A 55,053-nucleotide genomic window follows, 5' to 3' on the forward strand; every position below is an offset into this window, starting at 1 on the left:
TCGATCACCCGATCCGCCCTGCGCTGAGTGGTGCTGCGGGCCGGCTGTTTCCCACCCGGAAACGGAGCGGGCTTCGAAGTCGATTGTGCCTAACGTTTCCGTGTGAGCACAGTCAGGAGTGATCGGCCAACTGCGCCGAGCCGTCTCAGGGATGACCTCGACAGCAGCCCGCGTCGGCTGGGCCGTCCTCGTCGTGACGGCGGCCCCGGGCATGGTCAACCACGCCGCCGGGGTGTTCGTGATCGCCGACGAGGATCCGGAGCCGCTGATGTTCGCGGCGTTCACGGCGACGAACGCCTATGCGCTGGTAGTGCTGCTCGTGCCGTTCCGACGGCGCCAGTACTGGGCGTGGGCGGTGACTCGGGTCAACATCGCCGCCACTGGGATCGTCTTCATCTGGCTTCGCGACGGCGTCGGAATCAGCTATTTCGTCCGGAGCGCTGGTGATGGCGGCCGCCCTCATGGCGACGCTTCCCGAGTTCCGGCGGACGCGGGTCGAGGAGGCATGATGGCCGTTGAACTGACAAGGCTCACGAAGGTCTTCGGGGACGTGCTGGCTGTCGACGACGTCAGCGCGGTCGCGCGATCGGGTGAGGTGACGGCCCTGCTCGGCCCCAATGGCGCAGGCAAGACCACCACCCTTCGAATGCTTCTCGGACTCGTGGCACCGAGCACCGGAACCGCCACGTTCGCCGACAGGCGCTACGCCGACCTGCCAGACCCGGTCCGGAATGTCGGCGGCTCGGTGCGTCGTACGGCGTCCAGCTGCTGTCGGTCGCGATGGGTGGTCTCGTCCTGCTCGGCTACACCGCCGCGTTCGTCGTCCTCGCGCTCCGCATCACACCCGGGCGGGACGTCCATTGACGTCGCGCACAACGAAAGGAATGACGCAATGTTCGTACGTCGCATCTCCACCATCGGTGTCGGCACGGTGGCCGCGGTGGCGCTCGGTCTCGGACCGGCCAGCGCACCCTCTGCTACGTGAACAACATGACACCGCAGGGCATGGCAGGGGCCAGCAGTTCCAACGGCTTCGCGTCGTTCCACGTCCTCGCGTTCGAGTTCACGGGCCTGTGCCCGGCTGGCATCCGGGTGCTCGCCGACGCCGCGGGGATCTCGGTCGACACCCCGATCAACCTGCACGCCGTGATGGCGGGTGGGGCGGAGTTCCGGGGCAAGGACGCTCGTGGCATCAGCCACCTCGACTTCGAGGCCATCGATGCCGCGTTCCCGGACGCGATCGCTGCCTGCTCCTGACCGACCGATTCGGCCGGATTGCCACACAGGGCACTGGCGCGGGCCGACGGTTCGCCGTACAGCGCCGTCATCGGCGGTTCGAAGTGCACCGAAGACCTGTAGATTTCGCGACGTGACGAACACCGATGCCGAGACGAGCACTCCGCCGCCCCGGCACTGGGAGGCGGACGTCCTGCTGCGCGACGGCAAGACCGCACACATCCGTCCGATCAGGCCCGAGGACGCCGAGCTGCTGGTCGAGTTCTACAGCCGGGTCTCGGAGGAGTCGAAGTACTACCGCTTCTTCTCGCCGATGCCGCATCTCTCCGAGCGCGACGTCAAGCGCTTCACCCGGGTCGACTACGTCGACCGGGTCGCGCCTCGTCCTCACCAGCGCCGACAAGATGATCGCCGTTGGTCGCTACGACACCGTCGAGCCGGGCAAGGCCGAGGTGGCCTTCCCCGGTCGAGGACGGCCATCAGGGCCGCGGCATCGGGCAGCTGCTGCTGGAGCACCTCGCGCAGGCGGGTCGCGAGCGCGGGGTCGAGCGCTTCATCGCCGAGGTGCTGCCCGACAACCGGAGCGATGATCCACACCTTCAAGGACGCCGGCTATCGCGTGGCCAGTCACTACGACGAAGGCGTGATGGAGCTCGAGTTCAGCATCGATCCCACCGACACGGCCGTGGGGGTGATGGCGCAGCGCGAGCACCGCGCCGAGTCGGCCTCGATCGAACGCTTCTTCCGTCCACGCTCGGTCGCGGTCATCGGCGCCAGCCGCCGCCGGACACCATCGGCCGGGCGTTGGTGCGGCACCTCGTCACGGGCGGCTTCACCGGCCGGGTCTACGTCGTCAACCCGAGTGCCGACGCGGTCTCCGGCATGCCGGCCTACAAGACGGTCGGCGACATCCCCGGCGAGGTCGACGTCGCGATCGTGGCGGTGCCGGCGGACGCCGTACAGGACGTGGTCCTCGACTGCGCCGCCAAGGGCGTGCACGGGCTCGTCGTCATCTCCTCCGGCTTCGCCGAGACGGGTGAGGAGGGCCGGGTCCGGCAGCGCCGTCTCGTCGGGCTGTCCCGTTCCTACGGCCTGCGCCTGATCGGCCCCAACGCGCTCGGCGTGATCAACACCGACCCCGAGGTCAGCCTCAACGCGTCGCTGTCGGCGCTGATGCCGCCGCGCGGTCGCGCCGGCTTCTTCTGCCAGTCGGGTGCCCTCGGCTCCGCGATCCCGGAGAAGGTCAACAACCGGGGCCTCGGCCTGTCGACCTTCGTCAGCGCCGGCAACCGCGCCGACGTCTCGGGCAACGACCTGCTGCAATACTGGCTCGAGGACGACGCGACCGAGGTGGTCCTGCTCTACCTCGAGTCCATCGGAAACCCGCGCAAGTTCTCCCGCATCGCCCGTCGTGTCAGCCGTCGCAAGCCGATCATCGCGGTCCGGTCTGGCCGCAGCACCCGGGGCGTGCCCATGGGTCACGCGGTGCGCAAGATCGCCGCTCCCGGCCGGGCCGTCGACGCGATGTTCCGCCGGGCCGGCGTGATCCGGTCGACACGCTGGAGGAGATGTTCGACGTCGCCCAGCTGCTGGCCCACCAGCCGCTGCCGCGCGGTCGCCGGGTCGCCGTCGTGGGCAACTCCGACGCCCTCGGGCTGCTCGCCGCCGACGCCGCCACCAGCGTCGGGCTCGTGGTCAACAAGCAGGTCGCCCTCGGTGCCGACGCCGGTGCCGAGGACTTCGAGGACGCCCTCGACGCCGCCATCGACGACCCCGAGGTCGACGCCGTGGCCGCGATCTACATCCCCCGCTCAATGTCTCCGGCGAGGACGTCGCCAACGTGCTCGCGGCCGTCGGCGAGCAGTCCGACAAGCCGATCGTGTCGACCTTCCTCGGTGCCGAGGGCGTGCCGGAGCTGCTGCGCGTCCCCGACGTCGCCGGCTCGAGCGCCGGTCGCGGTTCGGTGCCGTCCTACCCGGCCGTCGAGGCCGCGGTGCGCGCGCTGGCGCGTGTCGTGGAGTACGCCGTCTGGCTGCGCACCCCCGAGACACCGGCCGCCGACGAGGAGCTCGTGGACCGGCAGGCGGCACAGCGGGTGGTCAACGAGCTGCTCATGCACCACCCCGAGGGCCATGACCTGTCGCTGTCCGAGCAGCGCCAGCTGCTGGCTGCGTACGGCATCGAGCTGTGGGAGACACTGCCGGTCGCCTCGCTCAAGGGCGCGACCGCCGCGGGCAAGGACCTCGACTGGGACGTGGTGCTCAAGGCGACCGCACCCCACCTGCGGCACCGGCCCGACCCGGCCCACGTGTGGCGCAACATCGACGGACCGGCGGACATGAAGGACGCCCGGGAGTCCCTCAACGAGCTGATCTCCGATCCGGAGAGCGCCGGGTTCGTCGTGCAGAAGAACGCGCCGCCGTGTGTGCCGGTCGGGATATCGTCCATGGAGGACCCGCTGTTCGGGCCGGTGCTGTCCTTCGGCATCGGGGGACCGCTGACCGAGCTGCTCGGCGACCGGTCCTTCCGGATCCCGCCGCTGGCCGAGCACGACGCGCAGGACATGGTCCGCGAGATCAAGGCGTCGCCGCTGCTCTTCGGCTATCGTGGCAGCGAGATCGTCGACGTCACCGAGATCGAGCGGCTCGTGCGTCGCGTCGCGCAGATCCAGCACGACCTGCCGCAGGTGCGGGCGCTCGACCTGCCGCTGATCCTCGCGGGCGCCAACGGCGCGGCGGTGCTGGGCGGCTCGATCCGGATCGAGCCGGTGCTCGACCCGCGCTCCGACTGGTTCGTCCGTCGGCTCTCGACGCCGCCGGGGGACACGCTGCCCGACTGAGGCGGTTGCCTGCGTGACAGACTGCGCCCATGCGCAGCAAGACGTCCGACACCGGACCAGCGGGAGACCTCAGGCGGGCCATCGACCACACCGGCTACTACCCCGAGGTCGTCTCCGACGGAGTGTTCTCGGCGGTGGGCGGCGAGGAGCTGGTGGCGTACTACCTGCACCACGAGCCGACGTTCGACCGCGACGAGGTGCGCCGCCATCTCACGGTCGCGGTGCTGACGCCGACGCGGTTGATCCCGGCGCACACCGACGAGCACCCCGGTGACGACCTGCTGCCCGACCCGTACACCTCGACCTCCACCGAGGCGGTCTCGCTGACCACGATCCGCTCGGTCGTGGTCACCCGGATGATCGCCAACCCCACGGCCGGCCCGTCCTCGCCCGCCGAGGCGGTCGTGACCGTCGGCTGGGGTGGCGTCGGTCGAGTCGACCTCGAGCCGGCCGGCTGCGCCGACCCCGAGTGCGACGCCGACCACGGCTACACCGGCGTCATCGCCGGCGACGACTTCTCCCTGCGCGTCTCCGCGGCGGCCGACGGCGGCGACGCGGTCGGCAAGCTGCTGGGCTTCGCCGAGGCGCTGTCCTCCCTGACCCGGTGAGCGACCTCGGCTTCCAGCTTCCGGCGTACGGCGAACGGTCGCTCGGCGACGTCGTGCCGGCCGTCGCCCGCGCTCTTGGAGTGGACGCCGGGGTCGCCGGTGCCGCGCCGACGGAGCTGGTCCTGCCCGACGCTGCGGCGTACGTCGTCTTCCTGATCGACGGCCTCGGCTCGGAGCTGCTCCGGCGCTACGGCCACGTCGCGCCCTTCCTGTCGTCGCTCGTCGAGGGCGGCGCCGTGGGCACAGCAGGTGTCCCGTCGACCACGGCCACCAGCCTGACGTCCTTCGGCACGGGGCTGGTCCCCGGTGCGCACGGGCTGATCGGCTACACCGCCCGGATCCCCGGCACCGACCGGTTGATCAACCACCTCAGCTGGGACAAGCAGGTCGACCCGCTGGTCTGGCAGCCGCACCCCACCGCTTTCGCCCGGCTGACCGCGGCGGGCGTGCACGTCGCCGTCGTCAACAAGCGCGAGTTCGGCGGCTCCGGCCTGACCGTTGCCGCCCACCGTGGCGCGACCTACATCGGCGCCGACCGCGTCGGTGAGCGGATCGCGGCGATGGTCGACGCGGCGACGTACGCACCCTCGCTGACGTACGTCTACGACTCCGACCTCGACTGGACCGGCCACAAGTTCGGCGTCGCCTCGACGCAGTGGCTCCAGCAGCTCGCCATGGTCGACGCGGAGGCGGAGCAGATGCGCGACGCGCTGCCACACTCCGTGCGGCTGGTGGTGGTGGCCGATCACGGGATGGTCGACTCCGAGCTCTCCTCGCGCGTCGACGTCGACGACGTCCCGGAGCTGCGTGACGGCGTGGCACTGCTGGGCGGCGAGGCACGGTTCCGGCACCTCTACTGCTCGCGCGGGTCGGTCGACAACGTGGTCGCGACGTGGCGCGAGGTGCTGGGCGACAAGTCGCTGGTGCTGACCGCGACGACGCCGTCGCGCGTGGCTGGTTCGGCGAGGTCTCGCCGGGCGTGCTGCCCCGCGTCGGCGACGTGCTGGTCGCGTGCCGCGGTGATGCCGCGATCGTCTCGACGGTCGACTTCCCCTACGAGAAGAAGCTGGTCGGCCTGCACGGCTCGCTGACACCGGCCGAGATGCTGATCCCCATTCTCGTCAGCTGACGGGGCCACTATGGTCGTCGCGTGTCGATGACCGTGAACGAACGACTCGACCGCTACCGCGCCGAGGGCCTCGCGGAGGTCGAGGGCTGGTTCGAGCCCGAGTCGGCCGAGGTGATGGCCTCGCTGCTCGTCCACCAGCTGTCACTCGGCTCTGGGCGGCGGGGTGGCCGAGATCGGCGTCCACCACGGCCGGTCCTTCCTGTTGCTGGCCAACGGGCTGGCGGCGGGGGAGCCCGCCGTCGCCCCGGACGTGTTCGAGCACCGGGGAGCAGAACGCCGACCACTCGGGCAAGGGTGACCGCTCCCGCTTCGAGCAGAACCTCGCGCGCTGGGCGCCGTCCGTCTCGGTGGCGATCGTCGCGTCCTCGAGCCTCGACGTCACCGTGGCCGGGGCGCGTGAGGTCTTCGGCCGGCCGCGAATGTTCTCGGTCGACGGCGGCCACACCGCCGAGATCACGCGGCACGACCTCCTCCCCGGCCGAGGCCAGCGTCGCCGAGGGTGGGGTGGTCGTCCTCGACGACCTGCTCAACGGCCACTGGCTGGGCGTCCTGACCGGGACCGCGACCTACCTCCTCGACGAGCCGGGGCTCGTGCCGTTCCTTCGCTGTCGCCCAACAAGCTCTACCTCACCGACGGGCCGGACGCCGCCGCCAGCTACGCCGGCCACCTCCGCTCCGCCCTGCCCGACCTGCTCGGCAAGCGCGACGTCGAGTTCTTCGGGACGACCATCGACGTCTACGGCCGGGGTGCGCCCCGGCACGCCAACGGTCGTCCGGCCGGGCCCGTTCCGGAGGTACGCCGTGCGCGGGCCGCCGCCCGCCGGGCTCGTCGCGAGGTCGCGGACCTGACCGACCAGCTCGCCGCCGTACGCACCTCTGCGTCGTGGCGCGCGACCGCGCCGTTGCGCGGCCCGGGCAGGCTGGTCAGGCGCTCCTAACCGAAGGGCAGGGGCTCGGGTGCCAGCGAGACGGCCTTGGCGCGCGCCGCCGTCAGGTTGCGGCGGTGGTGCTGGCGGCAGAGCACCTCGTAGGCCACGTGCGCCGGCGGCTCATCGGCGGCCTCGACGTCACCGACCACGACGACGTCACCCTCGGTGACCATCACCCCGTCCTCGGTGCGGGCGTTGTGGGTGGCCCGCTTGCCGCACCAGCACAGGGCCTCGACACGGAGCACGTTCATCCGGTCGGCGACCTCGACGAGGCGGCGGCTGCCCGGGAAGAGCTGGGTGCGGAAGTCGGTGAGGATGCCGAACGCGAAGACGTCGATCTGCAGCTCGTCGACGACCTTGGCCAGCTGGTCGATCTGGTCGGGCGTGTAGAACTGGGCCTCGTCGCAGATCAGGTAGTCGATCCGGCCGCCGGCGGTCAGCGACGAGACGACGTAGCGCCAGAAGTCGAAGTCGGGTGCGACCTCGAGGGCGTCGTGCGTCAGCCCGAGGCGGCTGGAGAGAACCGCCCGGCCGGCCCGGTCGTGGCTGGTGAAGATCCGCCCGACGCGACCGCGCGCGGCGTGGTTGTGGTTGGTCTGCAGCGCCGGGGTCGACTTGCCGCTGTCCATGGTGCCGGTGAAGAAATGCAGTTCAGCCACGAGGCGAGATCTTGTCACATCTCGCGGCTGCTCCTGCGCGCCAGCCACGCGCCGATGGCCCAGTGCAGCACCAGGTTGACCGGGGCAGTAGCGGCCGGGAAGAAGAAGGACCGGGCGCTGGGACAGGTGCCGTTCAGTAGCGGCCACGACCACGGCAGCCCCGCAGCGCCGGTCGCCATGATTCCCAACCCGGCGCCGATGTTGGCGTCGGGTGTCGCATAGATCGTGATTGACGCGACGTAGTAGGGCACCACGAGGACGATGAACGTGGCATGGAGGCCGAGCAGCAGTTTTCGCATGCGTCTGACTGTTGTGTCGCCGCCATTCGCGGTCATGAGCACGACTGCTCAGGGCCGGGGGCCACAACCGACGGTTTGAGTGCTCGCAGCCCGGTGTGTCGATTCCGAGCGCGTGCGTGTCGCGCGCTTCTGTCGCGTTGAGTGGCCCCTCGCGTGGATGTCAGCGGCGCTACGGTTGCCCTGTGAGTTCACCGCTGATCTCGGTCTCCGAGCTGTCCGCTCTGCTCGGCACGGTCACGCTCCCGGACGTGCGCTACCGGATGGGCGGACCGACGGGTCGCGACGAGTTCTCCGCAGGCCACGTCCCCACTGCGGCGTACGTCGACATGGACACGCAGCTCTCGAGCGCTCCCGGCGACCCGGTGGACGAGAGGGGCCGCCACCCGCTGCCCGACCCGGACGTGTTCCTCGCGGCCATGCGCGCCTCCGGGGTGAGCGCCGACGTGCCGGTGGTGGTCTATGACGACTGGCAGGGACGAGCCGCCGGACGAGCGTGGTGGCTGCTGCGCGACTACGGCCACCCGGACGTGCGGGTGCTGGACGGCGGCTGGACGGCGTGGGTCGAGGCCGGGGGCTCGGTCTCGACGGAGAACGAGCCCCCGGTGGTCGGTGACTTCGAGGGGAGACCCGGCACGTTGCGCGTCGTGGACGCGTCGAACGTTGCCGACGTTGAGGTGCTGGTCGACGCCCGCGCCCCTGAGCGCTACCGCGGTGACGTGGAGCCGATCGACCCGGTCGCCGGGCACATTCCCGGCGCGGTCAACGTCGACACGTCGCGCAACCCGGCGCCCGACGGCACCTTCTGGTCGGCGGACGAGCTCCGCGACCTCTATGCGTCCGTCGGCGCCGTACCGGGCGCTGATGTCGCTGCCTATTGCGGCTCCGGCGTCACCGCGACCCACGACCTGCTGGCCCTCGCGGTCGCCGGCGTGGACGCGGCGCTCTACCCGGGGAGCTGGTCGGGATTCGTGGCGCGACCCGCTCGGTAGTCCAGTGGCAGATGGCTGACAGATTGATCATCAGGCAGCCATCTGCCACTGGACTACTGCGGGGGGCATTGCTTGACCGACGGTCACGGCGTCAGGAGACCTCGACGGCCTCGCCCACACTGATCCGGCCGGTGGACCCGGGGACCAGGTGGATCGCGAACATCGTCTTGTGGTCGAACAGCCGGTGTCGGGCCAGTGTGCGGATCGGCTCCTTGCCGGTCATCAGCGAGGCCAGGTCGATGGTCGTCATCACGCACCGGTCGGTCGGCTTCGCGACCCGGAACCGGACATCGCCGATCACGACCGAGGTCCAGTGGTCCTCGCCGAACGGTTCGTCGCCGTCGACGACGAGGTTGGGCCGGAAGCGATCCATCGGCAGGGGAGCGGGCGGCTCCTCGCCCCGCTCCAGCGCCCCCTCGGTGATCCAGTCGTTCAGCTGGCGCAGGGACGACTCGGACGCGATCGTGATCGGATAGCCGTCGGCGTACGCCGTGAAGTCCTCGGGCCGCGAGTGAGCGGGGTTGAGGGTACGGCGCGTGGGGTCGTCGCACCACACGAGCCGGACGTCGTCGCGGCCCAGCGTCTTGCGCACCCGGGCATCCGCCTCCGCGCCGGCCGGGATGCCCTTGAGTTCCTGTGAGTGCACCTTGGTGCGGGTGAGAGAGCCGGTCGGCTCATCGAGCATCAGGTCGGGCAGGTCGGTCGCCCGCAGCCGCAGCGCGGAGCCCAACGAGGGGTCCGTTGCCGGCGTGTCCGGCGTGATCGCGAAGAGGCCGTGCTCCTCCCGGGCGGTGAGCACCACGCCGTCGGCATCGACGACCCCCACGACCGGTCGGTCGCGAGCCCGCCGAAGAGCACGTCCGCCGACGAGACCGGCCGGATCGCCATGCTCTTGACGGGGTGGATGTTGAGCGCCGTGAGTCTCACCAGTGGATCCCCTTGAAGACCTTCGCCAGCATGATCTGCTCGGACTCGCGGGTGCCGCCGTCGGGCGTCTGTCCCTTGGCGGCCGCCGAGTCGGGGAACACGTGGTAGGCCATGTTCAGCAGCCGAAACGCCGCTTTCGGCGCCACCGTGTGTGCGATCGCGCCGACGTTGCCGAGCGCGGTGTTGATCTCGTGCGGCCGGTCGACCATGGCCCGGATGAGGATGTCGGCGGCCCGGGCCGGCGAGATCGTGGGGAACTTGTCGTAGAGCTTGGTCGGAGCGATCATCGGCGTCCGCACCAGTGGCATGTGGATGTTGGTGAAGGTGACGCCGTTGCCGACGACCTCGCTGGCCACGACGTTGGACCACGAGTCGAGGGCGGCCTTCGAGGCGACGTACGCGGAAAAAGCGGGGGATTGGTCTGGACGCCGATGGAGCTGACGTTGACGATGTGGCCGGACTTCTGCTTCTGCATCGCGGGCATCAGCCCCATGATCAGCCGGATCGCACCGAAGTAGTTGAGCTGCATCGTGCGCTCGAAGTCGTGGAAGCGGTCGTAGGAGAGCCGCAGCGACCGGCGGATCGAGCGGCCGGCGTTGTTGATGACGAAGTCGATCGACGGCAGCTCCGCGCTCATCTGCGCGCACAGGGCGTCGATCGCCTCGGAGGTCGGACAGGTCGCACGGGTAGACGTGGGCCTGCCCACCGCGCTGCTCGATCAGCGCCCGGGTCTCCTCGAGCTTGTCCTTGCCGCGAGCGACCAGCACCGGGATGCCGCCGCACTGCGCGACCTTGAGCGCGGTCACCGGGCCGATGCCCGACGATGCGCCGGTGATGACGACGTGCTTGCCCTCGAGAGCCGCGCGGTTGGTCGAGCTGCGACCCGTCGTCTCGTCGAGGTTGTCCTCCCAGTAGCCCCACAGCGTGCGGGCGTAGGACTCCGTGTCGGGCACCGCGATGCCCGAGCCCGCGAGCGCTTCTTCCGTACGGCGAGAGTCGAACACCGCCGTGAAGCTGGTGTGGCCGACGACCTCGGCCGGGATGCCGGCACGCCCGATCGTCTGGTCGAGCAGGAGCTGGATCGGCCCCGAGCGGACCAGTGCGCCCACCATCGTCGAGGGCCGCAGCGGCCGCGGCACCAGCTTGGAGGCCGTGACCCGTCGGTCGATCGGGGTGGCGAAGCGCGGTGCCCCGGCGGCGGCGCAGAACAGGCCGATCGTCTCGACGACCGGCTGCGGCTCGGGGTTGACGAGGTGGAACGCCTCGCCGTCGTGGCCCGGGGCGTGTGCCGGGTGGTCCATCGCCTTGGCGACGTAGTCGACGGGCACGACATTGGTGTCGCCGAGATCGACCCCGACCGGGGGCAGCCGGGCAGGGGAGGTTGTCGCGCAGCAGCTTGAGGACGGGGAAGAAGTAGTAGGGACCGTCGACCTTGTCCATCGCGCCCGTCTCGGAGTGCCCGACCACGATCGCCGGGCGGTAGACCCGCCACGGCACGGTCGACTCGTCACGGACGATCGCCTCGGACTCGTACTTCGTGCGGTGGTAGGGCGACGGCAGGTGCTGTCCCTCGGCGAACATCGTCTCGTCGAAGGTGCCGCGGTAGTCGCCGGCCGCGGCCACGCTGGAGACCCGGTGGAAGCAGCCGGCGCTCACCCGGCCCGCCGGGGGCGAGCGCGTGGCAGGGTGCCGTCGACGTTCATGGCGTCGTTGGTGGCGTCGTCGGCGGTCATGTCGTAGATCGCCGCGAGGTGGAAGAAGTGGTCGATGCTGCCCGCGTTGGCGTCGACCCACGCGGCATCCACGCCCGGGCCGGGCGCGCCGAGGTCGCCCTCCACCGGGATCACCCGGTCGGTGCCCCAGCGCCGGATCAGCGCGTCGATGCGACCGCGCGAGCCCGGGCGGACGAGGACGAAGATGTCCCCCTTGCGGTGGTCGAGGAGCTCCTCGACGAGGTGACGGCCGATGAAGCCCGTGGCTCCCGTGACGAAGTAGGACATGCTCGGAGACTAGTGAAGGACTTCTCCGCTGACGAGGACGAAGATCACTACTTCTCGCCGGGCCCGCCGAACATGATCTCGTCCCAGCTCGGAACAGATGCCCGACCCCGGCCCTTGCGCGCGGGTCGGCGCGAGGGCGGCTCGTCGGCGGCCGGGTCGGTGGGCTGGTCCTCGAGGCTTCGTGACGGTCGCTGCGCGACCTCCTCAACCTCCGAGGTCGCGGCCCGGTCACCCTCCGACGCGTCAGCGGGCTGGTCGTTGTCGAGGAAGGCCTCGACGGGCTGGTCGCTGATCTCCATCGTCGTCTCGGCCGGGTCGGCCTCGTCGGCAACGAGCTCGATGGCGTCCTCGCCCAGCGGCAGCTCGTCGGCGGGTACGGCGTTGAGCCGGCGCGCCCGCGCCTGCTGGAGGTCGTCGCGCGAGGCCTGCGTCGAAGCCGCAGGAGCAGGGCGCACCGCCTCGCCGACCAGCCAGCGGGCGTCCTCGTCCTCGGAGGTGACGAAGTTGCCGCGCATGTCGAAGGCGAAGGTGGCCCTGCCCTTGCGCTGGGGGTGCGGAACTGGCCCGTCAGGGGTCCAGCGGCCGTCCTCACGCCGCCGGGCGTCCCACTCGACGGTGCCGGGATCGATGTTGAATCCGTGCAGGTGCGCGCTGACGGCCTCGCCGAGGGTGCGCGCGCCAGTGTCGCCCGCCTTGCGGCGCAGCGAGGAGGCTCGGGCGCGCTCCGCGACGTGCGCGCGCTCGGCGAGCACGGGCGCGGCGAAGACCATGACCTTCTCGATCGTCGTCTGCGCGGCTCTGGGCCACCGACTCCGCCGTCTCGCCACCGCGGATGCGGGTCTGGATGTCGCGGGGGCGAAGTGCGCTGTCCATCTGAATCTCCAACTGGCCGATGCGGGCGTGTTCGCCGCGGATGGCGGCTCGGAGCGGGGCGTCGATGTCGAGCGTGAACTCGGCACCGTTGTCATCCACCAGCAGCAGGCGCAACCTGTCGTCGCTCAGTCCCGCGAGCGTCAGGTGGGCCATGGATGCTGCACTCCTGCGATGGTGGTCGACACGCCTGTGTCCGGTCCCCACGAGCCTACGCCAGCGCGAGCGTGGAGCCCGGCTACCCGAGCGGCGTGCCTACGGATAGCGTTCACCGGTGATCGCCCTCCCGGACTCGGCCGCCGCCCCGGTCGTACTGGACCTCCTCGGCATCTTCGTCTTCGCCATTTCCGGGGCGCTGGTGGCGGTCCGCAAGGGCTTCGACGTCTTCAGAGTGCTGGTGCTCGCGGGCACGACCGGCCTCGGGGGCGGTTTCCTCCGCGACGTCCTGATCGACGCGACACCGCCTGCGGCACTGGCGGACTGGCGCTACCTGCTCGTGCCGGTCGGAGCCGGGCTGCTCACCTTCGCCTTCCACCCGACGGTGGGACGCCCGGAGCGGGTCGTCAACGTCTTCGACGCGTTCGGGCTGTCGCTCTTCTGCGTCACCGGCGCCCTGAAAGCGGTCGAGTACGGCCTCGGCCCGGTCCCGGCAGCCCTGATGGGCATGGTGACGGGCATCGGCGGCGGCATGGTGCGTGACCTGCTCGCGGGCCGGCCGCCGGACGTCTTCAGCGGCAACCTGTACGCGACGCCCGCCCTCGCAGGGGCCGCGATCGCGGTCGCGCTGGACCGGGCAGGACAACCGTTCGCACTCGTCGCCGCCGCGGGCTTCGGTGTCTGCCCGGTGCTGCGGCTGCTCGCGATCGTGCTCGACATCCGCGCGCCGAAGCCGCGCGGTCCGTCCAGCGTGTAGCGCTCAGGCGCCCAGCACGCGCTCGAGGTAGGGGTTGGCGAACACGCGATGCGGGTCCAGCCGGTCACGCAGGGCGAGGAACTCCCCGAACCGGGGGTAGACCTTGGCCGGGTCGTCGGCCCCCGAGCGTGTGCATCTTGCCCCAGTGCGGGCGTCCGTCGAAGCCGCGCAGCGCCTCCTCGACACCGGCGAAGTACGTCGCGTGGTCGGCCTTCGCCGGCACGTGGAAGGCGAGGTAGAGCGAGTCTCGCCCCGAGGACGTCGAGAGCGTGATGTCGTCGGCGGGCGTCGAGCGGATCTCGATCGGGAAGCCGATGCGCCACGACGACGCGTCGATCACCCGACGCACCTCGCGGAGCGCTTCGAGCCCGACCTCGCGCGGGACGGCGTACTCCATCTCCTTGAACCGGACGCGTCGCGGCGAGGTGAAGACCCGGTGCGAGACGTCGCTGTAGCTGCGCTCGGACAGCGCACGTCCGGGAGACCTGGTTGATCCGGGGCACGGTCCGTGGCGCGCGGGTGCCGACGGCTGTGAGCACGCCGAAGACGGTGTTGGAGAGGAACTCGTCGTCGAGCCAGTGGCGCCAGCGGCTCAGCGGCCGCAGCCCGTCGAGCTCGGCCAACCGGTCGTTGGTCTTCGCCATCACCCGCTCGGTGTGCGGGAACCAGTAGGCGTCGACGTGGTGGTGGTCGCGCGCGAGCTCGTCGTACGTCGACAGCAGCGCGTCCCGGGTCATCGGCCGTTCGTGCGCCTCGAGCGCGAACAGCGGTTCGACCGGGAGCGTGACCTCGGTGAGGATGCCCAGCGCACCCAACCCGACCCGACCCGCGGCGAAGACCTCGGGGAACGACGTGGCCGAGGCGGTGATCTCCTCGCCGTGACCGGTGATCATCGTGAAGGCCGCGATCTGCGCCGAAAGGGAGGCGACGGTGCCACCGGTGCCGTGGGTGCCGGTCGAGGTGGCGCCGGCGATCGTCTGCTCCGCGATGTCGCCCATGTTGTGCAGGGAGAGACCGAGCCGGCCGAGCTCGGCGTTGAGGACGTGCAGCGGGGTGCCGGCCAGCACGGACACGGTCATGGCGTCACGGTCGACCGAGGTGATGCCGGAGAAGTGGTCGGGGCGCAGCATGGTGTCGACCGGCGCCGAGATGCCGGTGAAGCTGTGGCCGGTGCCGACCATCTTCACGGTTCCGCGGTGCGCGACGGCGCCCTCGATCTCCCGCACGATCTGCCCGGTCGAGTCCGGCGCGACGATCCTGCGCGGCTCGGCGGTTTCGGTGCCTGCCCAGTTCGTCCACGGAGCCATGGGGAGCAGGGTAGTGACGCTCGGGGCCATCACTAGGCTGACACCCATGTTTTCCTCGACCGGTCCAGACGTGTCGCCGTACGACGCGCTCCTGCTGCTGTCCTTCGGTGGACCGGAGAAGCCGGCCGACGTCGTGCCGTTCCCGGAGAACGTCACCCGCGGCCGGGGAATCCCGCGCGAACGGCTCGAGGAGGTGGGCGAGCACTACTTCCTGTTCGGGGGGCGCAGCCCGATCAACGACCAGAACCGTGCGCTGCTCGCGGCGATCCGCGAAGACCTCGCCGGCAGCGGGATCGACCTCCCGGTCTACTGGGGCAACCGCAACTGGGACCCCTATCTCGTCGACACGCTCACTCAGATGCGCGAGGACGGCATCACCCGCGCGGCGGTGCTGACCACGTCGGCGTACTCCTCCTACTCCTCGTGCCGGCAGTACCGCGAGAACCTCGCCGATGCCGTGGCGGCCGTCGAGGGGGCGCCGCGACTCGACCGGCTGCGGCAGTACTTCAACCACCCCGGCTTCGTGGAGCCGGTCGTGGACGCGACCACGGCCGGGCTCGCCGAGCTGCCCGACAACGTGCGCGAGCGGGCTGAGCTGGTGTTCGTCACCCACTCGATCCCCACCGAGATGGCCGAGACGAGCGGGCCGGACGGGGACGGCTACGTCCGCCAGCACCTGAGCGTGGCAGCCGAGGTCACGTCGCGAGTCCGTCAGGAGACGGGGCGCCACCACGGGCACGACACGGTCTTCTGCTCACGCTCGGGCTCACCCCGCACGCCATGGCTCGAGCCCGACGTCAACGACCACCTCGCCACCCTCGCCAAGGCGGGCGCCCGCGCCGTGGTGCTGGTGCCCGTGGGCTTCGTCTCCGACCACATGGAGGTCATCTACGACCTCGACACCGAGGCCCTCGCCACGGCCGAGAAGCTCGGGCTCGAGGCGATCCGAGTGGCGACGCCGGGGGTCGATCCCCGATTCGTGGCGATGGTGCGCGACCTGCTGGTCGAGCGGGCGGCCGCCGAGCGCGACGAGCCTGTGGAGCGGGCGGCCGTCGGCGACATGGTCGCCCGGCCGGAGGTCTGCGCCGTGGGCTGCTGCCCCAACCCCCGCGGTGAACGACCGGCCCTGTGCGGGCTGGACGCGTGAACGCCGCGATCGGCGCCGGGCTGCGTGACCTCGCCCTCGACGTCGCCCGTGAGGCGGTGGCCCTCGCCCGCGAGATGCGTGATGGCGGGATCGCCGTCGCGGACACCAAGTCGAGTGCCGTCGACGTCGTCACCGCCGCCGACCGCGCGTGCGAGGAGCTGATCCGCGAGCGGATCCTCGCGGTCCCGCCCCGACGACGCGATCATGGGGGAGGAGGGGGAGGACCACCCCGGCACCAGCGGGGTGCGCTGGATCGTCGACCCGATCGACGGCACGGTCAACTACCTCTACGGCCTGCCGGACTGGGCCGTGTCGATCGCGGCCGAGGTCCGGGGCCCGGACGGTGCGGACGTCGTGGCCGGCGTCGTGGTCAACGGCTCGACGGGTGTTGCCTACGCCGCAGCGCGGGGGCGGGCGCGACCCGGGACGGCCGGCCCATCGCCGTACGCCCGACGCCACCGCTCGCCGAGCGGCTCGTGCTCACCGGATTCGGCTATCGCAGCGACGTCCGCGCCCACCAGGCCGCCTGCGTGGCGGCCCTGCTTCCGCACGTGCGCGACATCCGGCGCATGGGCTCGTGCGCCCTCGACCTGTGCCACGTCGCCGACAGCAGCGGTGACGCCTACGTCGAGGAGGGACCGCAGCCGTGGGACTACAGCGCGGGTGGCCTGATCCTCTCGGAGGCCGGTGGCCGGTTCGGCGTGCTGGCCGGACGCCTCCACGAGAGCGTGCCCGACGCGCCGGAGAACGCCCTCCTCGTGGGTGCTCCCGCGGACGGATGGGACACCTTCCTCGATGCCCTGCGCGAGACCGGATTTCTCGCCTGAGACAGGCGGGAATACGAGGCCGTCATCCCCTGTTCACGGGACTGTCCGGGTCCGCCGTAGCGGGCGGGACGTTCATGGTGCACAATCTGGCGCCGACGAGCATGACGAGGGCCAACACCCATGGCCCTCGTGTTGATGGTGAGAGGGACGAAGATGGCTACTGACTACGACGCGCCACGCAAGACCGAGGAAGACCAGAGCGAAGAGAGCATCGAAGAGCTCAAGGCGCGCCGCCACGACAAGAACTCGGGCAAGGTCGACGAGGACGAGACCGAGGCTGCCGAGTCGTTCGAGCTGCCCGGCGCCGACCTGTCGCACGAGGAGCTCGCCGTCGAGGTGATGCCCACGCAGGAGGACGAGTTCACCTGCATGAGCTGCTTCCCCGGTGCACCACCGCTCGCAGCTCGCAGACGCGAAGAAGCAGATCTGCCGCGACTGCGCCTGAGCGCTCGGACAAGCAACGAGGCCGCGTCCCCTGTCGGGGGACGCGGCCTCGAGCGTTTGTCGGCGGACCCGGTCAGGTCGTGGGGGCCGGAGCCCGGTCGGCCGCCCGGGCGTCCTTCTGGAGCGGTGCGGGCAGGTGCCCGGTGGAGCGCGCGTAGTAGCTGGCGGCGCGACGGGTGGCGAACATCCCGGCCAGTGCGACGAACGTGCCGCTCGCAGCGGCCCACGCCACGGCCTCCCACAGGTCGACATCGGGGTCGGCCGGGTTGGCGGGCGGGTTCTTGCCGGTGGCGGCGCGCCACGTCGTGTTGAGGCCCTTCTTCGCGACCGCGGCTGCCCCGAGGGCGGCGACGAGCGAGAAGGCAGACCATGCCTTGCTGGAATCAGATGCCATGTCTCTCACCCTACCGATCGGACTTGGCGAGGGCGGCGGCGAGCGCGTCGGGTCGGCGCGAGCTGATCAACCAGTACGGCGCCGGGTCGCTCGGGTCCGTGATGTCGACGCGCACACCGCGCTTGAGATAGGGCCGCAGCAGCAGGAACGCGTGTGCGTCGGCGTCGCGGCCGGCCCGGAGCCGCATCGCGTCCGCGTCGAGCGCGGTCACGGCGCCGACGTGCGTGGTCGAGATGTGGGCGCGTCCGGCCCGGAGCACCTCGCTGTCGACGGAGATGCGGGCGGCGCCGTACGACACGAAGAGGGCGACCATCAGCGCCACCGCCAGTCCGGTCACGGTCCACGCGACGGATCCGGGCACGGCGACCACCGGGGCCAGCCACAAGGTGGCGACCAGCATCGTCCCCTGCACCCACCAGCGCAGCGGCACGCTCAGCCGTTCCGCGAAGTCCACGTCGCAGAGGCCTATGGGGACGCCGTGGCGTCGGTGGTGGCGGGTAGATTCACCGCCCGTGCCCGACCACGATCTCGACGTAGCCATCGTCCGTCTCGACCCGGACCTGCCGTTGCCTTCCTACGCACACCCGGGCGACGCCGGCGCGGACCTGCACTCCACGATCGACGTGCGCCTGCTGCCGCACGAGCGCGTTGGTGCCGACCGGCATCTCGATCGCCCTGCCGCCCGGGTTCGTCGCGCTCATCCACCCGCGCTCCGGGCTGGCGGCGAGGCACGGCCTCTCGATCGTCAACACCCCCGGCACCGTCGACGCCGGATATCGCGGCGAGATCAAGGTGCTGCTGATCAACCACGACCACGAGCGGCCGGTGAGCATCGAGCGCGGCGACCGGATCGCGCAGCTCGTCATCCAGCGGTTCTGAACGTGCCCGGTTCGTGGAGGTCGACGCACTGCCGGAGTCCGTGCGTGGCGCGGGGGTTACGGTTCTACCGGTGGCTTCGCGCCCGTCTGAGTGGCGCGCCCGCCACCCCTATTTCTTGTGCACCACGAATGGAGTGATCACGTGAAGTTCCGCCGCAAGTCGGAGCCCACCTCCGAGTCGACCCCGGACCCGAGCGACGACGCAGCGCAGGCTGCGGCCGGGACTCCTGCGGAGTCGCGCACGGACGGTCCATTCGACGAGTCACAGGTCGCCGGCGACGGCGTCGCGCGCGTCGACCTCGGTTCCCTGCTGATCGCCCCCAGCGAGGGCCGCGAGCTGCGGCTCCCGGTCGACGAGAAGTCCGGCAACGTCCGGGCGGTCATGGTGACCGGCCGGGACGGCGCTCTGGAGATCCAGCCGTTCGCCGCGCCCCGCAACGGCGACCTCTGGGGCACCGTGCGCCCGCAGATCCGAGGCCGACATCACCGGTCGCGGCGGTCAGGCCGAGGAGCGCGAGGGCCGGTTCGGCACCGAGCTCGTCTGCCGTGTCCCGGTGAAGAAGCCCGACGGCTCCGTGGGCCTCCAGCCCTCGCGCATCATCGGCATCAACGGCGAGCGGTGGATGCTGCGGGCCTCCTTCATGGGCCGACCCGCCCCGGAGCCGGACTCGGCGCAGGACTGGGAGGACGTCCCGGCCACGGTGGTCGTACGTCGAGGCGCCGGCGCCATGCCGGTCGGCGAGCCGATCCCGGCGACCCTGCCCGACCCGGGCCCGACGGGTCCAGTGAGCCACCGTGGGTGAGAAGCCTCCGGGCGACAACAGGAGCCGGCTGAGACGGAGCCTGTCCCGTTGGGCCGACAGCGGTGAGGCGCACGCCCGCGACCTCCGCGCGGCCTACGCGACGGCCGCCGACGTGACCATCGCCGAGGCGCCGGACCGCGAGCGGGTGAGTCTCCGGGGCACGATCAAGACCGTGACGCTGCGCCCGCGCGGCGGCGTACCCCGCCCTCGAGGCGGAGCTGGAGGACGGCAGTGGGGTCATCACCATCGTCTGGCTCGGCCGGCGGCGCATCGCCGGGATCGGTCCCGGGCGCGCGATGCGCGTCGAGGGCCGCATCGGCTCCACGACCGGTCACCGGGTGTTGTTCAACCCGCGCTACGAGCTGATCCCGTGAGCGGCCCGGTGACAGAACCCGCGCGGTCCGCGACCCCCGCTTCCGTCGAGACCGTCGAGGCGGTGGTCCGCCGCCAGCTCTCCCGGGCGCTCGGTGGGCGCCGGGGCATGATCGAGGCCGCCGTCCCCACCATCACCTTCACGATCCTGTGGCTGACGACGCGCGAGCTGCAGCTCGCCCTCGCGGTCAGCCTGTCGGCGGCCGTGGTGCTGCTGGTGATCCGGGTCGTGCAGCGCTCGAGCGTGCAGTTCGTGGTCAACGCCATGGTCGGCATCGGCATCGGCTGGCTGTTCGTGGCGCGGTCCGCGGCGGGCGGTGGCAGCGAGCAGGAGCAGGCACTGGCCTATTTCCTGCCCGGGATCCTCTACAACTCCGGCTACACCGTGGTGCTGGGGCTGACCTGCCTGATCGGCTGGCCGGTGGTCGGCTTCATGGTCGGCAGCGTCACCGGTGACCCGACCGCCCGGCACCGGGACAAGCAGATCGTGAAGCTCTGCACGCGGCTGACGTGGCTGCTGGTGCTGCCCTGCGTGCTGCGGGTCGCGATCCGGGCGCCGATCTGGCTGGCCGGCAACTCCGGCTCCATGGACGCCGACACCGCGGTCGCGATCCCGGGCGTGCTCAAGATCGTGCTCGGCTGGCCCCTCCAGCTCGCCGCCCTCGGCGCGATGGTGTGGGTGCTGGCACGCAACCACACGCCGATGATCGAACCTGTCGCCTGAGCCTCGGTTTCGACACGCTCGCTGCGCTCGCTGCTCAACCAGCGGGGGTCAGCCGCCGTGGGTGCGCGGTGAGAGCAGGCGCTCGAGCTCTTCCTCGACGTCGGCGGGGACGACGAACAGCAGCTCGTCGCCCGACTCCGGGGGCTGCTCGCCGTTCGGCGTGTAGACCTGCCCGTCGCGCAGGATCGTCACCAGCGCGCAGTTGTCGGGGAACGGCACCAGACCGCTCGGAGTGCCGACGTAGGGCGAGTCGGTGGGCAGCGTCATCTCGACGAGGTTGGCGTTGCCCCGGCGGAACGTGAAGAGCCGCACGAGGTCGCCGACGCTGACGGCCTCCTCGACCAGCGCGGACATGATGCGCGGGGTCGACACGTTGACGTCCACGCCCCGGGCCTCCGTGAAGAGCCACTCGTTGTTGGGGTGGTTGACGCGGCCGACGGTGCGCGGGACCCCGAACTCCGTCTTGGCCAGCAGCGAGGTCACGAGGTTGGCCTTGTCGTCGCCGGTCGCGGCGATCACCACGTCGCACTTGTCGAGCTGGGCCTCCTCGAGCGAGGACAGCTCGCACGAGTCAGCCAGCAACCACTCGGCGTTGGGCACCCGCTCGGGGCGGATCGCGTTGGGGGCCTTGTCGATCAGGAGGACTCGGTGACCGTTGTCGATCAGCTCGCGGGCGATCAGAACGACCCACGGCACCTGCCCCGGCGATGGCGACTCTCATCAGCGCTCCTCCGGTCCGCTCTCGAGCACGGAATAGGCGTGCGCGGCGATCTCTTCACGCATGACGAGGTGCAGCATGTCGCCCTCCCGGATCACGGTCTCGCGGGTCGGGATCATGCCCTCGCCCAGCCGGTCGATCCGGGCGATGCGGCTGCAGGACTGCTCTCCGGAAGTGGATCGTGCGTTCGCCGATCCACTGCTCGGGGACCCGGATGTGGTCCACCCGGATCGTCCCCGACGGGTCGCGGAAGTCGGGCTCGGCGCCGGCCGGCAGCACGCGCCGCAGCACTCGGTCGGCCGTCCACTTCACCGTGGCCACCGTGGTGATGCCGAGCCGCTGGTAGACCTCGGCGCGGCCCGGGTCGTAGATGCGGGCGACGACCTGCTGGATGCCGAAGGTCTCGCGTGCGACCCGCGCGGCGATGATGTTGGAGTTGTCACCGCTCGAGACGGCCGCGAAAGCGTCGGCGCGACGGATGCCGGCCTTCTCCGGGACCTCTCGGTCGAAGCCGTAGCCGGTGACCTTGTCGCCGTTGAAGGACGGACCCAAGCGACGGAACGCATCGGGGTCGCTGTCGATCACGGACACCGTGTGGTTGCGTTCCTCGAGGCTTCGGGCGAGGGTCGAACCGACCCGGCCACAGCCCATGATGACGACATGCACGAGGGAACCGTAACGCAGATGACTACGCTGTCCCCTCGTGAGTGTCGGCGACGTATCAAAACGGATTCTGCTCGGACGCAAGCTCCGCAGCAGCCAGCTCGGCGAGACGCTCCTCCCGAAGCGGATCGCGCTTCCTGTCTTCGCCAGTGACGCGCTCTCGTCGGTCGCCTACGCGCCCGACGAAATCTTCATCATGCTCAGTGTGGCCGGCGTCTCGGCGTACACTCGGAGCTGGAAGATCGGGCTCGTCGTCGCCCCGGTGATGCTCACCGTGGTGGCGTCCTACCGACAGACCGTGCACGCCTATCCGTCCGGCGGTGGCGACTACGAGGTGGCCACGGTCAACCTCGGCCGCAACGCTGGCATCACGGTGGCCAGCGCCCTGCTCGTCGACTACGTCCTGACGGTTGCTGTCTCCATCTCGTCGGCCTCGCAGTATGCCGCGGGCGCGATCCCGTTCCTGATCGGGCACGAGGCGATGGTGGCCACGGCCGCGGTCATCGTGCTGGCGTCGCTCAACCTGCGCGGGGTCCGCGAGTCCGGTGCGTTCTTCGCCGTACCCACCTATCTGTTCATGGTCGCGATCCTCGGCATGTGCGCCTACGGCCTCGTCCAGCTGCTGCTCGGTGACCTGCCGAAGGCGGAGAGCGCCCACCTGCAGATCGACCCCGCGGAGGGCTGGGACGGCCCCGCTCACACAGGTCGCGATGGTGTTCCTGCTGGCGCGAGCCTTCTCGTCGGGGTGTGCGGCCCTGACGGGGGTCGAGGCCATCTCCAACGGCGTCCCCGCCTTCAAGCGGCCCAAGAGCAAGAACGCCGCCACGACGCTGCTCCTGCTCGGGTTGATCGCCGTGACGATGATGATGAGCGTCATCGTGCTGGCCAAGCAGATGAGCATCCGGTACGTCGACCCGCACGAGCTCGAACGGCTGCGCACCGCCGCCGGGGGAGCCCTGCCCGGCAACTACGAGCAGCACCCGGTGATCTCGCAGATCGCGCACGGCGTGTTCCGGGGCTTCTCGCCCGGCTTCTACTTCGTCGTGACGGTGACCGGCATCATCCCGGTGCTCGCCGCCAACACGGCCTTCAACGGCTTCCCGGTGCTCGGGTCGATCCCGGCCCACGACGGGCTCGCGCCGCGCCTCGCTCGGGTCGCGCGGTGACCGGCTGGCCTACAGCAACGGCATCGTCTTCCCGGCGGCCATGTCGATCGTCCTGATCATCGCGTTCAACGCGGAGACGACCAAGCTGATCCAGCTCTACATCGTCGGGGTCTTCGTGTCGTTCAACCTCAGCCAGCTCGGAATGATCCGGCACTGGACCCGGCACCTCAAGGACACCACCGACCCGGCGGCCCGACGTCTGATGCTGCGCTCGCGGGCCATCAACACCTTCGGCCCGGGCATGACCGCGGTCGTCCTGATCATCGTGCTGGTCACCAAGTTCCCGGCGGGCGCGTGGATCACGATCATCGCGATGGTCGTGTTCTTCATGATCATGAAGGGCATCAGCAACCACTACGCCATGGTCGAGGTCGAGCTCGCCGCCGACGAGCAGGACAAGTTGCTGCCGACCCGGGTGCACGCCATCGTGCTGGTCTCCAAGCTGCACAAGCCGACGCTGCGTGCCCTTGCGTTCGCCAAGGCGACCCGTCCCAACCTGCTCGAGGGGATCTACGTCTCCATCGACCCGGCCGCCACCAACAAGCTGCTGGAGGACTGGGACGAGCGCAACCTCGACACCCCCTTGAAGGTGCTGCACTCGCCCTACCGCGAGATCGTCCGCCCGATCGTCGAGTACGCCCGGGAGATCCGCCGCTCCAGCCCGCGCGGGGTCGTGGCCGTGTACATCCCGGAATACGTCGTGGGCCGTTGGTGGGAGCAGATCCTGCACAACCAGACCGCCCTGCGGCTCAAGGGCCGCCTGCTCTTCACACCGGGCGTCATGGTCATCTCGGTGCCCTACCAGCTGCGCTCGTCCACCATCGCCGAGGAGCGAGGCTCCCGCGAGGACAATCGCGTGCAGGCGGGCGACCTCCGCCGCGGACGCGTGCGCGACACCAGCGACGTCGACTACGACCGGCAGATCGACCCGTGAGCCGCCACGCACGACCGCGCAAGGAGCGCGGGCGGACGCGGGTCGGCGAACGCTTCGAGGCGGTCGTCGGACCGGTGGCGCACGGCGGTCACTGCATCGTCCGCCCGGCCCCGTCGGACACCGAGCCCCGGGCACGCGTGGTGTTCACGCGCCACTGCCTGCCGGGGGAGCGCGTGGTCGTCGAGATCACCGAAGGTTCTGACGGTGACCGGTTCTGGCGTGGGGACGCCGTCAGCGTGCTCTCGGCGTCGCCCGATCGGGTGCCCGCGCCCTGTCCCGTGGCCGGCCCCGGTCTGTGTGGCGGCTGCGACTTCCAGCACGTCTCCCTGCCCGCCCAGCGCGACCTCAAGGCCGCCGTGGTCTCCGAGCAGCTCCGCCGGCTCGCTGGCCCGGACGTGGATGTCACCGTCGAAGCCGTTCCCGGTGATCAGGAGGGCCTTCGCTGGCGCACCCGGATGCAGTGGGCGCACACTCCCGACGGCCTGCGCGGCCTCCGTGCCCACCGCTCGCGCCGCGTGGTGCCGGTCGACGACTGCCTGATCGCACACCCCGACGCCCGCACGCCCGAGCCCGGCCCGGCGATCACCGAAACCGTCTCCGGACACGACTTCCCGGTGGAGCCTGACGGGTTCTGGCAGGTGCACCCCGGTGCGGCGTCGACGCTGGTCTCGACCGTGCTCGGGATGCTCGACCCCCTGCCCGGGGAGAGGGTCCTCGACCTGTACGCCGGCGTCGGCCTCTTCGCCCGCCTCCTCGGCGAGGCCGTGGGATCCGGCACCCGGGTGGTCGCGGTCGAGGCCGACAGGGCTGCCTCGCGCCACGCGATCTCGAACCCGGCCGCCCACGAGGGCGCCGCTGTCACGTGCGGTGCGGTGGAGAAGGTGCTCGCGTCGGCGTACGACGAACCGTTCGACCTCGTCGTGCTCGACCCCCGCGTGAAGGCGCCAAGCGGGTCGTGGTGGAGCAGGTGGTGGACCGGGCGCCGCGGGCAGTCGCCTACGTCGCCTGCGACCCGGCCGCCCCGGCTCGCGACGTCGCGATCTTTGCCGAGCACGGCTACCGCCTCCGAGCAGCTGCGCGCCTTCGACCTCTTCCCCGATGACGCACCACGTCGAGTGCGTCGCGCTCCTCACCCGCTGACCACTGCCCCTCGGACCACCGGGCCGGCTGACCCTCGCCGCCCGGCCCCCGGCCCCGGCTCGCGTCCCCTTGCCCTGATCCCTTTGACCTGAGTCCGTCCGAGACTCAGGTCAAAGGGATCAGTGTCGGTGGCTGCTGCTCTGATGGATCGAAGACAGGTCGAGCAGGCATCGGGGGAGAAGGATGGAGACCGAGACGAGAGAAGTGCCCGGGGCGAGCGGAGCGTCGTCGCCGCTCGAGGTGGAGACATCCGGGATGATCCGGCGCGTACGCCGCCCGGCGAAGTGGTCGCAGCGAGAGCTGGCGGAGCGGCTGGGCGTCTCCCAGTCGGCCGTGGCCAAGTGGGAGACCGGGCGCACGTCGCCGTCGGCACGCATGCTGGCGCGTGTCCCGGACTCCGGTGAACTTGAGCTTGGCAGCCGTGAAGCAGGGCGGGGAGCAGGGCGGGGAGCAGGTTGCGCCGATGAAGGTGGCCACGGCGAGGGACGCAGCGAATCGTCGCTATCCGGCGCACACCTTTGTGTGGGCCGAAGGGTGGTGGGTGCCCGAGGGAGCCGACATGACCCCCCGGTTCCGGGCAGATCCTGTGCCGGTCCAAGGACCCGGGCCTGCCCCGGGTGCGCTACAGCAGGGGTTGGGGGGCGTCGCGCCCGCCCACGACCGCGGATCTTGCAGACCACCCGACGTGGCGCGAGCTGGTGGCGGAGGCGAGGGAAGGGTGGCAGCCGAGACGACACGCGCCGATGACGATTCCGGAGTGGGCGTGCGCCGACACACGCAGGTCGCGCAACCGGCGGCCCGACGACTTCCGACTCGTGCCGACCCCCGGCGTGAGTAACGTCGAGGGACATGACGACGAACGGCAGCGAGAGCAGCCCCGCGCCGAGCGGGTCGGGGTGCGCGGAGTGTGACGAGACCGGCGGTTGGTGGGTGCACCTGCGTCGGTGCGTGGAGTGCGGCCACGTCGGGTGTTGCGACACGTCGCCCGCCCAGCACGCGACCGCGCACTTCCGGGACACCGGGCACCCGGTGATCCAGTCGTTCGAGCCGGGGGAGTCGTGGTTCTGGGACTATGTGAAGGAGAAGGGTGTGCTCGGGCCGGAGGTGGCACCTCCGACGGCCCACCCCGATGACCAGCCGGTCCCCGGTCCGGCCGGACGCGTGCCCGCCGACTGGCGCGAGCACCTCAACGAGTGAAGGCGACGCGACGGCGCGGGCATCGCGTGACACCTCTCTCGGCGTCATGTATCTTGATATCAAGACAAACCGTGCAGGACGACGGACCTAGAACTTAGGGTCGCCTTGCTTCCCCGGGTTCGCCCGGCGGCGGCAAGATGGGCCGCAACGGCTCAGTGATCCACGAGAAAACTCAGGAGATGTGGCGGATGGCCAGTCAGGACAGCTTCGGCGCCAAGAGCACCCTCGATGTGGACGGCAAGTCCTACGAGATCTTCCGGTTGGACAAGGTGGTTGGCGACGGTCTCGACGTCGACTCGCTGCCGTTCAGCCTCAAGGTGCTGCTCGAGAACCTCCTCCGGACCGAGGACGGCGCGGACATCACCGCCGACGACATCAAGGCGCTCGCGGGTTGGGACGAGACCGCTGAGCCCGACAAGGAGATCCAGTTCACGCCGGCGCGCGTGATCATGCAGGACTTCACCGGCGTGCCGTGCGTCGTCGACCTCGCCACGATGCGCGAGGCCATGGCAGAGCTCGGTGGCGATGCGACCAAGATCAACCCGCTGGCGCCCGCGGAGATGGTGATCGACCACTCCGTGATCGCCGATGTGTTCAGGTTCGGCCGACGCGTTCGAGCGCAACGTCGAGATCGAGTACGAGCGCAACCGCGAGCGCTACCAGTTCCTGCGCTGGGGCCGGGGGCGCCTTCGACGACTTCAAGGTCGTCCCGCCCGGCACCGGCATCGTGCACCAGTCAACATCGAGCACCTCGCCCGCACCGTCTTCACCCGTGAGGTCGACGGCGAGCTGCAGGCCTACCCAGACACCTGCGTCGGCACCGACTCCCACACCACCATGGTCAACGGCATCGGTGTCGTCGGCTGGGGCGTGGGCGGCATCGAGGCCGAGGCGGCGATGCTCGGCCAGCCCGTCTCCATGCTCATCCCGCGCGTCGTCGGCTTCAAGCTCAACGGCGACCTGCCCGAGGGTGCGACCGCCACCGACCCGGTGCTGACGATCACCGAGATGCTGCGCAAGCACGGCGTCGTCGGCAAGTTCGTCGAGTTCTACGGACCCGGCGTCTCCGCGCTGCCGCTGGCCAACCGGGCCACGATCGGCAACATGAGCCCGGAGTTCGGCTCGACGATTGCGGTCTTCCCGATCGACCAGCAGACCGTCGACTACCTCCGCCTGACCGGTCGCTCCGAGGAGCAGCTCGCGCTGGTCGAGGCCTACGCCAAGGAGCAGGGCCTCTGGCACGACCCCAGCGCCGAGCCGCGCTACTCCGAGAAGCTCGAGCTCGACGTCTCCACCGTCGTCCCGAGCCTCGCCGGCCCGAAGCGCCCCCGGGACCGGGTCGAGGTCACCAATGCGCAGGCCAGCTTCCAGACGGCCCCGGCCGACTACACCGACAACAAGGACGCCACGGCGACCGTCAACCCGGACGGTCAGGAGTTCGAGATCGGCCACGGCGCCGTCACGATCGCGGCGATCACCTCCTGCACCAACACCTCCAACCCCAGCGTGATGATCGCTGCCGCGCTGCTGGCCAAGAAGGCCGTGGAGAAGGGCCTCGCGCGCAAGCCCCGGGTCAAGACGACGCTCGCTCCGGGCTCCAAGGTGGTCAGTGACTACTACGAGAAGTCCGGCCTCACGCCGTACCTCGACAAGCTCGGCTTCAACCTCGTCGGCTACGGCTGCACGACCTGCATCGGCAACTCCGGTCCCCTCATCCCCGAGGTCTCGGCCGCGGTCAACGAGGCCGACTCGGCCGTGACCAGCGTGCTGTCGGGCAACCGCAACTTCGAGGGTCGGATCAACCCCGACATCAAGATGAACTACCTCGCGTCGCCGCCGCTCGTGGTGGCCTACGCGCTGGCCGGTTCGATGGACCTCGACCTGTTCGGCGACGCGCTCGGCCGGGACCGGGACGGCAACGACGTCTTCCTCAAGGACATCTGGCCCAGCCCGGCCGAGGTCGAGGAGACGATCGCCATGGCGATCAACTCCGAGATGTTCGGCGAGTCCTACAAGGACGTCTTTGCCGGCGACGAGCGCTGGCAGTCGCTGTCGACGCCCGAGGGCAACACGTTCGAGTGGGACGAGAGCTCGACGTACGTCCGTCGTCCTCCTTACTTCGACGGCATGCCGCACGAGCCGTCCCCGGTCGAGGACATCACCGGCGCACGCGTGCTGCTCAAGCTGGGTGACTCGGTCACGACCGACCACATCAGCCCTGCCGGTGCGATCAAGAAGGACAGCCCGGCCGGCCGCTACCTCGCCGAGCACGGTGTCGAGTCGCGTGACTTCAACTCCTACGGCTCGCGCCGTGGCAACCACGAGGTCATGATCCGCGGCACGTTCGCCAACATCCGCCTGCGCAACCAGCTCGCGCCCGGCACCGAGGGTGGCGTCACGCGTGACTTCACCGCCGGTGGCGAGGTGACCAGTGTCTACGAGGCCTCCGAGAACTACGTCGCGGCGGGCATCCCGCTGGTGGTCCTCTCCGGCAAGGAGTACGGCTCCAGGCTCGTCGCGCGACTGGGCGGCCAAGGGCACCTCGCTGCTCGGCGTCAAGGCCGTGATCGCGGAGTCCTACGAGCGCATCCACCGCTCCAACCTGATCGGGATGGGCGTCATCCCGCTGCAGTACCCCGCGGGCCAGAACGCCGAGTCCCTCGGCCTGACCGGTGAGGAGACCTTCGCGATCTCCGGCATCACCGAGCTCAACGAGGGCCGCACGCCGAAGACCGTCAAGGTCACGGCTGGCGACGTGAGCTTCGACGCGGTGGTCCGCATCGACACCCCGGGCGAGGCCAACTACTACCGCAACGGCGGGATCATGCAGTACGTCCTGCGCAGCCTGCTCAAGAGCTGATCTCAGCAACTACGCCAACGGGCGCCGACTCCGCGAAAGCGGGGTCGGCGCCCGTTGGCGTGCTGGCCAGTGGTTAGCGTTGGCCCATGATCGTTGCCTTCAGCATCAGCCCGACCTCCGCTGACGAGACGGGCTCGGTGACCGAGGCGGTGGCCGCCGCCGTGCGCGTGGTGCGCGAGTCCGGCCTCCCCAACGAGACGAACGCGATGTTCACCAACATCGAGGGGGAGTGGGACGAGGTGATGGCCGTCGTGAAGCGCGCCGTCGACGTGGTCGCCGCGGTGTCGCCGAGGGTCGGCCCGGTCCTCAAGGCCGACATCCGTCCCGGATACGAAGGACAGCTGAGCGCCAAGGTTGAGCGCATCGAGTCGGCGCTGCGTCCGTGAGCGGGCCAGTCCACGAGCCCGACTTCGAGCCCACTCGCCCCGGCCGCTACGTCCCGGCGGCGACGGTGACGATGGCCGTCGTCCTGCTGGCGGGCGCGCTGGTGATCCCGGTCGTGTGGCGCACCGTGCAGCCGCCTGACCTGAGTGCGGTCGTCGTGTACGGCGAGGTGCCGGTCGACCACGTCAGCGGCGACGTGGACTACGACGTGGTGCCCCCGGTCGGCGGTCCGCACGCGGATCGGTGGCTGGCGTGCGGCGTCTACGACACCGAGGTCCCCGACGAGAACGCCGTGCACGCCCTCGAGCACGGCACCGTCTGGATCACCTACACGCCCGGCCTCGACGAGGACGACGTCGCCCGCCTCGCCGGGGTGCTCCCGGAAGAGGGGATCCTGTCGCCGTACGACGGACTGCCCGGCCCGGTCGTCGTCACCGCCTCAGGGGGCGTCAGCTCGTGCTGGACGGGGCCGACGACGAGCGGCTGGGCCTCTTCCTGAGGGAGTACGGCGACGGGCACACCGCGCCCGAGCCGCTCGCGTCGTGCCACGGCGGTGTCGACGTCGACGGCGAGCCGACGACCTCGGCATGATGAGCGCATGAGCATGACGCTGTGGCCCGCGAGCGTGGCCGACCCGGGACGCGATCGACGCGTGCATCCGGGCGGCGTTCGGGGCCGAGGAGCCGGGCGAGGGCGACAAGGTCGCGGACCTGTGGGCCGAGGTCCGGTCCACCGGGCTCGTGCTGGCCGAGATCGTGGCCGTGATCGACGACGAGCTGGTCGGGCACGTCGGGGTGAGCCACTGCTGGCTGGACGCCCGGCAGGAGCTGGTCGACGTGGCGATGCTGAGCCCGTTGAGCGCGCTGCCCTCGAAGCAGTCGCACGGCATCGGCACTGCGCTGGTGACGGCGGCGATCGAGGCCGCCCGTGAGCTGGGCAGGCCGGCGCTGTTCCTCGAAGGAAGTCCGGAGTTCTACGGACGCCGCGGATTCACCGGGGCCAGCACGTTCGGGTTCGAGGCGCCGTCGCGACGCACGCCCGAGGCGGCCTTCCAGGTCGTGCCGTTCGACTCGCGGGCCGACTGGATGACCGGCCGGGTGGTCTATCCCCGACGTGTGGTGGCGGCACGACTGTGCGGGGCTGCGAGATCCCGACTTGGCGTTGCTCCGAGGAGCTGTTCGCGCGGGACTTCCCGCCTGAATGACACATCGAACGCATGTTCGATAGACTGGGTGGGTGCCCACCTATGCCTCGCCACCCGGATGGCCACGTGAGGTGCGGCCGCCCGACGCGCCGGACTGGGAGGTCACGGCGGCGAGCTGGCTGCTGGACCTGTGCCCGGCCGAGTACCGCCGTTACACCGGGCTGCGGCGCCATGTCGTGGTGCTCGCGCGCTTCGCCGTACTCCACGTCGAGGCGCAGCAGGCGGCCTGTCGTCGCGGGCTGAGCCAGATCCGGGCCGACCTCAAGGACGTCGCCACCCTCGAGGTGGTCGAGGCCGCGGTGCAGACCTTCCAGCTCGACGAGGCCCGCCTGCTCGCCACTCGACGCGCCGTCGGGCTGGTCGAGGACGCGTGCGTGGGCGGCGCTACGTCGCCCGCCTATGACCTGAGTCTCGAGAAGACTCAAGTCCAAGGAACCCTCGGCCGACCGACTAGGGTCGCGACCGTGAACGCCTCCACTGACCCTGACGGTGTCGATGGTCGACGCAGCTTCGCCGGCATCATCCTCGGTCGATCGGCGCGGATGGATCCTGCTCCGGGGGCGCGACCAGCACCCGAGGATCGACCCGGAGAAGTGGGGACTCGCGGGCGGCCACGTCGAGCCCGGGGAGGGATTCGAGGCCGCTGCCTACCGCGAGCTCGAGGAGGAGACCGGGGTGCGCCTCGAGCCCGGGTGCCTCGAGCTGCACGCGGAGTTCCCGGTCGACCACCGGCACGCCTACGGCACTTGGGACCGGATGCAGGTCTTCGTCGCCGCCACCGACCTCACCGACGCCGACATCGAGTGCAACGAAGGGCGCCAGATCGTCTTCGTCGAGCCCCGGCGCCGCCCGGCGGCACGACCTCAGCTCCGCGGCCGGCGTGATCGTGCCGGCCTTCCTCGATTCCGACCACTACCGCCGACTCGCAGGAGCGACCACATGAGCCTCACCGTCCACCACGTCCCCGGCCCCGGCGCCGAAGACGTCGTCGTCGCGCCCGACGGCAGCGTCTTCACCGGCACGGAGGACGGCCTCATCTGGCGCCTGAGCCCCCGACGGCCGGCGCATCGACAAGATCGCCGATACGGGCGGCCGACCGCTCGGCCTTGAGCTCTTCGACAACGGCGACCTGCTGGTCTGCGACGCCGATGCCGGACTGCTCGTGGTGCACGTCGCCGACGGCTCGACCGAGACGCTGCTGACCGACTCGGACGGCGCGAAGATGCGCTTCTGCAACAACGCGGCGATCGCGAGCGACGGCACGATCTGGTTCAGCGACTCCTCGCTGCACTACGGCATCCATGAGTGGAAGGACGACTTCGTCCAGCACACCCGCACCGGTCGACTGGTCCGCCGCGATGTCGACGGCACCGCCACCGTCGTCATCGACGATCTGGCCTTCGCCAACGGGGTCGCCCTCAGCAGCGACGAGCAGTTCGTGGCCGTGGCCGAGACCGGCGCGCGGACCGTGGTCCGCTGGTGGATCGCCGGGCCGCGGCAGGGCGAGCGCGACTTCTTGGTCCGGACCTGCCCGGCTACCCCCGACAACATCTCGCGGGGGGAGCGACGGCCTGATCTGGGTGACCATCGCGTCGCCGAAGGACCCGCTCGTCGAGCGACTCCAGACCGCACCCCTCGCGATCCGCAAGCTGGTCACCAAGATCCCCGAGGCCCTCCAGCCCAAGCCGAAGCGGACGATCCGGGTGCACGCCTACGACGACGCGGGCACCCCGGTCCACGACATCGACCTGCCCGACACGGGCTACCACATGGTCACGGGCGTCCGCGAGCACGCAGGCCGGGTGTGGATGGGGAGCCTGCACGAGCCTGCGGTGGCGGTCCACGACCTGACATGAAATAGACTCCCCGCCATGGGTCATCTCGAGTCGATCACGTCGCCGCAGGACCTGCGCGCGCTCTCCGCCGGGCAGCTCGACGCGCTGGCGGCGGAGATCCACGATCTGATGATCGCGACCGTGGCGACCAACTCCGGCCACCTCGGTCCCAACCTCGGCGTCGTCGAGCTGACGCTGGCCATCCACCGGGTCTTCGACTCCCCGCGCGACCGCGTCGTCTTCGACACCGGCCACCGGGCCTACGTCCACAAGCTCGTCACCGGCCGCCACGACATCTTCGGCACGCTCCGCAAGGAGGGCGGCCTCAGCGGCTACCCCAGCCAGGGCCGAGTCCGACCACGACATCGTGGAGAACTCGCACGCCTCGACCTCGTTGTCGTACGCCGACGGGCTGGCCAAGGCCTACCGCGTCAAGGGTGAGAACAGGCACGTCGTGGCCGTGATCGGCGACGGCGCGCTCACCGGCGGCATGGCACGGGAGGCGCTGAACAACATCGCGATCGCCCGCGACTCCGGGCTCGTGATCGTCGTCAACGACAACGAGCGTTCCTACACCCCGACCATCGGCGGACTGGCCACCGCGCTGACCACCTTGCGGACCAACCCCCGCTACGAGCAGGTGCTCGACCGGGTCAAGAAGCGGCTCAACGCGGTTCCGGGCGTCGGCCACGCGGCGTACGAGGCCTTGCATGCCGTGAAGAAGGGCATGAAGGACGCACTCGCCCCGCAGGGGGCTCTTCGAGGACCTCGGCCTGAAGTACGTCGGTCCCGTCGATGGCCACGACCGCGAGGCGATGGAGTCCGCGCTCACGCACGCCAAGAAGTTCGGCGGGCCGGTCATCGTGCACGCGATCACCCGCAAGGGCTACGGCTATGACCCGGCCGAGCGGCACGAGGCCGACCAGTTCCACGCGCCCGGTCCGTTCGACGTCCAGACCGGTGCCGAGAAGCCGAAGGGGCGCATCTGGACCGACCACTTCTCCGACAAGATCGTCGAGATCGGCGAGCGACGCGAGGACGTCGTCGCGATCACCGCGGCGATGATGCACCCGGTCGGGCTCGACACCTTCGCCACCCGCTTCCCCGAGCGTACCTTCGACGTCGGGATCGCCGAGCAGCACGCCACCACGTCCGCGGCCGGTCTGGCGATGGGCGGCCTGCACCCGGTCTTCGCGGTCTATGCGACCTTCCTCAACCGTGCCTTCGACCGTGTGCTGATGGACGTCGCGCTGCACAAGTGCGGCGTCACCTTCGTCCTCGACCGCTCCGGTGTGACCGGTGACGACGGCGCCAGCCACAACGGCATGTGGGACATGTCGATCCTGCAGGTCGTGCCGGGCCTGCGGCTGGCCGCGCCGCGTGACGTGACCCGTCTGGGCGAGCTCCTCGACGAGGCCGTCGAGGTCGACGACGCGCCCACGGTGGTGCGCTTCCCGAAGGGTCCGCCGCCCGCCGACATCGACACCATCGACAAGGCCGGCGACGCCGACGTCCTCGTCCGCGAGGGCGAGCAGGACGTGCTGATCGTCGCGGTCGGCTCGATGTGCACCACCGCGGTCGACGTCGCCGAACGCCTCACCGCGCAGGGCATCGGCGTGACGGTCGTCGACCCACGCTGGGTCAAGCCGGTCGACCCCGCGATCGTCCAGCTCGCCCGTGAGCACGGGCTCGTCGTCAGCATCGAGGACAACGGCCGGATCGGCGGCTGCGGCGCGGTGCTGCTGCAGACCCTCAACGACGCACGCGTCACCACGCCCTTCCGACTCCACGGCATCCCGCAGGAGTTCCTCGACCACGCCAAGCGCGATGTCATCCTGAGCCGCGTCGGCCTCGACGCGCAGACCATTGCGCGCGGGATCGTGGAGGACGTCACCGCCGTCGCCGACGGTCGGGCCCTCCACGATGTCGATCACCGGGCCTGAGGCGCGCGTCCGGCCGTACGCCGCACGGCTGGCCACCCTCGCGCTGCTGCTCGCCCCCGCGCTCACCGGCTGCACCGCGGACCCGGCCCGGGAGGCGCCGCCGGGCGAGACACCGACGGTCGAGGTCATCCCACTCATGGAGCAGGTGCTGCGTCAGCGGGCGCGCGCCCTCCGGAAGCAGGACCAGCGGGCGTTCCCGGCCACGGTCGACCCGGCCGAACAGGATTTCTGGACCGCGAACGTCTACTACGCCAACCTCAGCCAGCTCCCGATCGGCAAGCTGGCCTACCGAGTCGATGAGAGCACTCTGGTGCGCACAGCCGGAGGCTACGACGCCGTGGTCCGGGTGCACCTCCAGCTCGACGGCTACGACGCCCTGCCCGTCGTCCGGCCGGCGCGCTTCCACTTCACTCGACGGGCCGGTGGGGCCGGCCTGCTCATCGCGAGCGACCGGGACCGGTCGTGGGAGCAGCGCAACGAGGTGGACGTCCAGCCCCGGGACAGCCGGGCGATCTCGGTCGTCGACAGTGGTGGTGTCCCGGGCATCTTTGACCGCAGGAGCATCAACAAGGCAGGCGCCGTCATCCGGACCGTCCAGGAAGGCATCGGTCAGGTCGGCCGGGTCGTGCCCTACGAGTGGGACCGGCACGTCGTTGTCTACGCACTGTCCGACACCGACCTGCTCGAGGGCCTCGACGACCTGCCGACCCCGGAGCCGGACGCGCTCGACGCGGTGTCCTTCCCGGTCCCGGCCGAGCTCGACGGCGAGGAGGACGCCCCGCTCGCGAGCACCCGCTTCCTGCTGCACCCGCGGATGCTCGACAGCGACCCGCAACAGCTCGCCCGGCTGGTCCGCCACGAGCTCACCCACGTCGCCCTCGGGAGCCTCGACGACGACGTACCCACTGGCTGGGCGAAGGCATCGCCGAGTGGGTCTCGGTCCAGCCGCTGCCGGAGGAGCTGCGGCTGATCAGCCAGGCCGCCATCGACGCGGCGAAGGTCGGCATCGACGAGCTGCCTGCCGACCTCGACTACAACGACGAGGACCGGGCCGCCCACTACGGCATCTCGTGGTGGGCTTGCGAGGCGATCGTCGACATGTACGGCGAACCGATGCTGTGGCGCCTGCTCGACGCGCTCGCCGTTGTCGACCCGGACGACCGGGACGACGAGCTGCAGCAGACGCTGCAGATGGGTTCAGCGCAGCTGGCCCGCGAGGCGGCGAAGCGGATCGTGGCGACGTACGGATGACTCGCGAGTAGCCCCGGCTCGGGTCTACGTTGCTCGGATGAACCTGATGCGCACCAAGTCCATCGAGCACTCGATGGCCGACACCGAGGACCCTGACTACAAGCTCAAGAAGAGCCTGACGGCCCTCGACCTCACGGTCTTCGGGATCGGGGTCATCATCGGGGCAGGCATCTTCACCCTCACGGGCCGTGTCGCTCAGGCCTACGCCGGGCCCGCCGTGATCTTCTCGTTCGCGATCGCGGCGCTCTGCTGCGGTCTGGCCGCCCTCTGCTATGCCGAGTTCGCCTCGACCGTCCCCGTCTCCGGGTCGGCCTACACGTTCTCCTACGCCACGATGGGCGAGCTGGTCGCGTGGATCATCGGCTGGGACCTGATCCTCGAGCTGATGCTCGGCGCTTCGGTCGTCGCGCAGGGCTGGGCGTCCTACTTCGAGACGTTCCCCGGGCCAGATCGGCGTCGGCTGGCCCGAGGGTCTCGGGTACGGCGACACGTTCAACCTCGCCGCCTTCCTGCTCGTCCTCGTGCTGACCGCGCTGGTGGCGTTCGGAATCAAGGAGTCCCTGCGGATCAACCTCGCCCCGGTCGCGCTGAAGCTCTTCGTGGTGCTGTTCGTGATCTTCGCCGGCATCCAGTTCATCGACATGGACAACTACAAGCCGTTCGTGCCCGAGAGCGCTCCGGGCGAGAACCCCGGCAACTGGCTGCACACGCCGGTGATCCAGTCGGTCTTCGGTGCGCCGGGGGTCTACGGCACGGCCGGCATCCTCTTCGCGGCGTCGCTGGTGTTCTTCGCCTACATCGGCTTCGACGTCGTGGCGACGACGGCCGAGGAAGCGCGCAACCCGCAGAAGGACCTGCCGCGCGGCATCATCGGCTCGCTGCTGGTCTGCACGGTGCTCTACATGGCCGTGGCGCTGGTGATCACCGGCATGGTGAAGTACGACGAGATCAACCCCCGACGCGGCACTCGCCAACGCATTCGTCGCGCAAGGCAAGGACGGCTACGCCACCCTGATCTCCGCTGGTGCCGTGGCCGGTCTGACCACCGTGGTGATGACGCTGCTGATCGGTGCGGTCCGGGTGTTCTTCGCGATGAGCCGCGACGGCCTGATGCCGTTGGCCCTCGCCAAGGTCAACCCGACCACCGGCACGCCCGTGCGGATCACGGTCGCGATCGGCCTCGTCGTCGCCCCGGTTGCGTCGCTCACGCCGATCGGGAAGCTGGAGGAGATGGTCAACATCGGCACGCTCTCGGCCTTCGCGCTCGTGTCGATCGCCGTACCGATCCTGCGCAAGCGCCGCCCCGACCTCGAGCGGTCGTTCCGGGTGCCGTTCTCGCCGTGGCTGCCGTGGCTCTCCGCCGCCATCTGCGTCTTCCTGATGCTCAACCTCACGGCGGAGACGTGGCTGCGGTTCGCGGTCTGGATGGGGCTCGGTTTCCTCATCTACTTCACCTACGGCTACAAGAACAGCCGCGTCGGCCGGGGCCACGGCGTGCCCGCGCCGGACTACTCGGTGAAGGATTGAGAGCCCGGACAGTCAGCTGACCGTCCCCCGGGAGCCCACCGACCACGAGACCGAGTTGGGCAGGTCGGTGCTGACGACGGTGCACGCACCGCCGACGTCGCAGGCCAGCACGTCGTACTGACGACTCTCGGTGTCCCGCTTCAGGGCGTAAGCGGCAAAGCTGTCCTCGTCCAGCCGGGCGTAGGGCATGAGCTGGCCGTAGCCGGGCGTCGACAGCGGCGTGATCGAGCCGTCACGCGTGTCCGCGACCACGGCACCGCCGTCGTCCACCTGTCCCAGCAGCAGCGTTCCCCGACGGGTTGAGCCCGCGGACCCCCATGACGTCGAGGCGGGGCGCCTGCGCCGAACTCCGTCGCGGCGAAGACCTCGTAGTCGGTGTTGTGCGGCAGCGAGTGGGCGATCACCCCGGACTTCACGTCGAAGATCTCGGCGCCCTCCGGACGTCCGAGCCCGGTCAGGTCACCCGACTCGACGTTCCAGCGGATCACCCCGCGGGCGTCGCGGAAGTAGACGTCGTCGCCGTCGATCGCGAACAGGGTCGGGTGGTATTCCGTCGCGCCTTCTCCGGCCGTGTCGTAGTCCGCCTCCATCGTCTCGCCGGTCGCCCGGTCGAAGACCGTGAACACCGGCGCGCCACCGGGCTGCGGATCGATCCATACGGCGCGTGAGCCGTTGCCGATCAACGATCCGCGGCCGAGATCGGCGGTGCCGATCTCCTCCGGCTGCCCGGTCCCGTCGGTGGCGAAGACGGTGCCGTCGTCGATGGCGAAGACGATGCCCTCGGTGGTGACGAAGAGCGACTGCACCGGCTGCCCGACGTCGAACTGCTCGGTGCCCACGTGCACGATGCTGCCGGTCGCGAAGGCCGGCTGCGGGGTGGCGAAGGCGGACGCCGGGGCGACGTCACGCGCCGTGTCGCGGCCGTTCACCAGCATGGTGGGTACGGCGAACGCCGCGACGACGACTGCCGCGACCGTGGCACCGATGACCGCGTTGCGGCGGCGCCCCACGCGGCGGTTGCCCTCGCGCACCATCTCGAGCACGTCGAGGTCGGGGGGACCGAGAGAGTCGGCCTTGTCGTGCATGAGCTCGGTCAGGAGGTCGGTCATGGGATCACCGTCATCAGGGTTGCGGGGAGGAGGTCCCGGGCCCGGTCGCCGAACCGGTCGCCGAGCTGGGCACGCAGCTTGGCCAGTCCGACCGAGACCCGGCTCTTCACGGTGCCGACGGCGCAGCCCATCGCGGCGGCGGTCTGGGCCTCGGTCAGGTCTTCGTAGAAGCGCAGCACGATGGCCGCGCGCTGGCGTGGCGGCAGCTCCCGGAGTGCGTTCCACAGCCATTCGCGCTGGGTCACCGCCTCGTCGTGCCCGGCTCGCGCGCCCTCGGGCAGGGTCTCGGTCGGGGGCTCGCCCTGCCGGGACTTGCGCCTGTACCACGAGATCGCCGTGGTGGTGATGGCCTTGCGCGTGTAGGCCTCGGCGTTCGCTGGATCGCGCAATCGCGGCCACGCGACGTACGTCTTGGTCAGGGCCTCCGGACGAGGTCCCGGGCGAGGCCTCGCTCGCCGACCATGAGGTAGGCCGCGCGGTGCAGGGCAGGCGATCGCGCAGCGACGAACTCGGCGAAGTCCGCCGGATCGCGTCGTGCCATGTGGTGCTCCTGTGGTGCTCGTGGTGTCAGTTCACCCGACATGACGATCTCACCCACACGAAAGGTTCGCTGGGAGACGCGACAAGGGCGTCCGGCCAGTTGGCCGGACGCCCTCCGCCCCCGCTCCTGTCGAGCTACTTGAGCTGGAACAGGGTGCCCCGAGCGGTCAGACCTGCATGGTCGGAAATGACCAGTCCCCGGCCATCCCTCGAGGGGAGGGGGCCGGGGACCGGTGATTCACGTGCTCAGTGGAAGCGCTTGCCGTTGACCTTCTCGGAGACGCCCTCGCGGTCGAGGAGCTTGGTGATGCCACCGTTCCAGAACTGGAAGCCGGCACCCATGATCATCGCGAGGTCGATGTCCTCGGGCGCCAGCGCGACGCCCTCGTCGAGCATCCGGCGGATCTCGTCGGCCAGTGCCTCGAGGACCGCGGTGCGGATCTCTTCGACAGACCGGACGACCGGGTCGGCGGCCGGGACGACGAGCGCCTCGACCTCGGGGGCCACGGTGCCGTCGGCGGCGTACCACGAACCGATCTTGGCCTCGACGACCTTCTGCAGGTTCGGCGAGACGTACATGCGATCGGGGAACGCCCGGTTGAGCGTCTCGTTGTTGTGCAGCGCGATGGCCGGACCGACCGGGCCGAGCAGCACGAACGGCGGCATCGGCGACAGGCCGGCGAAGGCCTTGTCGACCTCGGGCACCGGGGTGCCCTCGTCGGCGATCCCGGCGACCTCGCCCATGAACCGGCCCAGCAGGCGGTTCACGATGAAGGACGGCGAGTCCTTGACCGGGATCGAGGTCTTGCCCGGGCCCCCGGACGTGGCGAACGCCGTCGCCAGCGCCTCGTCGGACGTGGTCTCGCCCTTGACGATCTCGACCGGGGGCATGATCGCGACCGGATTGAAGAAGTGGAAGCCCACCACTCGCTCCGGGTGCGCCAGGTCCGCTGCCATCTCGGTGATGGAGAGCGAGGAGGTGTTGGTCGCGAAGACGGCGTGCTCGGGAGCGACCTTCTCCGCGTTGGCGAAGACGGTCTTCTTGACGCCCATCTCCTCGAAGACGGCCTCGATGATGAAGTCGGCGTCGGAGAAGGCCTTCGCGTAGTCGACCTCGGCGGTCACCAGCGCCTTGAGGCGGTTGGCGCCGTCGGTGGTCAGGCGGCCCTTGGCGACCAGCTTGTCGATCTCGGCGTGGACGTAGGACACACCCTTGTCCGCGCGCTCCCCGGTCGAGGTCGGTGAGGACCACTGGCACCTTGAGGCGACGGACGAAGAGCAGGGCGAACTGCGAGGCCATCAGGCCGGCGCCGATGACGCCGACCTTGGTGACCTTGCGCGCCGGGGCCTTGTCGGGGGCACCTGCCGGACGCTTGGCACGCTTCTGCGTGAGGTCGAACGAGTAGAGCGAGGCGTCGAGCTCCGGGGTCATCGCCGGGTCGACCAGCGCTCGGTCCTCGAGCGCGAAGCCCTCGGCCCCGGTGTTGGTCTTCGCGGCCTCGATCAGGTCGAGCAGGCGGGTCGCAGCGACGGACTTGCCACCGGTCTTGCCCTCGGCGACCGCACGACCCCGGGCGACGGCGTCGTCCCATGCCCGGCCGCGGTCCACCTCGGGACGCTCGACGGTGACGTCACCGGTGAGCACCCAGGGACGCCCAGAGCAGCGACTGCTCGAGGTAGTCGGCGCCGCCGAAGATGGCGTCGGCGAGGCCGAGGTCGAAGACCTCCCCGGCCCTTGAGCACCTTGCCCCGGTTGAGCGGGTTCTCCAGCGCGACCTTCACCGCGGTGCCGGCGCCGACCGGGTTGGGCACCAGCCGGGCGCCGCCCCAGCCGGGGACCGGGCCGAGCATGACCTCGGGGAGCCCAGCGGCGGGGATGGACTCGAGCACGGTGCGGTAGTCGCAGTTGAGCGCGACCTCGAAGCCACCGCCGAGGGCGAGGCCGTTGATGAAGCCGAACGACTTCTTGCCACCGACCGTGGAGTCGAGCTTGCCGAAGACGAAGTGGCCGAGCTCGGCGATCGTGCGGATCGCGTCGGCCGACCCGGCCGAGCGGAGCGCCGTCAGGTCGGCGCCGGCGGCCGGGATGAACGGCTTGCCGGTGACACCGATCGCGTTGATCTCGTCGTCGGCCGGGGGCCGCGTCGATCGCCTTGTCGAGCTCGACCAGCGATCCCGGGCCGAACGTGTTCGGCTTGGTGTGGTCGAAGCCGTTGTCGAGCGTGATCAGGCCCATGACCCCCGCAGCACCCGGGAGGGTGACCTTGCGGAGCTTGGCCTGCGTGATGACCTCGGCCTCGGTGACGAGCGCCTCGGCCCGCGTGATGACGTCGCTCACTTGGACTCCCCTTCGGTGTTGCCGTTCCAGTTCGGGTTCTCCCAGACGATCGTGCCGCCCATGCCGAGCCCCACACACATGGTCGTGATGCCGTAGCGCTTGGACGGGTCCTGCTCGAACTGACGCGACAGCTGCAGCATCAGTCGCACGCCCGACGAGGCCAGTGGGTGACCGAAGGCGATGGCGCCGCCGAACGGGTTGACGCGAGCGTCGTCGTCGGCGATGCCGTAGTGGTCGAGGAGGGAGAGCACTGGACCGCGAAGGCCTCGTTGATCTCAGAAGCCGTCGATGTCGTCGATGGTCAGACCGGCCGGGCGCAGCGCCTTCTCGGTCGCCGGGATCGGGCCGGCACCCATGAACTCGGCCTCGACCCCGACGAAGGAGTAGGAGACCGGGCGCATCCCGGGCTCGAGACCGAGCTCGGCGGCGACGTCCTCGGCGGCCGGGATGCAGGCGGTGGCGCCGTCGTTGATGCCCGCCGCGTTGCCCGCGGTCACGCGACCGTGCGAGCGGAACGGGGTCTTCAGGCCGGCCAGCGACTCCATGGTCGTCTGCGGGCGCATCGGCTCGTCGGTCGTGGCCGGGCCCCAGCCCTCCTCGGCCGAGCGGGTGGCGACGGGGACGAGGTCCGGCTGGATCAGCCCGGCGGCGTACGCCGCGGCGGCCTTGGTCTGCGACGCCACGGCATAGGCGTCTGCGCGCTCCTTGGTGATCGCCGGGTAGCGGTCGTGGAGGTTCTCCGCCGTGTTGCCCATGGCGAGCGCCTCGGGGTCCACGATCTTCTCCGAGATGATGCGCGGGTTGGGGTCGACGCCCTCGCCCATCGGGTGGCGGCCCATGTGCTCGACACCGCCCGCGATGACGACGTCGTAGGAACCGAAGGCGATGCCACCGGCGGTGGTCGTCACGGCCGTGAGGGCGCCGGCGCACATGCGGTCGATCGCGAAGCCGGGGACGCTGATCGGCAGGCCGGCGAGCATGCCCGCGGTCCGGCCGATGGTGAGGCCCCGGTCGCCGATCTGGGTGGTCGCCGCGATCGCGACCTCGTCGATCCGCTCGGGCGGGAGGGACGGGTTGCGACGCATGAGCTCGCTGATGCACTTGATGACGAGGTCGTCGGCGCGCGTTTCGGCGTACTGGCCCTTGGCCTTGCCGAACGGGGTGCGCACGCCGTCTACGAAGACGACCTCTCGCAACTGACGGGACACATGATCTCCCGGTGGGGCAGGGGGAGTTCGAGCGGGACGCACAGAGGTTACCAGCGGGTAACAATGGGGGACAGTGGCCCGCCTGTGTGTCCGGTCACGCGGCGCCGATCACTAGGCTGGGGGCATGTCCGAACCAACGCGCCTGGTGCACATCGTCGATGACTCCGGCGACGTCCTCGATGACGCCTCCGAGCTGACGCTCGTCGTCGTGCTCTCGGGCTTCCTCGACGCCGGCAAGTCCGCAGAGCTCGCCGCCCAGCACCTCGAGAGCCCGGGGGAGGGGCGGGTCGTGGCGACCTTCGACGTGGACTCCCTGCACGACTACCGCGCCCGCCGACCACCCGTGTCGTTCGTGCGTGACCACTACGCCGACTACGAGCCGCCCCGGCTCGTCGTGCAGGCGCTGCGCGACACCGGCGGCACCCCCTTCCTGCTGCTGCGCGGGGCCGGAGCCCGACATCCGCTGGGAGGGATTTGCCCGGGCCGTGCGCGAGGTGGTCGAGCGCTTCGACGTACGCCGAGTGGTGAGCCCGGGCTCCGTCCCGATGGCCGTGCCGCACACCCGCCCGATCGCGATCACCCCACACGCCAACCAGCCCGAGCTGGTGACCGGGCCCAGTCCGTGGAGCGGTGAGCTGCGGGTCCCGGCCAGCGCCCGGGCGCTGCTCGAGATCCGCCTCGGGGAGTGGGGCCACCCCGCCATGGGGTTCGTCGCGCACATCCCGCACTACCTCGCTCAGATGGCCTACCCCCGGGCCGCGGTCGTGCTGCTGGAGCAGCTGGAGATCGGTGGCCGGCTCACGATCGACCTCAGCGAGGTGCGCGCCGCCGGCGAGATCACCGAGGCGGAGATCGCCACCTACCTCGAGTCCCACGACGACGTGGGCGCCGTCGTGCAGGGCCTCGAGCAGCAGTACGACGCCTTCCGCGAGGCCGAGTCCAACGGTTCGTCCCTGCTGGCCGACGACGAGCCGATGCCGACTGGTGACGAGATCGGGCGCCAGTTCGAGCAGTTCCCGGCCGGCCTCGACCGCCGCGACGACGACACCCCCGGAGGGCTGATGCCGTCCTCTGCCACCGAGCTGCTCGAGCTGTTGCAGCTCGAGGACCTCGACGTCGACCTCTTCCGCGGGCAGCAGGCCCGCACGTCTCGCCAGCGCGTCTTCGGGGGCCGGGTCGCTGCCCGGGCCGTCGCCGCCGCGACCCGGTCCGTCGAGGACGGCATGGTGATGCACTCGATGCACTCCTACTTCCTGCGACTCCGGTGACACGGCCGTGCCGATCATCTACGACGTCGAGCGGATCCGTGACGGGCGCTCCTTCGTCACCCGCCGGGTGATGGCCCGCCAGCACGGGCGCCCGATCTACTTCATGACCGCCAACTTCCAGGGTGCCCGAGGACGGTCTCGACCACCGGGACCGGATGCCCGACGTCCCGCCGCCCGAGATGGGTGTCTCGATGATGGACATCGCGCGGTCGCACAGCCCCGAGTCCGTCGCGGAGTGGGAGCGCGAGTGGTCCGCCCTCGACGTCCGCTATGTCGGCACCAGTGCCATGGGTCTGCCCGCCGACCCCGACCACCCGGCCCGCGCCCAGCTCTGGCTGCAGGTGGCCGACCACCTCGGCGACGATCCGGTGGTGCACTCGGCGGCGTTCACCTACGCCACCGACCTGACGTTGCTGGGCGCGACCCTGACGCCCCACGGCATCCACATCAACTCCTCGCGCCTGATGCCCGCCTCGCTCGACCACGCCATCTGGTTCCACCGGCCCTTCCGGGCGGACGAGTGGTGGCTCTACGACCAGGTCTCTCCGGTGGCGCACGGCGGTCGCGGGCTGGCGATGGGGCGGGTCTTCACCCGGGACGGGACGCTCGTGGCCAGCGTGGCCCGGGAGGGCCTGATCCGGGTCATCGCCTAGCACCCATTTGGTTCATATCCGTGCATTCCGCGGACAGACACGCCGACGGCGTGGTTACGTGTGAGCACTCGTGTGGCGTCTGTGACTCCTTCCCCGGTGCGGCCCACATCTCCTGCTCCCGATCGCCCAGAGAGACCGACCGCGCCGTGAAGACCCCTGCTCGACGACGCCTGCCCGCGGCGTCCGCCACCGCTCTCGCCGGGCTGACGCTCGTGCTCTTCACGGGATCGGTCGCGTTCGCCGTACCCCTGACACCGCACCGGGTGCCCTTCCCGTGCGGCCAGACTCGGACCGGGTCCACCCGCGGCAGCCACTCGCCCTCCATCCGCGCGATCGACTGGAACCGCTCCGGTGACGAGGGCGACACGGTCGTCGCGTCGGCCTCCGGCACCGTCACCACCGCCGAGCCGACCGGCTCCCGCGGCTACGGTCACCACGTCGTGATCGACCACGGCAACGGCGAGAGCTCGGTCTACGGCCACCTCGACGCCGTCAACGTCGTCCTCGGGCAGTACGTCGACCGGGGGCGCGCTCGTCGGCACGGTCGGCAACACCGGGAACTCCCACGGCGCGCACCTGCACTTCGAGGAGCGCCGGGGACAAGTCCGTCGTCGCCTCGGCCTTCGGGGGGCGTGCCCTACTTCTACGGCAGCATCACCTCGTTCAATTGCGTCGACGTCCCGATCGCCGGTGACTTCACCGGCGACGCGATCTCCGAGGTCGCGGTCTATCGCCGCGGCAAGAAGTCGGCGTTCGTGGTCAACGACCCGGCGGGTGCGCGGGTGCTGGCGTTCGGCAACGCCACCGACGAGCCGGTCGTGGGCGACTGGGACGGTGACGGCGCGATCAACGTCGGCATCTTCCGGGCGAAGAAGGGCAAGTTCCGCCTGCAGACGCCCACCGGGATCGTCAAGGTCCGCTACGGAGCTGCCTCGGACCGCGTGGTCGCCGGCGACTGGGACGGCAACGGCACCGACGATGTCGGTGTCTTCCGCGCCAGCCAAGGCACCTTCTACCAGCGGATGGCGGACGGTTCGTCGGCCACCGTGCTGCTGGGCGACGTCGACGACCTGCCCGTCTCCGGCGACTGGGACGGCAACGGCGTGACCGACCTCGGCGTCTACGACCGGGCGACCGCGACCTTCACGCTGCGCCTCGTCGATGCAAGCGGCCGTGCTGACCGCACCCCTCGCGCTCGGCGTGCCCGGCGACCTGCCCGTTGCGGGAGACTGGGACGGCGACGGGACCACCGACGTGGGCGTCTGGACGCCGTCCACGGCCACCTTCACGCAGGGAAAGGCATTGTTCTCCGCGCAGAGCGTGTTGCCCGAGGAGTTCGCCTCCCGCTTCGCCGCCACGACGATCGAGTTCGGGCTGCCCCGAGGCTGACCGCCGTCAGGCAGGCGTCGCGCGACCCACGAGGTGCGGCGAGCCGTCCTTCGGGTTGGTCAGCGAGAACGTGTGCGTGCCACCGTCGAGGCGGTCGGCGAAGGCCACCGTGCCCGGCAGGAAGACCGGCTTCTTGAAGGCGACCTCGACGGTCACCGCGTCGGGCAGGCGGTTCTCGATGGCCGCGATGCTGCGGGCCTTGGTCCACATGCCGTGGGCGATCTGGCGGGGAACCCCAGCGCCTTGGCGGTCAGCGGGTAGAGGTGGATCGGGTTGTGGTCACCCGAGACCCCGGCGTAGGTGCGACCGAGGTCGGCGGGCAGCTTCCACTCCACGCCACCGGTCGGGGCATCGGCGATGGCCGGGCCGGCGTCGGGCTCACCGTCGGGCTTGCCGCCTCGACGGAGGTACGTCGATGTCGACTCCCACACGACGTCGCCGCCGCTCGTCACGGTGGTCACGAAGTCGAGCAGCGCACCCTTGGCGTGAGCCCGCGGTGCCGCGACAGCCGTGGTCAGGTCGAGCACCTCGCCGACCGCGATCGCACGGTGGGCCGTGATGGTGTTCTCCGGGTGGACCATGCCGATGGCCGGGTAGGGGAACGCCGGGTCGCTCATGATCGCCATGTGCAGCGGGAACGCCAGCATGTGCGGGTAGGGCAGGGGGACGGTGTCCTTGCGGGGGAACCCACACACGGCGGCGTACGCATCGACGTCGCTGCGCGTGGCCTCGACGCCGGTGCGGGCGTAGGAGAGGCCGGTGAAGGTCTTCGCCGAGGACTTCTTCACGCCGGGCAGCTGGTTGACGCCGGGCACGACCGGAAGCGCCGCCTTGAGCAGGGTGCTGAGTCCGCCGGGCGTTCCCGACAGCTGCTTGGCCTGCATCAGGCGCCCAGCATCATCTGGCCGCACACCCGCACGACGTTGCCGTTGACGGCCGTCGATCCGGGGAGGCGAACCACGCGATGGCCTCGGCCACGTCGACCGGCAGGCCGCCCCGGCTGAGCGCGTTGAGGCGCTGGCCGACCTCGCGGGTGGCGAACGGCACGGCCGCGGTCATGGCGGTGATGATGAAACCGGGCGCGACGGCGTTGATCGTGATGCCGCGACCGAGGTCGTCGGCGAGCGAGTCGACGAAGCCGATGACGCCGGCCTTGGAGGCGGCGTAGTTGGTCTGGCCGACGTTGCCGGCGATGCCGGCGATCGACGCGACGCCGATGATCCGACCGTTGTCGTTGACGACCTTCTCGTCGAGCAGCGCGCGGGTGATCCGCTCGGGGGCGGTGAGGTTGACCCCGATCACGCTGGACCAGCGGTCCTCGGCCATGTTGGCGAGCTTCTTGTCGCGCGTGATGCCGGCGTTGTGCACGACGATGTCGACCCCGCCGTGCTCGGTGGCGAGGTGGTGCGCGACGCGTGCGGTGCGTCCTTCGCGGTGATGTCGAGGGTGAGGTAGTCGCCGTCGAGCTCCTTCATCAGCGCCCGGAGCTCGCTGGCGGCACGGGTACGTCGACGCCGACGACCTTCGCACCGTCGCGGTGCAGCACCCGGGCGATCTGCTCGCCGATGCCGCGGCTCGCGCCGGTGACCGGGGCCACCTTGCCCTCGAGCGGGCGGGCCCAGTCGGTCACCGCTTCGGCCTTCTTCTCCCGGTGGGCGCCGATGCGCACGACCCGGCCGGCCGGAGACGTAGGCCGACTTGGGGGAGAGGAAGAACGCGAGCGTCGAGGCCAGTGCCGAGTCGGCGCCCTTCGTCACGTAGACGAGGCTGGACGGTGCCGCCCTTGCCGAGCTCCTTGCCGAGCGAGCGGGTGAAGCCCTCGAGCGCGCGCTGGGCGACCCGCTCCGAGCCCTTGACCGACTCGGGCGTGGTGCCGAGGACGACGACGCGCGGGCAGGTGTCGAGGCTGCGCAGCAGCGGGGTGAAGAACTCCCGGAGGGCGATCAGACCCTCGGCGTCGGTGATGCCGGTCGCGTCGAAGACGAGACCCTTGTACTTCTCGCCATCGGCCGTGGCGGTGGTGGAGGCGATGCCGAGTCCGTCGAGCACGGTGGGCAGCTGGGCGCTGAGCCGGCCCCGGCCGCCCGGGACGACGGTGCCCCGGACGAGCGGCGCGCCGTCGACGTACCGCTCAAGACGCGTGGGGCTGGGGAGGCCGAGGTTCTTCACCAGCAGCTTGCCGATGGGAGAGGACACGAAGCCCCGGTAACGGTCGCTCATGGGTGTGGATCCTCCGGGGAGTCAAAGAGTGTGTGGGAAAGTTGTAACAAGTGGTGTAACTCTGTGTCCACATTTCGTGATGTGGCGCTCATTGCATTCCCAGCATGGGGTGTTGCGAGCAAGGATAGGAGCCGCGCTGGCAGTATCCGCCGCGCACACCAGTCGTCAGTCACAGGAGCCCACATGCAGGCCAAGACCCGCCGCGTCGCCGTCCTCGGCGGCAACCGGATCCCGTTCGCCCGGTCCAACAGCGTCTACGCCGGCGTCTCCAACCGGGAGATGCTGACCGCCACCATCGACGGGCTCGTCACCCGCTTCGGCCTCGAGGGCCAGACCGTCGGGGAGGTCGTCGCCGGCGCCGTGCTCAAGCACTCGCGCGACTTCAACCTCACCCGCGAGTCGGTGCTCGGCTCGAAGCTGTCGCCCGAGACCCCCGCGACCGACATCCAGCAGGCCTGCAGGCACCGGCCTGCAGGCCGCGATCACCGTCGCCAACAAGATCGCGCTCGGCCAGATCGACTCCGGCATCGCCGGTGGCACCGACACCACCTCCGATGCTCCCGTCGCGATCAGCGACAAGCTGCGCAAGAAGCTGATGAAGGTCAACATGGCCAAGGACACCCCGAGCAAGCTGAAGGCGCTCGGTGCGATCCGCCCCGGCGACATCGGCATCGAGGTCCCGCAGAACGGCGAGCCCCGCACCCGCCTCTCGATGGGTGAGCACGCCGCGCTGACCGCGCTGGAGTGGCGCATCACCCGCGAGGCGCAGGACGAGCTGGCCGCGTCGTCGCACCAGAAGATGGCGGCGGCCTACGACCGTGGCTTCTTCACGGACCAGATCACGCCCTTCCGCGGCGTCGAGCGTGACAACAACCTGCGCGCCGACTCCAACGTCGAGAAGCTCGCCACCCTCAAGCCGGTCTTCGGCAAGGGGCGAGGCCGCGACCATGACGGCCGGCAACTCGACGCCGCTCAGCGACGGCGCCTCGGCCGTGCTGCTCTCGTCCGACGACTGGGCCAAGGAGCACAAGCTCCCGGTGCTCGCCTACCTCACGGAGTACGAGACCGCGGCCGTCGACTACGTCAACGGCAACGAGGGACTGTTGATGGCTCCCGCCTACGCCGTACCGCGCATGCTGGCTCGCGCCGGACTGAAGCTCCGGGACTTCGACTTCTACGAGATCCACGAGGCCTTCGCCTCCCGGGTGCTCTCCACGCTCGCCGCGTGGGAGGACCCGGTGTTCTGCAAGGAGCGTCTCGGCCTCGACGCGCCCCTCGGCTCGATCGACCGCGCGAAGCTGAACGTCAACGGCTCCTCGCTGGCCGCGGCGCACCCGTTCGCCGCGACCGGCGGTCGGATCATCAACACGCTCGCGCACGAGCTGGCGGAGAAGGGCTCGGGCCGTGGCCTGATCTCGATCTGCGCCGCCGGCGGCGTGGGCGTCGTCGCGATCATGGAGCGCTGACCGGGCACAAAGTCGTCAGGTGCAGGAGTCCCCGCTTACGCGGGGACTCCTGCACTAGTTGGCCGTTGCAGAGGCTGTTGCTAAATCGCCGGTCCGGGTACGTGACCTCTGAGCGCTGTGCCGAAATACTGGGGCCATGGCTCGTTCGTATCGTCCGGTTGATCGTGATCAGCAGTTTCTGATGCCTCCCTCGTTGCGTGAGTGGTTGCCGGAGGATCACCCGGTGTGGTTCGTGTTGGGGGTCGTGGAGGAGCTCGACACAAGCGGTTTCCATGCCCGGCACCCGAAGGTCGGTCCGGGGCGCCGCGCGTTCGATCCGGACCTGCTGCTGGGAGTGCTGGTCTATGCCTACGCGGTCGGGGAACGTTCCTCGCGACGGATCGAGACGCTGTGCGGTGAGCACGTGGCGTTCCGGGTGTTGTGCGGGCGCGATGTGCCCGACCATACGGTGATCTCCCGGTTCCGCGCGACCCATGAGGACCGGTTCGCTGAGGTGTTCGCGCAGGTGCTGGTGCTGTGCGGGCAGGCCGGGATGGGCAGACTCGGCACGGTCGCGATCGATGGCACCAAGATCGCCGCGAACGCCTCGATCTTCGCCAACCGGGCCGAGGACTCACTGCGCGCTCAGGCCGACCGGATCGCCCGCCAGATCGCCGCCGAGGCTGCCGCGGCCGACGCGGCCGAGGACGAGCTGTACGGCGACAAGCACGGTGATGAGCTGGCCCCCGAGTTCGCCAACCCGGCCACCCGCGCGGCCGCGATCAAGGCCGCGCTGGCCGAGATCGAGAAGGAGAAGACCAAGCAGGCCGAGGAAGCCGCCGATGAGGCCGAGCGACGCGCACAAACCCGGCAGGTCCGGGCCGCGGCCCTGCGTGAGGAACTTGCCGCGGCCGAGCGGGAGGCCGCGGCACGGGTCGCGGCCCGGGAGGGCGTCCGGGAAGCGGCTCGCACCCACGGCACGCGCCGCCCCAGCGGGCAACGGCCACAGTTGGTGTCATGGAAGGTCCGCCGGCTGCGCGAGCGGCTGGCAGCCCTTGAGCGTCGCGCGGCCACCGCGGCTCCCCACCCCCGCAAGAGCATGGGCCGTGCGAGCACCCGGAAGGCGAACTTGACCGACCCGCAGAGCCGGGTCATGAACACGCGTACGGGCTGGGTGCAGGGCTACAACGCCCAGCTCGCGGTCACCGCCGACCACCTGATCCCGGCGCTGATGCTGACCCCGGGCGCCCACCGACATGGACTGCCTGCAACCGATGATGAACGCAGCCCAGAGCGCCGCGAGGACCATCGCCCACACACGAGCCGACGACGGCGGTGACGATGAGATCGGGCTGGTCCCGGCCGATGCCGGCTACTGCTCGATGGACAACCTCACCGCCCCCGGACCCAACCGGCTCATCGCCACCGGCAAGGACCGACGACTCGCCGACGAGGCCGCCGACGACCCGCGGACCGGCCCACCACCGCCCGACGCGAGCCCCGCTCGAACGCATGCGGCACCAGATGAAGACACCCGAAGGACTCGCCGCCTACGCCCACCGCGGCGCAACCGCGGAACCAGTCAACGCACACCTCAAAGACCAGACCGGACTACGCCGCTTCAGCCGCCGAGGACTCGCCGCGGCCACCAGCGAACTCAACCTCGCCGCCGCAGTCGTGAACCTGCTCAAGCTCCACCGCCACACCACCGCAGCACTGGCCACCTGACGAGATCGGCCGGGCGCGCGCCCGGCCGACGACCCTCAACACCGCCATCGCCGCCATCCCCACGCGCCGACGTACCGAAATCAAACAGCAACAGCCTCTGCAACGGGCCAGAAGCGACAGAGTCGCCGCTTAGGCGGGGACTCTGTCGCTTACTGGGGAACTCCGACACCAACCACGGCTGGTAGCCTCTGCGCCGTTCGACATCCTTTAACGATCCGTCCTGTGAGGCGGAGAAGGAGGTCAATGGCATGCAGACCAACGCGGCCGACCCTCGCATCGTGCTCGACCGGGGTGACATCGCCCGGGCACTGACCCGCATCGCCCATGAGATCCTCGAGCGCAACAAGGGCGCCGAAGATCTCGTCCTCCTCGGACTGCACACCCGCGGTGTGCCGCTCGCGCACCGGATCGCCGAGCGCATCCAGAGCGTCGAAGGTGCCGCGGTCGCGGTCGGCGAGCTCGACGTGACGATGTACCGCGACGACCTGCGCAAGCAGCCCACCCGCCGGGCGCACAAGACCGTGATCCCGACCGTCGGCATCGACGACAAGGTCGTGGTGCTCGTCGACGACGTGCTGTTCTCCGGCCGCACGATCCGCGCCGCGCTCGATGCCCTTGCGGACCTCGGCCGGCCCAGCGCCGTACGCCCGGCAGTGCTGGTCGACCGTGGCCACCGCGAGCTGCCGATCCGCGCCGACCACGTCGGCAAGAACCTCCCCAGCGCCCGCTCCGAGCGCGTCAGCGTCCGGCTCGCCGAGTCCGACGACATCGACGAGGTGACCATCTCGTGAAGCACCTGCTCTCCATCAACGACGTCTCGCCGGACCAGATCCAGGAGATCTTCGAGACCGCTGCCGACATGCACGACGTGCAGAAGCGCGAGGTCAAGAAGCTCCCGGCCCTGCGCGGCCGCACCGTCATCAACATGTTCTTCGAGGACTCGACGCGCACGCGCTCGTCCTTCGAGATCGCCGGCAAGTGGCTCTCGGCCGACGTCATCAACATCTCCGCCAAGGGGTCGTCCGCCTCCAAGGGCGAGTCGCTGCGCGACACCGTGCTGACCGTCTGCGCGATGGGCGTCGACGGCCTCGTGATCCGCCACCCCGCGTCCGGCGCGGCCCAGCAGGTCTCCGAATGGGTCGACGCGGTTGTCATCAACGCCGGCGACGGCATGCACGAGCACCCCACCCGGGCTCTGCTCGACGCCTACACGCTGCAGCGCCGCCTCGGGCTCGCTCGACGGCAAGCACGTCGCCATCATCGGCGACCTGACTCACAGCCGGGTCTTCCGTTCCAACGTCCTGTGCCTGACCAAGCTGGGCGCGCACGTGACGGTGGTGGCGCCGCCCACGCTGATGCCCAGCGGGATCGGCCCGTGGTCCAAGGAGGCCGGGTTCGCGACGTCCTACGACATCGACGACGTCCTGCCCGACGCCGACGCGGTGATGATGCTGCGGGTCCAGAAGGAGCGGATGTCGGGCGGCTACTTCCCGTCCGCGGGGGAGTACACCGTGGGCTACGGCCTCACCCGCGACCGGCTCAGGGTGCTCAAGCCCGATGCCCCGATCTGCCACCCCGGCCCGATGAACCGCGGCCTCGAGATCGCCGCCGACGCCGCCGACGCCGCCCAGTCGGCCGTGCTCGAACAGGTCTCCAGCGGCCTCGCGGTGCGCATGGCCGTGCTCTACCACCTGCTTGCGGGAGAGGAATCCTGATGTCCCTGATCATCACCGGCGCCAAGGTGCTGGGGGAGAAGACGCAGGATCTGTACGTCGACGACGCCGGCCTGCTCGTGGCCGAGGCGCCCGCAGGGGCCGAGACGCTCGATGCGGACGGTCTCGTCGCGCTGCCCGGTCTGGTCGACCTGCACACGCACCTGCGCGAGCCGGGCCGCGAGGACGCCGAGACGATCCTGACCGGGTCGCGGGCCGCGGCGATGGGTGGCTTCACGGCGGTGCTCGCGATGGCCAACACGTCGCCGGTGACCGACACCGCCGAGGCCGCCCTGCGCGTCTTCGACCTCGGTCGCGAGGCCGGCTTGGTCGACGTACAGCCCGTCGGTGCCGTCACCAAGGGACTGGCCGGCGAGGAGCTCGCCGAGCTCGGGCTGATGGCGCGCTCCGCGCCCGGGTGCGGGTCTTCTCCGACGACGGCAAGTGCGTCCACGACGCGCGGGTGATGCGCCGGGCGCTCGAATACGTCAAGGCTTTCGGTGGCGTCGTGTCCCAGCACGCCCGGGACCCCACCCCGGCGGGCCCGGCCGCGTGCTGCCACGAGGGCGAGATCTCCGGTCGTCTCGGGCTGCCCGGGTGGCCCGGCATCGCCGAGGAGGTGATCGTGGCCCGCGACGTGATGCTCGCGCGCCACACCGGTTCCCGCGTCCACGTCGCGCACGTCTCGACGGCCGGCTCCGTCGAGGTGCTCCGGTGGGCGAAGGCGCAGGGGATCGACGTCACCGCGGAGGTCACGCCGCACCACCTGCTCCTCACCACCGACCTGCTCGAGGGCTACGACCCGACGTACAAGGTCAACCCACCGCTGCGCCCCGCCGAGGACGTGGCAGCGCTGCGCGTGGCGCTCGCCGACGGCACGATCGACGCCGTCGCGACCGACCACGCACCGCACGCGCGCCACGACAAGGAACACGCCTTCGTCGACGCGGCCTTCGGGATGCTCGGCCCGGAGACCGCCCTCGCCGTCGTCCGGACCGCGCTGCCCGACCCGGCGTGGACCGACGTGGCCCGCGTGATGTCGACCAACCCGGCCCGCATCGCCGGCCTGCCCGGGCACGGCTCGCTCGACGTCGGCACTCCCGCGCACGTGGTCCTCGTCGACCCGTCCGCGTCCGTGACGATCGATCGCGCCGACTCGGTGTCGCTCTCGCGCAACAACCCGTGGCACGGTCGGGCACTCACCTCCCGCGTCGTGCACACGGTGTACGGCGGACGCGTGACCGTGCGCGAAGGCGCGCTCACGTCCTGATTCTTCGAGTCGAGTGATGAAGCGGCTCCATCTGCGGTGTGGCCCATCACTCGACTCTGATGGGTAGCGTGGCGCCCATGACCGAATGGGCCGAGATCACGACCGTCGCGGAGCTGGAGACGGTGGTGGGCGTTCCCGGGGAACGGGCCGCCAACAAGGAGCGCGCTGCGCTCACCGAGATCGACCGGGCATGGCTGGCTGCGTCGCCGTTCTGCGTGCTCGCGACTGCTGACGCGGACGGGCGATGCGATGCCAGCCCCAAGGGCGACCCGGCGGGACAGCTGGTGCACGTCCTCGACGAGCGGACCATCGCGCTGGCCGAGCGACCGGGCAACAAGCGGGTCGACGGCTACCGCAACGTGATCGCCAACCCCTACGTCGGTCTCAACTTCGTCATCCCGGGCCGTGCCGACACGCTGCGGGTCAACGGCTGGGCGCGGCTGGTCAGCGACGCGTCGTTCTTCGACGAGATGGCGGTGCGCGGGCAACGACCGGTCCCGGCCCTCGTCGTTGAGATCGAGACCGTCTTCTTCCACTGCGGCAAGGCGTTCATGCGCTCGCGGCTCTGGGAGCCGGAGTCGTGGGCCCCTGAGGCCGTCGTCCCACGCCGGGCCGTGATCGCCCGGGAGCTGGAGCCCCAGCCGGACAAGACGCTCGCGGAGCTGGACGACTACTACCGGCCGGAGAACTACGCCAAGGGCCTCTACTGAGGTTCGCCGCATGACGCACGAGCTCACCCGGGCCGACGCCCGCCGGATCGCCGTCCTCGCCCAGCTGTTGTCAGGCGAGCGGCCGACCGACTTCGACGACATGGTCTCCCACCTCACGTTGCTGCAGGCCGAGCCGACGGCGGCGGTCGCGCCGAGTGCCCGGGTCGTCACCCGGTCCCGGCTCGGGACGACGAGTCGACCGCGCGACGTCGATGACGCCGTCGCCGACGGCTCCCTGATCGAGCTGCACTCGATGCTGAGGCCGGCCGCCGACCTGAAGCTCTACCGCGCCGAGATGGCCGCCCGGCCCGGTCCCGGTGAGCTGAAGGACTGGCAGGTCGACGTAC

The 55,053-nt window shown here is 70.4% G+C and carries 62 protein-coding genes and 21 pseudogenes (2 of these 83 running past the window's edge); 55 read left to right on the plus strand and 28 right to left on the minus strand.

Annotation, left to right across the window (positions count from 1 at the left end; all coding sequences use genetic code 11):
* From LP418_RS24295 to LP418_RS24335, 9 genes are all read left to right on the plus strand, one after another.
* Positions 1-27: the end of a LysR family transcriptional regulator gene (locus LP418_RS24295; RefSeq protein WP_257954020.1), read on the plus strand. It extends 894 nt beyond the left edge of the window; only the last 27 of its 921 coding nucleotides appear in the window; the start codon falls outside the window, past its left edge; the stop codon is at positions 25-27.
* A gap of 124 nt (positions 28-151) precedes the next feature.
* A complete protein-coding gene (locus LP418_RS24300; RefSeq protein ID WP_257954021.1) occupies positions 152-985 on the plus strand; it encodes an ATP-binding cassette domain-containing protein in 834 nt (277 codons plus the stop codon).
* Between the two features lie 5 nt (positions 986-990).
* Complete coding sequence (locus tag LP418_RS24305; protein WP_257954022.1) at positions 991-1,257, plus strand: hypothetical protein; 267 nt, start codon at positions 991-993, stop codon at positions 1,255-1,257.
* Between the two features lie 393 nt (positions 1,258-1,650).
* A complete protein-coding gene (locus LP418_RS24310; protein ID WP_257954023.1) occupies positions 1,651-3,372 on the plus strand; it encodes a GNAT family N-acetyltransferase in 1,722 nt (573 codons plus the stop codon).
* The gene (locus LP418_RS24315) at positions 3,308-4,075 is read left to right on the plus strand and encodes an acetate--CoA ligase family protein (protein ID WP_257954024.1); all 768 of its coding nucleotides are present in this window, start codon (positions 3,308-3,310) and stop codon (positions 4,073-4,075) included. The genes LP418_RS24310 and LP418_RS24315 overlap by 65 nt, the downstream gene beginning before the upstream one ends.
* 29 nt (positions 4,076-4,104) lie before the next feature.
* Positions 4,105-4,683 carry a DUF5998 family protein gene (locus LP418_RS24320; protein ID WP_257954025.1) on the plus strand — a complete coding sequence of 193 codons (579 nt, stop codon included), beginning with the start codon at positions 4,105-4,107 and terminating at the stop codon, positions 4,681-4,683.
* On the plus strand, positions 4,680-5,774 hold the full coding sequence (locus tag LP418_RS24325; protein WP_257954026.1) for an alkaline phosphatase family protein: 1,095 nt from the start codon (positions 4,680-4,682) through the stop codon (positions 5,772-5,774). Before LP418_RS24320 ends, LP418_RS24325 begins: the two co-directional genes overlap by 4 nt.
* Positions 5,775-5,975: 201 nt before the next feature.
* Positions 5,976-6,110, plus strand: a complete 135-nt coding sequence (locus LP418_RS24330) for a hypothetical protein (RefSeq protein WP_257954027.1) — start codon at positions 5,976-5,978, stop codon at positions 6,108-6,110.
* Between the two features lie 49 nt (positions 6,111-6,159).
* Positions 6,160-6,750, plus strand: a complete 591-nt coding sequence (locus LP418_RS24335; RefSeq protein WP_257954028.1) for a hypothetical protein — start codon at positions 6,160-6,162, stop codon at positions 6,748-6,750.
* Here LP418_RS24335 and LP418_RS24340 read toward each other — a convergent pair.
* A complete protein-coding gene (locus tag LP418_RS24340; protein WP_257954029.1) occupies positions 6,747-7,400 on the minus strand; it encodes a thymidine kinase in 654 nt (217 codons plus the stop codon). The genes LP418_RS24335 and LP418_RS24340 overlap by 4 nt on opposite strands.
* 14 nt (positions 7,401-7,414) lie before the next feature.
* Positions 7,415-7,699 carry a hypothetical protein gene (locus tag LP418_RS24345; RefSeq protein WP_257954030.1) on the minus strand — a complete coding sequence of 95 codons (285 nt, stop codon included), beginning with the start codon at positions 7,697-7,699 and terminating at the stop codon, positions 7,415-7,417.
* A gap of 182 nt (positions 7,700-7,881) precedes the next feature.
* Here LP418_RS24345 and LP418_RS24350 point away from each other — a divergent pair, with 182 nt between their 5' ends.
* Positions 7,882-8,688 (plus strand): sulfurtransferase, encoded by an 807-nt coding sequence (locus LP418_RS24350; RefSeq protein ID WP_257954031.1) that lies wholly within the window; start codon positions 7,882-7,884, stop codon positions 8,686-8,688.
* A gap of 91 nt (positions 8,689-8,779) precedes the next feature.
* On the opposite strand, the gene LP418_RS24355 is transcribed toward LP418_RS24350, so the two are convergent.
* The 6 genes and pseudogenes from LP418_RS24355 to sepH (LP418_RS34455) form a co-directional block, all read right to left on the minus strand.
* Positions 8,780-9,514: an MOSC domain-containing protein gene (locus LP418_RS24355; protein ID WP_257954032.1), complete on the minus strand. Its 735-nt coding sequence runs from the start codon at positions 9,512-9,514 to the stop codon at positions 8,780-8,782.
* Between the two features lie 97 nt (positions 9,515-9,611).
* Positions 9,612-10,943, minus strand: coding sequence for an SDR family NAD(P)-dependent oxidoreductase (locus LP418_RS34450; RefSeq protein WP_442940316.1), 1,332 nt, complete (start codon positions 10,941-10,943; stop codon positions 9,612-9,614).
* 139 nt (positions 10,944-11,082) lie between these two features.
* Positions 11,083-11,271 (minus strand): annotated as a pseudogene (locus LP418_RS24370) (SDR family oxidoreductase); the annotation flags it as partial.
* Positions 11,268-11,615, minus strand: coding sequence for an SDR family oxidoreductase (locus LP418_RS24375; protein WP_257954034.1), 348 nt, complete (start codon positions 11,613-11,615; stop codon positions 11,268-11,270). The gene LP418_RS24375 and the pseudogene LP418_RS24370, both read right to left, overlap by 4 nt.
* A 47-nt stretch (positions 11,616-11,662) precedes the next feature.
* Entirely contained in the window at positions 11,663-12,442 is a 780-nt protein-coding gene (gene sepH, locus LP418_RS24380) for a septation protein SepH (protein WP_442939999.1), read from the minus strand.
* Positions 12,423-12,641: pseudogene (gene sepH, locus LP418_RS34455) on the minus strand (septation protein SepH); the annotation flags it as partial. The gene sepH (LP418_RS24380) and the pseudogene sepH (LP418_RS34455), both read right to left, overlap by 20 nt.
* A 118-nt stretch (positions 12,642-12,759) precedes the next feature.
* Between sepH (LP418_RS34455) and LP418_RS24385 the strand changes: the two are divergent.
* Positions 12,760-13,398 (plus strand): trimeric intracellular cation channel family protein, encoded by a 639-nt coding sequence (locus tag LP418_RS24385; RefSeq protein ID WP_257954036.1) that lies wholly within the window; start codon positions 12,760-12,762, stop codon positions 13,396-13,398.
* A gap of 3 nt (positions 13,399-13,401) precedes the next feature.
* Here the strand turns inward: LP418_RS24385 and LP418_RS34460 are convergent, their stop codons facing one another.
* From LP418_RS34460 to LP418_RS34465, 3 genes and pseudogenes are all read right to left on the minus strand, one after another.
* Positions 13,402-13,470 (minus strand): hypothetical protein, encoded by a 69-nt coding sequence (locus LP418_RS34460; protein WP_442940317.1) that lies wholly within the window; start codon positions 13,468-13,470, stop codon positions 13,402-13,404.
* Positions 13,463-13,867 (minus strand): D-arabinono-1,4-lactone oxidase, encoded by a 405-nt coding sequence (locus tag LP418_RS24390; RefSeq protein WP_257957169.1) that lies wholly within the window; start codon positions 13,865-13,867, stop codon positions 13,463-13,465. The genes LP418_RS34460 and LP418_RS24390 overlap by 8 nt, the downstream gene beginning before the upstream one ends.
* Before the next feature lie 55 nt (positions 13,868-13,922).
* A pseudogene (locus LP418_RS34465) lies at positions 13,923-14,753 on the minus strand (FAD-binding protein); the annotation flags it as partial.
* Between LP418_RS34465 and LP418_RS24400 the strand changes: the two are divergent.
* The 3 genes and pseudogenes from LP418_RS24400 (at position 14,752) to LP418_RS24410 (ending at position 17,124) form a co-directional block, all read left to right on the plus strand.
* Positions 14,752-15,852, plus strand: coding sequence for a ferrochelatase (locus LP418_RS24400; protein WP_257954038.1), 1,101 nt, complete (start codon positions 14,752-14,754; stop codon positions 15,850-15,852). The pseudogene LP418_RS34465 and the gene LP418_RS24400 sit on opposite strands and share 2 nt — an antisense overlap.
* A gap of 204 nt (positions 15,853-16,056) precedes the next feature.
* Positions 16,057-16,679 (plus strand): annotated as a pseudogene (locus LP418_RS24405) (inositol monophosphatase family protein).
* Between the two features lie 153 nt (positions 16,680-16,832).
* Positions 16,833-17,124, plus strand: a pseudogene (locus LP418_RS24410) (DUF4193 domain-containing protein).
* A gap of 72 nt (positions 17,125-17,196) precedes the next feature.
* Here LP418_RS24410 and LP418_RS24415 read toward each other — a convergent pair.
* Complete coding sequence (locus LP418_RS24415) at positions 17,197-17,517, minus strand: DUF4235 domain-containing protein (protein WP_257954039.1); 321 nt, start codon at positions 17,515-17,517, stop codon at positions 17,197-17,199.
* Positions 17,518-17,527: 10 nt separating this feature from the next.
* A complete protein-coding gene (locus LP418_RS24420; protein WP_257954040.1) occupies positions 17,528-17,971 on the minus strand; it encodes a DUF3093 domain-containing protein in 444 nt (147 codons plus the stop codon).
* 13 nt (positions 17,972-17,984) lie between these two features.
* Between LP418_RS24420 and dut the strand changes: the two are divergent.
* The 5 genes and pseudogenes from dut (at position 17,985) to LP418_RS24445 (ending at position 20,294) form a co-directional block, all read left to right on the plus strand.
* Positions 17,985-18,486, plus strand: a pseudogene (gene dut / locus LP418_RS24425) (dUTP diphosphatase).
* Between the two features lie 51 nt (positions 18,487-18,537).
* A pseudogene (locus tag LP418_RS34470) lies at positions 18,538-18,810 on the plus strand (DUF3710 domain-containing protein); the annotation flags it as partial.
* 67 nt (positions 18,811-18,877) lie between these two features.
* Positions 18,878-19,198 carry a DUF3710 domain-containing protein gene (locus LP418_RS24435; RefSeq protein WP_257957170.1) on the plus strand — a complete coding sequence of 107 codons (321 nt, stop codon included), beginning with the start codon at positions 18,878-18,880 and terminating at the stop codon, positions 19,196-19,198.
* A 40-nt stretch (positions 19,199-19,238) separates the two neighbouring features.
* Positions 19,239-19,572: pseudogene (locus LP418_RS24440) on the plus strand (OB-fold nucleic acid binding domain-containing protein).
* 62 nt (positions 19,573-19,634) lie between these two features.
* On the plus strand, positions 19,635-20,294 hold the full coding sequence (locus LP418_RS24445; protein ID WP_257957171.1) for a DUF3159 domain-containing protein: 660 nt from the start codon (positions 19,635-19,637) through the stop codon (positions 20,292-20,294).
* A 48-nt stretch (positions 20,295-20,342) separates the two neighbouring features.
* On the opposite strand, the pseudogene LP418_RS24450 reads toward LP418_RS24445, so the two are convergent.
* Positions 20,343-21,015 (minus strand): annotated as a pseudogene (locus LP418_RS24450) (potassium channel family protein).
* Positions 21,015-21,696 (minus strand): annotated as a pseudogene (locus LP418_RS24455) (potassium channel family protein). Before LP418_RS24455 ends, LP418_RS24450 begins: the two co-directional pseudogenes overlap by 1 nt.
* 19 nt (positions 21,697-21,715) lie before the next feature.
* Here LP418_RS24455 and LP418_RS34475 point away from each other — a divergent pair.
* Both LP418_RS34475 and LP418_RS24470 read left to right on the plus strand, forming a co-directional pair.
* Positions 21,716-23,775: pseudogene (locus LP418_RS34475) on the plus strand (APC family permease).
* Positions 23,772-25,007 carry a class I SAM-dependent RNA methyltransferase gene (locus tag LP418_RS24470; RefSeq protein WP_442940000.1) on the plus strand — a complete coding sequence of 412 codons (1,236 nt, stop codon included), beginning with the start codon at positions 23,772-23,774 and terminating at the stop codon, positions 25,005-25,007. Before LP418_RS34475 ends, LP418_RS24470 begins: the two are co-directional and overlap by 4 nt.
* Before the next feature lie 27 nt (positions 25,008-25,034).
* Here the strand turns inward: LP418_RS24470 and LP418_RS24475 are convergent, their stop codons facing one another.
* Entirely contained in the window at positions 25,035-25,292 is a 258-nt protein-coding gene (locus tag LP418_RS24475) for a hypothetical protein (protein WP_257954044.1), read from the minus strand.
* Between LP418_RS24475 and LP418_RS34480 the strand changes: the two genes are divergently transcribed.
* The 18 genes and pseudogenes from LP418_RS34480 (at position 25,228) to LP418_RS24555 (ending at position 37,116) form a co-directional block, all read left to right on the plus strand.
* On the plus strand, positions 25,228-25,662 hold the full coding sequence (locus LP418_RS34480) for a helix-turn-helix domain-containing protein (protein WP_442940318.1): 435 nt from the start codon (positions 25,228-25,230) through the stop codon (positions 25,660-25,662). The two genes, LP418_RS24475 and LP418_RS34480, sit on opposite strands and share 65 nt — an antisense overlap.
* 102 nt (positions 25,663-25,764) lie before the next feature.
* Positions 25,765-26,112 carry a UBP-type zinc finger domain-containing protein gene (locus tag LP418_RS24480; protein WP_257954045.1) on the plus strand — a complete coding sequence of 116 codons (348 nt, stop codon included), beginning with the start codon at positions 25,765-25,767 and terminating at the stop codon, positions 26,110-26,112.
* Positions 26,113-26,561: 449 nt separating this feature from the next.
* Positions 26,562-26,636 (plus strand): annotated as a pseudogene (locus LP418_RS24485) (hypothetical protein); the annotation flags it as partial.
* Positions 26,637-26,700: 64 nt separating this feature from the next.
* Positions 26,701-28,788: an aconitate hydratase AcnA gene (gene acnA / locus LP418_RS24490; protein WP_257954046.1), complete on the plus strand. Its 2,088-nt coding sequence runs from the start codon at positions 26,701-26,703 to the stop codon at positions 28,786-28,788.
* Positions 28,676-28,972 carry a hypothetical protein gene (locus tag LP418_RS24495; RefSeq protein ID WP_257954047.1) on the plus strand — a complete coding sequence of 99 codons (297 nt, stop codon included), beginning with the start codon at positions 28,676-28,678 and terminating at the stop codon, positions 28,970-28,972. The genes acnA and LP418_RS24495 overlap by 113 nt, the downstream gene beginning before the upstream one ends.
* Before the next feature lie 86 nt (positions 28,973-29,058).
* On the plus strand, positions 29,059-29,358 hold the full coding sequence (locus tag LP418_RS24500) for a thiamine-binding protein (RefSeq protein ID WP_257954048.1): 300 nt from the start codon (positions 29,059-29,061) through the stop codon (positions 29,356-29,358).
* Positions 29,355-29,855, plus strand: coding sequence for a DUF3105 domain-containing protein (locus LP418_RS24505; RefSeq protein WP_257954049.1), 501 nt, complete (start codon positions 29,355-29,357; stop codon positions 29,853-29,855). Before LP418_RS24500 ends, LP418_RS24505 begins: the two co-directional genes overlap by 4 nt.
* 157 nt (positions 29,856-30,012) lie before the next feature.
* Positions 30,013-30,630 carry a GNAT family N-acetyltransferase gene (locus LP418_RS24510; RefSeq protein ID WP_257957172.1) on the plus strand — a complete coding sequence of 206 codons (618 nt, stop codon included), beginning with the start codon at positions 30,013-30,015 and terminating at the stop codon, positions 30,628-30,630.
* A 60-nt stretch (positions 30,631-30,690) separates the two neighbouring features.
* On the plus strand, positions 30,691-30,963 hold the full coding sequence (locus tag LP418_RS34485) for a hypothetical protein (protein WP_442940001.1): 273 nt from the start codon (positions 30,691-30,693) through the stop codon (positions 30,961-30,963).
* Positions 30,964-31,055: 92 nt separating this feature from the next.
* Positions 31,056-31,301: pseudogene (locus LP418_RS34490) on the plus strand (NUDIX domain-containing protein); the annotation flags it as partial.
* 198 nt (positions 31,302-31,499) lie between these two features.
* Positions 31,500-31,670 (plus strand): hypothetical protein, encoded by a 171-nt coding sequence (locus LP418_RS24520; protein ID WP_257954051.1) that lies wholly within the window; start codon positions 31,500-31,502, stop codon positions 31,668-31,670.
* A 55-nt stretch (positions 31,671-31,725) separates the two neighbouring features.
* Positions 31,726-32,421, plus strand: a complete 696-nt coding sequence (locus LP418_RS24525) for an SMP-30/gluconolactonase/LRE family protein (RefSeq protein ID WP_257954052.1) — start codon at positions 31,726-31,728, stop codon at positions 32,419-32,421.
* 10 nt (positions 32,422-32,431) lie between these two features.
* A pseudogene (gene dxs, locus LP418_RS24530) lies at positions 32,432-34,338 on the plus strand (1-deoxy-D-xylulose-5-phosphate synthase).
* Positions 34,319-35,308, plus strand: a complete 990-nt coding sequence (locus LP418_RS24535; protein ID WP_257954053.1) for a hypothetical protein — start codon at positions 34,319-34,321, stop codon at positions 35,306-35,308. The pseudogene dxs and the gene LP418_RS24535 overlap by 20 nt, the downstream one beginning before the upstream one ends.
* Positions 35,309-35,436: 128 nt before the next feature.
* Positions 35,437-35,589, plus strand: a complete 153-nt coding sequence (locus tag LP418_RS24540) for a hypothetical protein (RefSeq protein WP_257954054.1) — start codon at positions 35,437-35,439, stop codon at positions 35,587-35,589.
* Between the two features lie 73 nt (positions 35,590-35,662).
* Positions 35,663-35,965: pseudogene (locus tag LP418_RS24545) on the plus strand (amino acid permease); the annotation flags it as partial.
* A gap of 160 nt (positions 35,966-36,125) precedes the next feature.
* A pseudogene (locus LP418_RS24550) lies at positions 36,126-36,482 on the plus strand (amino acid permease); the annotation flags it as partial.
* A gap of 121 nt (positions 36,483-36,603) precedes the next feature.
* Positions 36,604-37,116 carry an amino acid permease gene (locus LP418_RS24555; protein ID WP_257957173.1) on the plus strand — a complete coding sequence of 171 codons (513 nt, stop codon included), beginning with the start codon at positions 36,604-36,606 and terminating at the stop codon, positions 37,114-37,116.
* Positions 37,117-37,128: 12 nt separating this feature from the next.
* On the opposite strand, the gene LP418_RS24560 is transcribed toward LP418_RS24555, so the two are convergent.
* From LP418_RS24560 to LP418_RS24590, 8 genes are all read right to left on the minus strand, one after another.
* A complete protein-coding gene (locus LP418_RS24560; RefSeq protein ID WP_257954055.1) occupies positions 37,129-37,305 on the minus strand; it encodes a hypothetical protein in 177 nt (58 codons plus the stop codon).
* Positions 37,257-38,225: a hypothetical protein gene (locus LP418_RS24565; protein WP_257954056.1), complete on the minus strand. Its 969-nt coding sequence runs from the start codon at positions 38,223-38,225 to the stop codon at positions 37,257-37,259. The genes LP418_RS24560 and LP418_RS24565 overlap by 49 nt, the downstream gene beginning before the upstream one ends.
* Positions 38,222-38,614 (minus strand): sigma-70 family RNA polymerase sigma factor, encoded by a 393-nt coding sequence (locus LP418_RS24570; protein WP_257954057.1) that lies wholly within the window; start codon positions 38,612-38,614, stop codon positions 38,222-38,224. The genes LP418_RS24565 and LP418_RS24570 overlap by 4 nt, the downstream gene beginning before the upstream one ends.
* Positions 38,615-38,640: 26 nt before the next feature.
* The gene (locus LP418_RS24575) at positions 38,641-38,808 is read right to left on the minus strand and encodes a hypothetical protein (protein WP_257954058.1); all 168 of its coding nucleotides are present in this window, start codon (positions 38,806-38,808) and stop codon (positions 38,641-38,643) included.
* 203 nt (positions 38,809-39,011) lie between these two features.
* A complete protein-coding gene (locus tag LP418_RS24580) occupies positions 39,012-39,974 on the minus strand; it encodes a 3-hydroxyacyl-CoA dehydrogenase (protein ID WP_257954059.1) in 963 nt (320 codons plus the stop codon).
* A 294-nt stretch (positions 39,975-40,268) separates the two neighbouring features.
* Positions 40,269-40,886, minus strand: coding sequence for an enoyl-CoA hydratase-related protein (locus tag LP418_RS24585; protein WP_336276130.1), 618 nt, complete (start codon positions 40,884-40,886; stop codon positions 40,269-40,271).
* 213 nt (positions 40,887-41,099) lie between these two features.
* Positions 41,100-41,354, minus strand: a complete 255-nt coding sequence (locus LP418_RS31500) for a hypothetical protein (protein ID WP_336275806.1) — start codon at positions 41,352-41,354, stop codon at positions 41,100-41,102.
* Between the two features lie 24 nt (positions 41,355-41,378).
* Positions 41,379-42,272, minus strand: a complete 894-nt coding sequence (locus LP418_RS24590) for a thiolase family protein (RefSeq protein ID WP_442940003.1) — start codon at positions 42,270-42,272, stop codon at positions 41,379-41,381.
* Positions 42,273-42,435: 163 nt separating this feature from the next.
* Between LP418_RS24590 and LP418_RS31505 the strand changes: the two are divergent.
* The 4 genes and pseudogenes from LP418_RS31505 to LP418_RS31520 all read left to right on the plus strand — a co-directional run bounded on the left by LP418_RS31505 (position 42,436) and on the right by LP418_RS31520 (position 45,758).
* Positions 42,436-43,579, plus strand: a pseudogene (locus LP418_RS31505) (PAC2 family protein).
* Between the two features lie 7 nt (positions 43,580-43,586).
* A pseudogene (locus tag LP418_RS31510) lies at positions 43,587-43,646 on the plus strand (hypothetical protein); the annotation flags it as partial.
* Positions 43,647-43,701: 55 nt separating this feature from the next.
* Complete coding sequence (locus LP418_RS31515; RefSeq protein WP_336275808.1) at positions 43,702-44,232, plus strand: acyl-CoA thioesterase; 531 nt, start codon at positions 43,702-43,704, stop codon at positions 44,230-44,232.
* Between the two features lie 146 nt (positions 44,233-44,378).
* The gene (locus tag LP418_RS31520; protein WP_336276131.1) at positions 44,379-45,758 is read left to right on the plus strand and encodes a M23 family metallopeptidase; all 1,380 of its coding nucleotides are present in this window, start codon (positions 44,379-44,381) and stop codon (positions 45,756-45,758) included.
* A gap of 15 nt (positions 45,759-45,773) precedes the next feature.
* Here LP418_RS31520 and LP418_RS24615 read toward each other — a convergent pair whose 3' ends face one another.
* From LP418_RS24615 to LP418_RS24630, 4 genes are read right to left on the minus strand one after another with little or no spacing between them, the layout of a single operon-like run.
* Positions 45,774-46,505 carry a MaoC/PaaZ C-terminal domain-containing protein gene (locus LP418_RS24615; protein ID WP_257954061.1) on the minus strand — a complete coding sequence of 244 codons (732 nt, stop codon included), beginning with the start codon at positions 46,503-46,505 and terminating at the stop codon, positions 45,774-45,776.
* Positions 46,506-46,518: 13 nt separating this feature from the next.
* Positions 46,519-47,151 carry an SDR family oxidoreductase gene (locus LP418_RS24620; protein WP_272496289.1) on the minus strand — a complete coding sequence of 211 codons (633 nt, stop codon included), beginning with the start codon at positions 47,149-47,151 and terminating at the stop codon, positions 46,519-46,521.
* Positions 47,096-47,251 carry an SDR family NAD(P)-dependent oxidoreductase gene (locus LP418_RS24625; RefSeq protein ID WP_272496290.1) on the minus strand — a complete coding sequence of 52 codons (156 nt, stop codon included), beginning with the start codon at positions 47,249-47,251 and terminating at the stop codon, positions 47,096-47,098. The genes LP418_RS24620 and LP418_RS24625 overlap by 56 nt, the downstream gene beginning before the upstream one ends.
* Entirely contained in the window at positions 47,248-47,817 is a 570-nt protein-coding gene (locus tag LP418_RS24630) for a hypothetical protein (RefSeq protein ID WP_257954062.1), read from the minus strand. Before LP418_RS24630 ends, LP418_RS24625 begins: the two co-directional genes overlap by 4 nt.
* Before the next feature lie 207 nt (positions 47,818-48,024).
* On the opposite strand from LP418_RS24630, the pseudogene LP418_RS34495 reads away from it, so the two are divergent.
* The 12 genes and pseudogenes from LP418_RS34495 to LP418_RS24680 all read left to right on the plus strand — a co-directional run.
* Positions 48,025-48,237: pseudogene (locus LP418_RS34495) on the plus strand (acetyl-CoA C-acetyltransferase); the annotation flags it as partial.
* A gap of 118 nt (positions 48,238-48,355) precedes the next feature.
* Positions 48,356-48,721, plus strand: a pseudogene (locus tag LP418_RS34500) (acetyl-CoA C-acetyltransferase); the annotation flags it as partial.
* Between the two features lie 67 nt (positions 48,722-48,788).
* Positions 48,789-49,307 carry a hypothetical protein gene (locus LP418_RS34505; RefSeq protein ID WP_257954063.1) on the plus strand — a complete coding sequence of 173 codons (519 nt, stop codon included), beginning with the start codon at positions 48,789-48,791 and terminating at the stop codon, positions 49,305-49,307.
* Between the two features lie 223 nt (positions 49,308-49,530).
* Positions 49,531-50,625, plus strand: a complete 1,095-nt coding sequence (locus LP418_RS29980) for a transposase (protein ID WP_272496291.1) — start codon at positions 49,531-49,533, stop codon at positions 50,623-50,625.
* A 26-nt stretch (positions 50,626-50,651) separates the two neighbouring features.
* Positions 50,652-51,014, plus strand: coding sequence for a transposase (locus LP418_RS24655; RefSeq protein ID WP_257957176.1), 363 nt, complete (start codon positions 50,652-50,654; stop codon positions 51,012-51,014).
* A gap of 248 nt (positions 51,015-51,262) precedes the next feature.
* Entirely contained in the window at positions 51,263-51,805 is a 543-nt protein-coding gene (pyrR, locus tag LP418_RS24660) for a bifunctional pyr operon transcriptional regulator/uracil phosphoribosyltransferase PyrR (RefSeq protein ID WP_257954064.1), read from the plus strand.
* Positions 51,802-52,173, plus strand: a pseudogene (locus tag LP418_RS34510) (aspartate carbamoyltransferase); the annotation flags it as partial. The gene pyrR and the pseudogene LP418_RS34510, both read left to right, overlap by 4 nt.
* On the plus strand, positions 52,163-52,729 hold the full coding sequence (locus LP418_RS34515; RefSeq protein ID WP_442940319.1) for an aspartate/ornithine carbamoyltransferase family protein: 567 nt from the start codon (positions 52,163-52,165) through the stop codon (positions 52,727-52,729). The pseudogene LP418_RS34510 and the gene LP418_RS34515, both read left to right, overlap by 11 nt.
* Positions 52,729-53,193, plus strand: a complete 465-nt coding sequence (locus LP418_RS34520; RefSeq protein ID WP_442940320.1) for an amidohydrolase family protein — start codon at positions 52,729-52,731, stop codon at positions 53,191-53,193. The genes LP418_RS34515 and LP418_RS34520 overlap by 1 nt, the downstream gene beginning before the upstream one ends.
* Entirely contained in the window at positions 53,145-53,996 is an 852-nt protein-coding gene (locus tag LP418_RS24670) for a dihydroorotase (RefSeq protein WP_442940004.1), read from the plus strand. The genes LP418_RS34520 and LP418_RS24670 overlap by 49 nt, the downstream gene beginning before the upstream one ends.
* 77 nt (positions 53,997-54,073) lie before the next feature.
* Positions 54,074-54,706 (plus strand): MSMEG_1061 family FMN-dependent PPOX-type flavoprotein, encoded by a 633-nt coding sequence (locus tag LP418_RS24675; RefSeq protein ID WP_257954065.1) that lies wholly within the window; start codon positions 54,074-54,076, stop codon positions 54,704-54,706.
* A 10-nt stretch (positions 54,707-54,716) separates the two neighbouring features.
* A protein-coding gene (locus LP418_RS24680; protein WP_257954066.1) for a hypothetical protein crosses the window boundary here: on the plus strand, positions 54,717-55,053 show its 5' portion. The gene runs 245 nt beyond the window's last position; the window shows 337 of its 582 coding nt (coding positions 1-337); it begins with the start codon at positions 54,717-54,719; its stop codon lies off the right edge, out of view.

This window comes from Nocardioides sp. B-3, assembly GCF_024703895.1.
GTDB lineage: Bacteria > Actinomycetota > Actinomycetes > Propionibacteriales > Nocardioidaceae > Nocardioides.

Coding starts and splice junctions, on each gene's coding strand:
- LP418_RS24300 (WP_257954021.1), top strand. CDS start 152: ATGACCTCGACAGCAGCCCGCGTCGGCTGGGCCGTCCTCGTCGTGACG.
- LP418_RS24305 (WP_257954022.1), top strand. CDS start 991: ATGACACCGCAGGGCATGGCAGGGGCCAGCAGTTCCAACGGCTTCGCG.
- LP418_RS24320 (WP_257954025.1), top strand. CDS start 4,105: ATGCGCAGCAAGACGTCCGACACCGGACCAGCGGGAGACCTCAGGCGG.
- LP418_RS24345 (WP_257954030.1), bottom strand. CDS start 7,699: ATGCGAAAACTGCTGCTCGGCCTCCATGCCACGTTCATCGTCCTCGTG.
- LP418_RS24375 (WP_257954034.1), bottom strand. CDS start 11,615: ATGTCCTACTTCGTCACGGGAGCCACGGGCTTCATCGGCCGTCACCTC.
- LP418_RS24400 (WP_257954038.1), top strand. CDS start 14,752: ATGTTTTCCTCGACCGGTCCAGACGTGTCGCCGTACGACGCGCTCCTG.
- LP418_RS24415 (WP_257954039.1), bottom strand. CDS start 17,517: ATGGCATCTGATTCCAGCAAGGCATGGTCTGCCTTCTCGCTCGTCGCC.
- LP418_RS24475 (WP_257954044.1), bottom strand. CDS start 25,292: ATGCGTGCCGACGGCGACGTGCGCCCGGTCTCCCACTTGGCCACGGCC.
- LP418_RS24480 (WP_257954045.1), top strand. CDS start 25,765: ATGACGACGAACGGCAGCGAGAGCAGCCCCGCGCCGAGCGGGTCGGGG.
- acnA (WP_257954046.1), top strand. CDS start 26,701: ATGTGTTCAGGTTCGGCCGACGCGTTCGAGCGCAACGTCGAGATCGAG.
- LP418_RS24500 (WP_257954048.1), top strand. CDS start 29,059: ATGATCGTTGCCTTCAGCATCAGCCCGACCTCCGCTGACGAGACGGGC.
- LP418_RS24520 (WP_257954051.1), top strand. CDS start 31,500: ATGAGCCTCACCGTCCACCACGTCCCCGGCCCCGGCGCCGAAGACGTC.
- LP418_RS24535 (WP_257954053.1), top strand. CDS start 34,319: ATGTCGATCACCGGGCCTGAGGCGCGCGTCCGGCCGTACGCCGCACGG.
- LP418_RS24540 (WP_257954054.1), top strand. CDS start 35,437: ATGTACGGCGAACCGATGCTGTGGCGCCTGCTCGACGCGCTCGCCGTT.
- LP418_RS24560 (WP_257954055.1), bottom strand. CDS start 37,305: ATGCCCTACGCCCGGCTGGACGAGGACAGCTTTGCCGCTTACGCCCTG.
- LP418_RS24565 (WP_257954056.1), bottom strand. CDS start 38,225: ATGACCGACCTCCTGACCGAGCTCATGCACGACAAGGCCGACTCTCTC.
- LP418_RS24575 (WP_257954058.1), bottom strand. CDS start 38,808: ATGTCGGGTGAACTGACACCACGAGCACCACAGGAGCACCACATGGCA.
- LP418_RS24615 (WP_257954061.1), bottom strand. CDS start 46,505: ATGCAGGCCAAGCAGCTGTCGGGAACGCCCGGCGGACTCAGCACCCTG.
- LP418_RS34505 (WP_257954063.1), top strand. CDS start 48,789: ATGACGGCCGGCAACTCGACGCCGCTCAGCGACGGCGCCTCGGCCGTG.
- LP418_RS24655 (WP_257957176.1), top strand. CDS start 50,652: ATGCCGGCTACTGCTCGATGGACAACCTCACCGCCCCCGGACCCAACC.
- pyrR (WP_257954064.1), top strand. CDS start 51,263: ATGCAGACCAACGCGGCCGACCCTCGCATCGTGCTCGACCGGGGTGAC.
- LP418_RS34520 (WP_442940320.1), top strand. CDS start 52,729: ATGTCCCTGATCATCACCGGCGCCAAGGTGCTGGGGGAGAAGACGCAG.
- LP418_RS24675 (WP_257954065.1), top strand. CDS start 54,074: ATGACCGAATGGGCCGAGATCACGACCGTCGCGGAGCTGGAGACGGTG.